The 57,671-nt window shown below is 44.6% G+C and carries 40 protein-coding genes (2 of these 40 running past the window's edge); 27 read left to right on the top strand and 13 right to left on the bottom strand.

Translation table 11 applies throughout. The annotated features are described in order from the left end of the window. The 3 genes in view from AAH582_RS17915 to AAH582_RS17905 are tightly spaced (at most 57 nt apart) and all read left to right on the top strand, a layout consistent with a single transcriptional unit that may run on beyond the window. Positions 1 to 277: the end of a mandelate racemase/muconate lactonizing enzyme family protein gene (locus AAH582_RS17915; protein WP_046675228.1), read on the top strand. Its footprint begins 890 nt before the window's first position; 277 of the gene's 1,167 nt are visible here — the last part of the coding sequence; the start codon falls outside the window, past its left edge; its stop codon occupies positions 275 to 277. Between the two features lie 12 nt (positions 278 to 289). Continuing rightward, positions 290 to 1,081, top strand: a complete 792-nt coding sequence (locus AAH582_RS17910; protein WP_343319283.1) for an SDR family NAD(P)-dependent oxidoreductase — start codon at positions 290 to 292, stop codon at positions 1,079 to 1,081. Positions 1,082 to 1,138: 57 nt separating this feature from the next. Further along, positions 1,139 to 2,032 carry an SMP-30/gluconolactonase/LRE family protein gene (locus AAH582_RS17905; protein ID WP_343319280.1) on the top strand — a complete coding sequence of 298 codons (894 nt, stop codon included), beginning with the start codon at positions 1,139 to 1,141 and terminating at the stop codon, positions 2,030 to 2,032. A gap of 115 nt (positions 2,033 to 2,147) precedes the next feature. Here the strand turns inward: AAH582_RS17905 and AAH582_RS17900 are convergent, their stop codons facing one another. The 3 genes from AAH582_RS17900 to AAH582_RS17890 form a co-directional block, all read right to left on the bottom strand. Beyond that, positions 2,148 to 2,510 carry a helix-turn-helix domain-containing protein gene (locus tag AAH582_RS17900; RefSeq protein WP_343319278.1) on the bottom strand — a complete coding sequence of 121 codons (363 nt, stop codon included), beginning with the start codon at positions 2,508 to 2,510 and terminating at the stop codon, positions 2,148 to 2,150. Positions 2,511 to 2,704: 194 nt separating this feature from the next. Continuing rightward, a complete protein-coding gene (locus AAH582_RS17895; protein ID WP_343319276.1) occupies positions 2,705 to 4,465 on the bottom strand; it encodes a hypothetical protein in 1,761 nt (586 codons plus the stop codon). A gap of 27 nt (positions 4,466 to 4,492) precedes the next feature. Continuing rightward, entirely contained in the window at positions 4,493 to 4,684 is a 192-nt protein-coding gene (locus AAH582_RS17890) for a hypothetical protein (protein ID WP_343319274.1), read from the bottom strand. Between the two features lie 535 nt (positions 4,685 to 5,219). Between AAH582_RS17890 and AAH582_RS17885 the strand changes: the two genes are divergently transcribed. The 6 genes from AAH582_RS17885 (at position 5,220) to AAH582_RS17860 (ending at position 11,227) form a co-directional block, all read left to right on the top strand. Next, on the top strand, positions 5,220 to 5,720 hold the full coding sequence (locus AAH582_RS17885) for a hypothetical protein (protein WP_343319271.1): 501 nt from the start codon (positions 5,220 to 5,222) through the stop codon (positions 5,718 to 5,720). 1 nt (position 5,721) lies between these two features. Then, positions 5,722 to 5,964: a hypothetical protein gene (locus tag AAH582_RS17880; RefSeq protein ID WP_343319269.1), complete on the top strand. Its 243-nt coding sequence runs from the start codon at positions 5,722 to 5,724 to the stop codon at positions 5,962 to 5,964. Between the two features lie 792 nt (positions 5,965 to 6,756). Continuing rightward, complete coding sequence (locus AAH582_RS17875) at positions 6,757 to 7,086, top strand: helix-turn-helix transcriptional regulator (protein WP_343319266.1); 330 nt, start codon at positions 6,757 to 6,759, stop codon at positions 7,084 to 7,086. A gap of 558 nt (positions 7,087 to 7,644) precedes the next feature. Further along, positions 7,645 to 9,144: a tetratricopeptide repeat protein gene (locus AAH582_RS17870; protein WP_343319263.1), complete on the top strand. Its 1,500-nt coding sequence runs from the start codon at positions 7,645 to 7,647 to the stop codon at positions 9,142 to 9,144. Positions 9,145 to 9,512: 368 nt separating this feature from the next. Beyond that, positions 9,513 to 9,701 (top strand): hypothetical protein, encoded by a 189-nt coding sequence (locus AAH582_RS17865; RefSeq protein WP_343319260.1) that lies wholly within the window; start codon positions 9,513 to 9,515, stop codon positions 9,699 to 9,701. A gap of 32 nt (positions 9,702 to 9,733) precedes the next feature. Next, a complete protein-coding gene (locus tag AAH582_RS17860) occupies positions 9,734 to 11,227 on the top strand; it encodes a hypothetical protein (protein WP_343319258.1) in 1,494 nt (497 codons plus the stop codon). Between the two features lie 116 nt (positions 11,228 to 11,343). On the opposite strand, the gene AAH582_RS17855 is transcribed toward AAH582_RS17860, so the two are convergent. Continuing rightward, the gene (locus tag AAH582_RS17855; protein WP_343319256.1) at positions 11,344 to 12,216 is read right to left on the bottom strand and encodes an AraC family transcriptional regulator; all 873 of its coding nucleotides are present in this window, start codon (positions 12,214 to 12,216) and stop codon (positions 11,344 to 11,346) included. A gap of 461 nt (positions 12,217 to 12,677) precedes the next feature. On the opposite strand from AAH582_RS17855, the gene AAH582_RS17850 reads away from it, so the two are divergent. Together AAH582_RS17850 and AAH582_RS17845 are read left to right on the top strand one after the other, a co-directional pair. Then, on the top strand, positions 12,678 to 13,280 hold the full coding sequence (locus AAH582_RS17850; protein WP_343319254.1) for a Crp/Fnr family transcriptional regulator: 603 nt from the start codon (positions 12,678 to 12,680) through the stop codon (positions 13,278 to 13,280). 206 nt (positions 13,281 to 13,486) lie between these two features. Continuing rightward, complete coding sequence (locus AAH582_RS17845; protein WP_343319252.1) at positions 13,487 to 15,913, top strand: glycoside hydrolase family 95 protein; 2,427 nt, start codon at positions 13,487 to 13,489, stop codon at positions 15,911 to 15,913. Positions 15,914 to 15,981: 68 nt separating this feature from the next. On the opposite strand, the gene AAH582_RS17840 is transcribed toward AAH582_RS17845, so the two are convergent. Beyond that, complete coding sequence (locus AAH582_RS17840; protein WP_046675555.1) at positions 15,982 to 16,449, bottom strand: PA2169 family four-helix-bundle protein; 468 nt, start codon at positions 16,447 to 16,449, stop codon at positions 15,982 to 15,984. A 206-nt stretch (positions 16,450 to 16,655) separates the two neighbouring features. Between AAH582_RS17840 and AAH582_RS17835 the strand changes: the two genes are divergently transcribed. From AAH582_RS17835 to AAH582_RS17815, 5 genes are all read left to right on the top strand, one after another. Continuing rightward, the gene (locus tag AAH582_RS17835; protein ID WP_343319249.1) at positions 16,656 to 18,371 is read left to right on the top strand and encodes an FAD/NAD(P)-binding protein; all 1,716 of its coding nucleotides are present in this window, start codon (positions 16,656 to 16,658) and stop codon (positions 18,369 to 18,371) included. Positions 18,372 to 18,509: 138 nt separating this feature from the next. Then, positions 18,510 to 22,145: a response regulator gene (locus tag AAH582_RS17830; protein ID WP_343319247.1), complete on the top strand. Its 3,636-nt coding sequence runs from the start codon at positions 18,510 to 18,512 to the stop codon at positions 22,143 to 22,145. Positions 22,146 to 22,165: 20 nt separating this feature from the next. Next, on the top strand, positions 22,166 to 22,540 hold the full coding sequence (locus AAH582_RS17825) for a response regulator (RefSeq protein WP_343319245.1): 375 nt from the start codon (positions 22,166 to 22,168) through the stop codon (positions 22,538 to 22,540). Further along, complete coding sequence (locus AAH582_RS17820; RefSeq protein ID WP_046675239.1) at positions 22,537 to 23,364, top strand: CheR family methyltransferase; 828 nt, start codon at positions 22,537 to 22,539, stop codon at positions 23,362 to 23,364. Before AAH582_RS17825 ends, AAH582_RS17820 begins: the two co-directional genes overlap by 4 nt. A gap of 83 nt (positions 23,365 to 23,447) precedes the next feature. Continuing rightward, on the top strand, positions 23,448 to 24,104 hold the full coding sequence (locus tag AAH582_RS17815; protein WP_046675240.1) for a response regulator transcription factor: 657 nt from the start codon (positions 23,448 to 23,450) through the stop codon (positions 24,102 to 24,104). Positions 24,105 to 24,193: 89 nt separating this feature from the next. Here the strand turns inward: AAH582_RS17815 and AAH582_RS17810 are convergent, their stop codons facing one another. The 3 genes from AAH582_RS17810 to AAH582_RS17800 all read right to left on the bottom strand — a co-directional run bounded on the left by AAH582_RS17810 (position 24,194) and on the right by AAH582_RS17800 (position 31,933). Further along, positions 24,194 to 25,735, bottom strand: a complete 1,542-nt coding sequence (locus tag AAH582_RS17810; RefSeq protein WP_343319244.1) for a hypothetical protein — start codon at positions 25,733 to 25,735, stop codon at positions 24,194 to 24,196. Between the two features lie 21 nt (positions 25,736 to 25,756). Then, positions 25,757 to 28,801 (bottom strand): SusC/RagA family TonB-linked outer membrane protein, encoded by a 3,045-nt coding sequence (locus AAH582_RS17805; protein WP_343319241.1) that lies wholly within the window; start codon positions 28,799 to 28,801, stop codon positions 25,757 to 25,759. A 402-nt stretch (positions 28,802 to 29,203) separates the two neighbouring features. Continuing rightward, positions 29,204 to 31,933 carry a DUF5695 domain-containing protein gene (locus AAH582_RS17800; RefSeq protein WP_343319239.1) on the bottom strand — a complete coding sequence of 910 codons (2,730 nt, stop codon included), beginning with the start codon at positions 31,931 to 31,933 and terminating at the stop codon, positions 29,204 to 29,206. 272 nt (positions 31,934 to 32,205) lie between these two features. On the opposite strand from AAH582_RS17800, the gene AAH582_RS17795 reads away from it, so the two are divergent. After that, positions 32,206 to 35,607, top strand: coding sequence for a family 43 glycosylhydrolase (locus tag AAH582_RS17795; RefSeq protein WP_343319236.1), 3,402 nt, complete (start codon positions 32,206 to 32,208; stop codon positions 35,605 to 35,607). A gap of 33 nt (positions 35,608 to 35,640) precedes the next feature. Here the strand turns inward: AAH582_RS17795 and AAH582_RS17790 are convergent, their stop codons facing one another. From AAH582_RS17790 to AAH582_RS17780, 3 genes are all read right to left on the bottom strand, one after another. Beyond that, positions 35,641 to 36,120 (bottom strand): hypothetical protein, encoded by a 480-nt coding sequence (locus tag AAH582_RS17790; RefSeq protein WP_343319234.1) that lies wholly within the window; start codon positions 36,118 to 36,120, stop codon positions 35,641 to 35,643. A gap of 267 nt (positions 36,121 to 36,387) precedes the next feature. Beyond that, on the bottom strand, positions 36,388 to 37,848 hold the full coding sequence (locus AAH582_RS17785; protein ID WP_343319232.1) for a tagaturonate reductase: 1,461 nt from the start codon (positions 37,846 to 37,848) through the stop codon (positions 36,388 to 36,390). A gap of 190 nt (positions 37,849 to 38,038) precedes the next feature. Further along, on the bottom strand, positions 38,039 to 39,010 hold the full coding sequence (locus AAH582_RS17780; RefSeq protein WP_343319229.1) for a helix-turn-helix domain-containing protein: 972 nt from the start codon (positions 39,008 to 39,010) through the stop codon (positions 38,039 to 38,041). Between the two features lie 173 nt (positions 39,011 to 39,183). Here AAH582_RS17780 and AAH582_RS17775 point away from each other — a divergent pair, with 173 nt between their 5' ends. Next, entirely contained in the window at positions 39,184 to 39,687 is a 504-nt protein-coding gene (locus AAH582_RS17775) for a transposase (RefSeq protein WP_343319227.1), read from the top strand. Between the two features lie 53 nt (positions 39,688 to 39,740). Here AAH582_RS17775 and AAH582_RS17770 read toward each other — a convergent pair whose 3' ends face one another. Then, on the bottom strand, positions 39,741 to 39,956 hold the full coding sequence (locus tag AAH582_RS17770; protein ID WP_115050329.1) for a hypothetical protein: 216 nt from the start codon (positions 39,954 to 39,956) through the stop codon (positions 39,741 to 39,743). A 511-nt stretch (positions 39,957 to 40,467) separates the two neighbouring features. Here AAH582_RS17770 and AAH582_RS17765 point away from each other — a divergent pair. The 3 genes from AAH582_RS17765 (at position 40,468) to AAH582_RS17755 (ending at position 47,081) form a co-directional block, all read left to right on the top strand. Further along, positions 40,468 to 43,575: a SusC/RagA family TonB-linked outer membrane protein gene (locus AAH582_RS17765; protein WP_343319222.1), complete on the top strand. Its 3,108-nt coding sequence runs from the start codon at positions 40,468 to 40,470 to the stop codon at positions 43,573 to 43,575. A gap of 15 nt (positions 43,576 to 43,590) precedes the next feature. Then, the gene (locus AAH582_RS17760; protein WP_343319219.1) at positions 43,591 to 45,195 is read left to right on the top strand and encodes a RagB/SusD family nutrient uptake outer membrane protein; all 1,605 of its coding nucleotides are present in this window, start codon (positions 43,591 to 43,593) and stop codon (positions 45,193 to 45,195) included. Positions 45,196 to 45,446: 251 nt separating this feature from the next. Beyond that, positions 45,447 to 47,081, top strand: coding sequence for an alpha-L-fucosidase (locus AAH582_RS17755; RefSeq protein ID WP_343319216.1), 1,635 nt, complete (start codon positions 45,447 to 45,449; stop codon positions 47,079 to 47,081). A gap of 5 nt (positions 47,082 to 47,086) precedes the next feature. Here the strand turns inward: AAH582_RS17755 and AAH582_RS17750 are convergent, their stop codons facing one another. Next, positions 47,087 to 48,793, bottom strand: coding sequence for a trypsin-like peptidase domain-containing protein (locus tag AAH582_RS17750; RefSeq protein WP_343319213.1), 1,707 nt, complete (start codon positions 48,791 to 48,793; stop codon positions 47,087 to 47,089). Between the two features lie 238 nt (positions 48,794 to 49,031). Here AAH582_RS17750 and AAH582_RS17745 point away from each other — a divergent pair, with 238 nt between their 5' ends. The 6 genes from AAH582_RS17745 to AAH582_RS17720 form a co-directional block, all read left to right on the top strand. Next, a complete protein-coding gene (locus AAH582_RS17745; protein ID WP_343319211.1) occupies positions 49,032 to 49,619 on the top strand; it encodes an RNA polymerase sigma factor in 588 nt (195 codons plus the stop codon). A gap of 65 nt (positions 49,620 to 49,684) precedes the next feature. Next, entirely contained in the window at positions 49,685 to 50,881 is a 1,197-nt protein-coding gene (locus AAH582_RS17740; protein WP_053003829.1) for a FecR family protein, read from the top strand. A 112-nt stretch (positions 50,882 to 50,993) separates the two neighbouring features. After that, on the top strand, positions 50,994 to 54,365 hold the full coding sequence (locus tag AAH582_RS17735) for a SusC/RagA family TonB-linked outer membrane protein (RefSeq protein ID WP_343319207.1): 3,372 nt from the start codon (positions 50,994 to 50,996) through the stop codon (positions 54,363 to 54,365). A gap of 43 nt (positions 54,366 to 54,408) precedes the next feature. Beyond that, a complete protein-coding gene (locus tag AAH582_RS17730) occupies positions 54,409 to 55,902 on the top strand; it encodes a RagB/SusD family nutrient uptake outer membrane protein (protein ID WP_343319205.1) in 1,494 nt (497 codons plus the stop codon). A 12-nt stretch (positions 55,903 to 55,914) separates the two neighbouring features. Next, entirely contained in the window at positions 55,915 to 56,721 is an 807-nt protein-coding gene (locus AAH582_RS17725; protein WP_046675254.1) for a DUF4843 domain-containing protein, read from the top strand. A gap of 1 nt (position 56,722) precedes the next feature. After that, a protein-coding gene (locus tag AAH582_RS17720) for a PKD-like family lipoprotein (protein ID WP_167450488.1) crosses the window boundary here: on the top strand, positions 56,723 to 57,671 show its 5' portion. Its footprint extends 503 nt past the window's final position; the window shows 949 of its 1,452 coding nt (coding positions 1-949); the start codon lies at positions 56,723 to 56,725; its stop codon lies beyond the right edge, outside the window.

Raw genomic sequence — 57,671 nt, 5'->3', positions numbered from 1 at the left:
ATACAATGTGTTATTGGCACCCCACAACCCCAACGGACCACTTTCCACATTGGCCAGTGCACATGTCTGTGCCTCTGTGCCCAATTTCTTTCGACAGGAATTTATGTTCAATGATGTGCCTTGGCGCGATGAAGTCATCGATCATCCGATTAAAGATATGGTGAAAAATGGTCATCTGGTCTTGAGCGAAAGACCAGGATTGGGGGTGGATTTGATCGAAGAAGAAATGCGCAGGCATCCCGGGATATTGGAACCACGGCCAGGTTTTTATGTGTAATTTTAATAGTACATGGCATTTACAATTGATTTAACAGATAAGGTCGTCCTGATCACAGGCGGAATTTCGGGCATTGGGCTGGGAGCGAGTCTGCAATTTGCTGCGGCAGGTGCGACCGTGATAGCCTGTGCTGAATTGGCGGTCGATGATCCGGCAGTGGCTTCCTTTTTTGCTGCAATGGAACCTTATCGGCAACGAACGTTCTATTATTCGGCTGACGTGTCCAATGAGACTGCTATTCAGGAATTGACTGTGCTCCTTCAAGAGGAGCATGGCCGTTTGGATGTACTGTTATCGAATGCAGGGCAGAATGTGTTCAAAGGCTTGGATGATTGTACGTTGGCAGATTGGAATCATAATAATAGCTTAAATCTGGCATCCCATTGGTTGCTGGCACGGGCTTTAAAACCGCTCTTGGCTCAAGCTTCACCGGGGGTGATTATTGTAATGGCCTCCAACCATGCTTATGCTTCCATCCCAGGTTGCTTTCCTTATAATGTAACCAAGGGGGCGCTCCTTTCACTGGTTAAGGCCATGGCTATCGAATGGGGACCAGCGATCCGTACGGTCGGACTTGCACCGGGGTTTATCGATACACCGGGTAATAAAAAATGGTTTGACAGTTTTCCGGATGCTGATGCCGAAAGACAAAAGACGGTTGATCGGCATCCTGTCAAAAAATTAGGTACGACAGAAGAGATCGGTGGTTGGTGTGTTTTTCTTTCCAGTACCTACGCGTCCTTTGCAAGTGGAAGTACCTATTTAATTGATGGCGGAAGAAGTGCACTATTGCAAGAGGATTAAAGCCTTATGTGAGCTTGCCGATTTAATTGGTGAGCGGTCAGGCAAAGCAAAATGATGATGGAAAAGAATTTAAAAGAAGCAGCAGTCTTACTACATACCGAATGTCTGCTGGGAGAGGGCATAGTTTGGAGCAAGCAGGATAACAGTTTATATTGGGTGGATATTTTGCGCAAGCGTATTTACACTTATCCATTGGAAAGCAAGAAGTCGGCTTACTGGGAATTACCAGGTTATGTGAGCAAAATTGTACCCTGGCCAGATGGATCGGGTAAATTTCTTGTGGCCATGCAGCAAGGGCTGGCCATTTGGACAAAGGAAACGCAAGATTTGACGGTCGTAGCTGAGCTAGATTCTATGGGGGGACAAATCCGTACCAATGACGGTGGAGTAGATCCCGAGGGTAATTTTTGGTTCGGAACGATGCACATGCAAGCTTTGCCGGATCTGGGGAAGCTTATGCGTTTCCGCAACGGGCTTTTGGAGACTGTTATTCCGGCAGTGACGATTCCCAATGGTATCGTATGGCCCGGCGATAGCCCCTATTTTTATTTTATCGATACTTATACCCGCGAAATCCGTCGTTATGCTAGGCATAATACAGGGGAATCGGCGGGAGGAGATGGACAGCGCTACAGTACATTAGTACGCGTACCCGATGAGCTGGGCATGCCTGATGGCATGTGCTTAGGACCCGATGGACATCTTTGGGTAGCGCATTGGGCCGGGTTTGCGGTTTGCAAGTGGCACAGGGAGACGGGCGAGCTGTTGGATAAAATAAGTGTGAACGCACCGCATGTGACTTCTTGTTGTTTTGGCGGCGCCACTGGCACAGACCTATTTATCAGTACTGCTAGGGAAGGACTTACGGAGGCTGAATTGCAGCGCTTTCCAGATAGTGGCAAAATATTTCACATTGCCTGCGTGGATAACGATACGTACCAAAAACTATAAATCATTATAATCTGCTTGCAATTGTTCTATTTAAGTTATAGCTTAATCTCTTCGTTGGATTCCATAGGAGAATCTTCGGCAGTGGTTGACATTTAAGCTGACAAAGGAAATTAGCTTATAGGTCCCGAGTTTTTTTTCTGAAACTTCCTGGTGTCTCCCCAGTCCATTTTTTAAAGAATTTCGAAAAGTTTGAAGCGTCGTATGTTAAGAGAAGCGCAATTTTTGCGATGGACAGGGTTGAATTATTCAGAAGTTCTTTGGCGCTACTGATAATTTTGAGATTGTAGAAATAACCGGGATGGTAGCCTTTCTCTTTTCGAATGGTATAGCACAGGTGTTTTGGAGAAACCGCAATTTCTCGGGCGATCTTGTTAAGCTCCATAAACTCCATGGTACGTCCATGTATAACATCGTCAATATGTGTGTCCAGATAAGACAAATATTGCCTGGTGATTTGAGAAGACCTCGTTTCTTTCATGGATTTGAAGATTTCGTATAACAGCTGTGATTGAGCTTATGTAACGTTTATCGGATAAATCAATGGGAGAAAAAGCCCGGCGATGGATGATCCATGCCAGGCTTTTAAGTGAACCGCCCCGAAAGGAGCTTTCGAGTAGATGTGACTTTTAAACAATTAACTTAACTATCGTTGAAGTTCAACTAGCTTCGTGATTATTTGTCCTGAATACAGCGTAAAGGATAGCCTGCAACTTTGAAGTAATTGGATGTATCCCATCCACCGCTTTCAAAACCACGACCCTGTAATGCTCTATCATTACCCCCCACCGCCGTATTTAGCCAATAGATAGCCGAGCTTTGACGAAGAACCTGTGCCCCATTTACTGATGACCTATGGCCAGCTGCGGGAAAACTCAATTTAATATCGCTGCTCTTTTTACTGGTCATAATATGGGCTGCGGTAAAGTCAGATAATCCAGGTCCAGATCCATTACCAGAGAACGCCGTCCAAGTACCGATGGACGTGTGGCGCGTATAATTACCTAAACGAGTGAATTCAGCCTGACTAGGAATTCTGTTGCCTGTACTACAAGGATCTGTTGCTGCTTTTATAGGCGCCGTTGGCGTACCATTGTTCCATGTGCCATCTGCAGCCGGAGTCGTATTCCATCCCGCAATGGCAGCATCTCCGCTGGACGCATTGGCAACAGGAGCTTGACGACCCCATTGATAATAGTTGCCGTATAATCCTTGATTTGAAGGCAGTACATCGGGATTATTGGTAGCAGGATTTAAAGTAGCGACCCCGAGGTTATATCTTTCCCAACGATGACCTCCGATCACAGCGTAAAGCGCATCTGCTGTATTAGTGGTTCGTGTTACATTGGTTGCATTGACATAACGGTCGCTGTTAAAACGCAATTTCATGGTGTACGAGGAGCCTGGTTTTAAACCTTGGCTACCATTTGAAAAACTAAAGTTGACAACCTGTGCGTTGACATCATTACCCACCTTGATCTGACCCGCAGGGATAGACAAGGCAATGGAGAAATTGGTGTCCTGCACCTGGTTGACAATAAAGGTCTGCCCTGTGGCATTGAGGTTTGAAATTGGAGGTACACTCGCGTTTGTAACAGAAGCCACGGTTGCACCTGTACTTAAATCAATAGTCGGGTTAGCGAAAGCTGAACCCCAATTGGCTTGTACGGGAACTTCTGAAAGATATCCGCCTTTAATATAGTTAGCCGTACCAAATGTACCCGTCGCATCGCTATTGTCTACAAGAATGGTGACACGGGTAAACATATGTTGTAAGGGAGCCGTCAATGCGGTTGGGGCATTGTTACCGAGGATAGTGACATCTTTTTCGATCGCATACATAAAGTCGGCCCCATCTTGTGTATAAGTTGCAAAGCTGAAGTTAACCTGACCTGCAGCGTAGAGGTTTGTTGTCGGTGCTGCAGCTGGCGCAGTCGTGGTCGAGCCCAAGGAATAGACCACAAAAGTATATTTATTGCCTGCAATTAATTTATCGCCAAAAAATACCTGAGTAGAGTCCGAAGCGTTACCGACCGCCTGGTCAATATAGGTACCGTCGGTTTCATAAGCGACTACCCGATAGGTCACTGCACCTCTTAGCGACAACAAGGAGGTGGCTGCCTTAGTTCTACTCGTAGCTGCTTTCAGTCCACTGCCATTTACCGTATTTTCCGTCAGTTCTGCGGTAATGTTAAATGGGCCAGACTGTACTTCTTCCGTTAGGGCTAATGGCGTTGTTGCGCTAGCTTTTGTGGATGCTTTGGCCACGGCTACTTGGTCCCCGCCAAACTCGGCTTCTGTCAAAGTCAGTTTTACACCGGCATGATTGGCTGCAATCATCTGCTCACTTTTCTCCTTGCTACAAGAAACAGAAACCGTCAGGAGTACAATAAAGGCTAGTTTAATTTTAGTAATCTGATATATCGTTTTCATCATGGTCGTTAATAGTTATAAATTGAGTTATTAGTTCCACCATTCACCGCTAGGGTCTTGGGTTTCAGTTCCACCATTATTCCAATCTGTTTCTTTAACGCCGGATCCACCACCTGGTTGAGCCGATCCGTTTGATCCGGCAGCAATGCCTTCCTCCATTTCTACCTTTAACTGCTCGATGGCAGGTTTCAGGTAAATCTTTTTTTCAGTTCTTTTTTTCATGTGCGTAATATTATTTGGTTTAAGATTTAACAGATGCTCAATAAGCCGCTGCTTGCAATGATGTAGCAGTTCACCTATGCTTTCTCGCAAATGCCTTTGTTAGTTGAGATTTCAATTGTTTACCGTATTTCGCAACGATCTGAGCTTCTTTTTAAAGGTTGATTTCTCTTCAATTAAATAGTTGTCAGTTGTGACTTGTTTATTGAACGAGTCATAATCTTAATCGCTTGATATATACTGTATTTCTTAGCGTAAAGATAGTTTGATTAGAAAATAATCGCGAAAATTGAGCTATCACAGAGTTATCACATAATTATCACATGTTTCGTAAGTTGTTGATATATAGGTGTTTGTGTGATGTTTTTATAATCTGTTTTGAGACTATGGAAAGTAATTTAATGTTATGACGCATAAATTGGAGTTGTTTTTGTGTTTTCATGTTTTTTAAGGTAAAAAAATGTTTTTGTTGTAGTTTTTTTAATTTGATGATTGATTTATACGTGTGATAGCGATGTGATACATTGCTGATATTTTGATGTGTGGATCGTTGTATTCCTGTAAGGAAAGCAAAGACAGTGGAGAGGCTAGTGGCAAGGCAAACGTCAGTATCCAATTACTTGGCGTAGAAAACCCAGTTGTCACAACAAAAAAAGAAAGTACGGGAAACAACACTGCTGGTACAGCCCAAACAGGTGTCGTTCCTTTGACAAACTCAAGTTCTTTTGAGGCAACATTGACCAGCGAACAGTCAGCAACAACTGGCAACCTGTTAAGCGCTTCGTCAGGTAAACAAGCAACAGTGACGGAGCAAAGAACACCGCTGGCCGCAAACATTAAATACAAAATTGTTGTTTACGGTGCCAACGGTGATTATGTTACAGAAAAAACATACACTAATACAGTAGATAATAGTACCGAAATCGTATTGGAAGCAGAAAAGACCTATACCTTTGTCGCTTATTCGATCAATAGTACAGCAACAGTTCCAGCTGTGACAGCACAAGCCAATCTTACCAATACGAGTTTGGATATATAGTATGGTGGGAACGGCAAGAAATCCAATTATTCGCGTTGTCATCAGCCGCTCGGGAGAAGTTTCTATTTACGGTAGTAAAGTAGCAGGTGGTGAATTGTATCCATTGGTTTTGACACAAGGTTCATTTAACATCGTGCTTTGGAGTACGACGGCGAATAAGGTGAAGATCACCCAGGTTGTTCAAGGAAAAACAACGATGATCGAATCGGGTAGTGGTAGACGGAAAGTAGCCTGTACATTATAAGTAATAGTTAGATACTTGATGCATCGAAAATAGTATTAAAAAAAATAAGACATTATCACCAATAATTCAAAAAAAATATATGTCAGCCCAAAGATCGAGGCGACAAACATAGAACTAGAACAAGGTATCGCTGCAGGTTCTGCTGCTACGACCAGCAATGATCCACAGGAGTTGTGGGATAAAGCCGATGACGACAATCGTTTAATCAACTGGTAGTTTTTCCAGATTTAATCGTCGTTTAATTCATGCTGGATTGGCCCGACAGGATTTCGTGGGAATCTTGCCGGGCCTTTTTACGTTTATCATGACCATTTTGACGTGCATTTTTTTGAGAAATCAAGTCATAAACCATTCGCTCAACATCTAGACTTTAATTGCTGACTGTCTTTTTTATGTTATTAATGTGTTGTTTTTCAGTTTTTTAAAAAGTGTGATATGAATGTGAAAGGCTCTTTTTTCTGTTTCTTTCTTTTAATGCAAATATTTGTCAGGCAGAAATTGTGATCTGTAATTGAGTTGAGAATTCAACCTGTGAAAGCATTAGAAATAGGGTGGTTTCAAAAACTTTGGAAGGATTATAAGTACTGAATTATCGCCCGGATCTTAATGCGTGGAGGTCCGAGATAATATATTTGGATGAACTTGGTGGGGGCAAATTTTGCCCTCTCGAGTTTAATTGATCCGGAGGCCTATTGGCTAAGGATAATCGAAATGATCGAGCGATTTGCGGAAAGGAAATTTACCCAAACTGGGAAATAGGAATATAAAACTTGCTGAAAAAACGATGTAAAAATGGAAAGAAACGACTTTAATACTTTAATTGCTTTAGCGAAAAACAACGATGCCGAATTTTTGGCTTTGTTCAACGAAATCTATCCCGGATTTGTCAGCTCATTAAAGACTATACATCCTAAAATCCGCAGCAGCGAACTCGAGTTCTGCGCGATGACTTTTCTGAATTTCTCCACCAAACACATCGCACAATATACCTATGTAACCGTGCGGGCTGTACAGATCCGCAAAAATCGATTGCGTAAAAAGTTCAATATCCCCTCCGATTTGGATTTTAACACCTGGATGCGGGAGCAGATTCCTCGCAATTCGTTTGCTGAACTGGGCTAAAAGCTAAACTTGCCATTGGAAAATCAGGAGAACGGGCTGCTTTATCTTAGCTTTATCGTCGCTCAGGACAAATTGCTAGGAAAATTTAGCGTAAGTGTTCTACTTATTTTTTTGAAATGTGTTATATCTGTGATAGCACATTTTTCTGCTTTTATATTTTTAGTATCTATATTCGCTTTCAACACGTACAATACTGCAATTCCATCTGATTAAGGTTGATGCCAGAATCGTGACTGGACGTATCCCCTGTGAACAGGAAAGGTACTGCCAATCTACGGGCAAATGAACATATTATCTATTACATATTATTTGGATAAATTAATGGAGATAGTCGTCAGCTTCGGCTGATGACTATTATTTTTTAACCATGTAAGGAAAAATTAGTGTCATAAAGACGCCTGTTTACCTGAGTTTTATAAGATATAAAATTGTTTTTGGATCGGGAATTATCATGGTTTCATCATTTAAAAATACTAGATTTGCACGAAGAAATTTTGGACTTAAAAAGTCTGAAATGAATTGAAAAACAACAACCTGAAAACAATTTATTGCCTATACATGAAAAAACATCTTCTATTTTTACTTTTATTCTTTTTGACACTGAAGGCGAGTGCTGCTGATGACAAGTCAGTCCAGGTGCGTGCCGTAGATTCACTTTTGATTAAAACAAGGGAATTATTTAATGCTGGACAATTATTGCCTTATATTGAAACGGCAATAAAAGCACTTAATCTAGCCAATGAAGTCAACTATGATGCGGGCCAAGGAAAAGCGCATTCGTGGATTGCAGAAGGTCTTGTGCATGTAGGGCTGTTTAAAGAGGGATTGCAACATCTTGAAAGCGTTGAAAAAACTAACTTTTATAAGGAAAATATACTCGCGCAGTCCGAAGTCCGTCGGGTACGGGGAAGAGCCTATGGCGAGCTCCATTTGTATCAGCAGGCCATTCGGGAGTTTCGTTTGCAGCTGGGGCTAATCAAAAATCTAACCGGCGAAAAACAAAAAAAATCCTATCAGTTTACCTATGAAAACTTGAGCGTTGCTTTTGATGCAATCGGAGAGCTGGATTCTGTGGAAAAGTATAATCATCTGTTACTAGCCAATTTAAAGGGCGAAGACGAACATAAGGAAGCCTTTAGATACCTGGTAGTTTATGATAACTTAGGTAAACTCTACGTTAAAAAAGGTGATTTTAACAAAGGGCGATACTACCTGGATAAATCACTTGCCTTGGTAAAGAAGTATAAAATTCCGGTGGTACTCAATACGTATTCTTCGTTGGGTTCGTTGGCGGAACAGAAAGGGGATTTCAAGCAGGCTGCAGCATTTTATGAAAAAAGTCTGTCCAGTAAGCAGCAAATCGGTAGTAGGAATGGCATGAAGAATTCTTACCGGGAACTAGCTGACTTTTACAGGACAACCAAACTGGATAAAGCGAAAGCTGATCACTATGAGATGGCCTTTAGTCGGCTCAACGATTCGCTGGAAATTGAAAATAGACAGGTCGTTGATCAGGTACTCAATGAGATTTTGAAGTTAAAAGACCAGGAGTCGGAGAGTAAGGTCTCCAAAGCTGCTACCATCTCAATTGTTATTTTGGTACTTCTTCTTGTAGCGATCACACTATTTATCTGGCGTTCTAAACGTAACCGGAAGCTACTGGGACAGAAAGAGGAGGCGCTGCAAGAAACAGAAAACATCAATAAGCAATTGACTGAACAGATCGGGGAGAATAAATTTAATACACTAATCGAGCTGGCCAAAAGCAACAATCCGGAGTTTTTAACCCTATTTAAAGAACTGTACCCGCAGTTTATTTCGGCGCTCAAATCTTTTGATCCCAACCTTCGGAGTACGGAACTGGAATTTTGTGCCATGGCCTTTCTCAATTTCTCAACCAAAAATATTGCGGAATATACCTACGTCACCATCCGGGCCGTACAGGTGCGAAAAAATAGATTGCGCAAGAAGTTTGACATCCCCTCGGATGCTGATTTTAATAATTGGATGCGTGCCTTGGCAGATAAAGTACATCAATCGCAGCCCAGCGAGCACTAAGCATAAGTGCTGCGATAGACATCATCGTGTTTCGTGTTGCCCTGATAATAGGCTTGGCGAGTACATAGCGAAACTCGTATAAGGGAATAATTATACTTTTTGTAAAGGCTAGGTCAGCAATGATCTGGCCTTTTTTACGATCCATCATTTATTCACATCGAGTTTACCAGCAAGCTGATGATTATAACTATGAGTTAATTGCTTTTGTTTTTATGTATTATATTGATTAGTAGTGTTTTATTTGTTTTAAAATCAACTGTGATAGCGATGTGATAGCCTGTTTTTTTGTGTCTAATTTATTTAAAGGCAACTTTGCCCGGCCATCGAAACGAAATATAAAATAGAACAATGTTCTTTCATTTAAAATTATGGAAACAAAACACACACACAAAATCAAACTGGGTAAATTGCCTTACGAGGCACCTCAAATTAAGGTTGAAGACATCATTTTAGAGTACAGTGTTGCAGCTGGTTCGGTGCAGACATCTGGAACAGTACAGCAACAATGGGACGGAGAAGAATCGTCCACATCAAGCCAAGGTGAAGGCTGGTGGTAACCGAAAAGTACCAACTTAAATTATTATCAAGTATGAAAAGAAACAGCACAATAATACTACTGGCGCTATCTCTAATGATGGCTGCCTGCAACAAAAATAATGAAAACGTAAGTAATGGCGATAATGGCCGGGTAAGCATCAAGATTGCCGGCGTCTCTTATTCGGATACCGACTACGATTTACAGCCCAAAGCTTCAGCAAGTAAAAGTAGCTCGTCTACTTCTGCCGCGCAAAATACAACTGTTCCCTTCAACAATGAACTCGACGTTAAAGCAACCTTAACAGCCGTCAGTTCAACGACCGCCTTACGTGCCTCGACTGGGGCAACCAAAATGGCTACAACACCGACTGTACTGGATAATGGTGCTAAATACTTGATCGCGGCTTATAATGCTTCTGGAAACTATGTCAACGCGACGGGTGTATTGACTTATTCTAATACGGCTACCAATTGGTCCCTGGACTTACCGGCAGGAAATTATACCTTCATCGCATTGGCAGTCGATCCGGGACAGACTTTTCCAACCATTAATCTGAATCAAAACCTCGCCAATATTACCTTTGGCGTGACAGGGGCGGATACGGATCTTTTATGGAAAAAACAGTCGGTCACCGTTGTTAGTGGACAAAATAACATTCAAAATCTCGTTTTGAGTCATGTTTTTACCGAAGTAAAAGCGACTTTAGAAAGTACTTCGGCTAATGTGGTGGGTAATATTACTTCCATGGTAGGTGGTACAATCACACCAAATTATCAATCGGCAACGTTTAGCTTTGCCAACGGAACATACACGCAAAGTGGACAGTCCTTAAATCGTGCACTTTCATTTACCGGTACGGGATTGACATGGTCCAGCAGTCCCGCTTTGATTATCTCCGAAGGCACAACGACTGGTAAGATCAATTTTGGAACAGTCACCTTAAATGCAACACAAGGTGGTGTACGTTCGGGATTGATTGATCTTGCTAATCTGTCATTGCAAAAAGGAATCAAATATGATTTAAAACTACGTTTGGTGCCTCGTGGTGCATTGGATATTCCTAATTCAAACTATTACTGGGGCTCGGCCAATTTAAAAGCAGGTAATCCGCCTTCTGCCGTCGAAGCCGCACAATATCTTTTGGGGGGATCTCATGACGGTGGTGGTTCACAGTCTTACTGTTCATCTATCTTGGGTACAGGCTGGCAAACTCCTGCGCAGGCTGAATATGAACAGCTTATTGCTGCCGGAAAGGTGAGGGGGACCTACAACGGCCAAACAGGTTGGTTCTTGGGGACATCAACATTGCCAACGGTAAATCTAGACAATTACATGTTCCTACCAGATAACAAGCCGGTGATCGTTGAAAGCGGATCTGGAAATGCCAGCACGCATATCCCACCTGATGCGCTTGGGGTTTATTGGGCCGACCGCACGGTACAGGGAACAGCCAAACCCGCCGTAATTTTAACGGCTACCAATGTGTATGTGATGCCTATCCATCAAAACAATGCCGTGGGTATACGCTGTATGCGAAGCAAATAATTACTTTAAATTATTATTTTAGAGAATATATGCAACATAGTTATCAGCTTCGGCTGATAACTGTTTTTTTTATATGCAGGCAACACACTGCGTAAAATGATTGGGGTCGCTGTTTGCTAGTGTTTGTTAATTAAAGGCTTGTTTTTATAATCGGTCGGAGTAATCCCTTTAATCGATTTAAAGAACTTGTTGAAGTTGGGCAAAGAGTTGAAACCACAGGCGTAAGCAATATGGGTTATTGGGTTTTCTTCCTGAACCAAAAGCCGGCAGGCTTCATTGATCCGGACTTCATTGACGAATTTTGAAAATGTTTTTTTTGTACGTGCTTTAAAAAATCGACAGAAAGAAGGTTTGGTCAAGTTGGCCAATTTAGCTGCTTCGTCCAGGGAAATGTCATCACTGAAATTTTCAAAAACATACGTGTAAATACTGAAGATAATTTCTCCATCCTTACCCGCCAGGCCACCAATATAAGGCTTATTGGATAGTTTACTGTATTCCTGAGTATGCAACAGAATCCCTAAAGACTCGAAGAGATAGGCTGTTTTTCGTACTTCAGGAATAGCGAGCATCTTGTGCAGTATTTTTTTGAGTTTATTTTTTGCTTCTCCATAAAACAGCATTCCCTGTCTCGATCGCTCAAGAAAATCTTTTAGCTGGCTTGTTTCAAACAATAAGGAACAAAATGACAGCAGAGCTTCCGGGTCGAAATACAAGGTGATGAATTGTACATTTTGCTCCTGGTCGGTTTCTGTAGGCGAGTTGTACCAGACGTGTGGCAAACCAGGACCAATAAAAGTCAGCTCATCGCTTTCAAAGTCTTCCAGCTGATCTCCTATGCATCTTTGGCCTCTACCCTTAATGATGTAAGTAAGCTGACATTCACGGTGAAAATGGTACTCGGAAAGAAGTTTGGGACAATTTTCGTGCCGGATTTCAAAAATCCTGTTTCCTGAATTTGAAAGTGCTTTCGCGTAAATTGGCTGCATAGATTCTTAACATATTTAATGAAATAAATGGAAACGTACACCAATCTTCATAATCGATTGAAAGTGATCACTCAAAAAACGGTTTTTAAAGATCACAAGGCATGTATTAAACACTTAAAATCATGTAAATTATTACTTTTTTCCTGTTCGTCGGACGGCAATCAAACTGTATTTGATGTATTTCATATGGTTGAAAATTTTTGCCACCTATTGTTCAGGGCGGGTGGCGTAGTCCTATTTTTTTGATTTCATCCCAGTTTCTATAGGTGAAATGTCTGCTGACAGTTAAATAATAACGCCAGCGCCAAAAGCACAGCGGATTTATCGCTTACCTTTCATAACCAAAGTTTGGCAATTTGTGGAAAGTATTTTTTGCCAAAAAGCAAAAAATATAGCATGCTTATCGTGTATATTTAGGGTAATTTATTGCTGGCACGCCATTAGTGCGATAGATTCATTGTATGCAAAAAAAGACCAATCGATATAGCCAATCGGCCACAGATCTTATTGTAAAGCTGTTTGAAAGCATTCATCCGCTGTCGAACGATTTAAAACAGCTGATCGAAACGCATAGTTATGTGATCGATGTGAAAGCCGGGGTTCGCCTGATTGATATCGGACAGGTGCAAAAGCAGATCTACTTCATTCTCCAGGGCGGTGTACATACTTATTATATTGATCCGGCGGGTAACGAGATCAGCTCCTGGCTGCTGTATGAAGGGGAGCTCGCTATTGCGGTCTATAGCTTTTTTAGTCAAAAACCGAGCTTCGAAGCAATTGAAACACTGGAGCCCTGCCGTCTATTGGTTCTGAGCTACGAGAAATTGAATGAGCTGTACCATACATTCCCCGAATTTAATTTCATCGGTAGGGTATTGACCGAACGTTATTATATCAAAAGTGAAGAGAAAGCCAATGAGCTACGGATGTTGCCCGCGGTGGACCGGTATAGAAATCTTGTTGAACGTTATCCTGAGATTTTAAAACGCACACCATTGGGTATCGTCGCCTCGTATTTGGGGATAACGCAATCTACATTGAGCCGCATAAGAGCAAAAGTTTAACATGCCCACAGAATCCTGAACTTTTTTATGCGGAAGGAACACAATGTGTTAATAGGGCATCTAAAAAGAGCAATAAAGTGTATGTGTTTGCCAATAGCTATCCTTATTTTTGATGATATGGCGAGGATTCAGTGCATTTCTATTGCGAACAGTTGGCATTGCATCCCTAAATCGAATCGTAAACCTCAATGAAATTGAACACATCAATGCTAAACCGTATATGTACTGGTCTTGCGCTCTGTTTTCTCCTGTCGGTGGAAATTGCTGTTGCGCAGTCTGGAGCCAAGAAAGAAAACTGTATCTGGTTTGAACAACCTGCAAATGCCTTAGCCGTAGATTCCAAAAATGGCTGGGAGAGTGACCCCGAGTGGCTGAAAGCCCTACCCATTGGTAATGGAAACCTTGGGGCTATGGTTTTTGGCGATGTCAACCACGAGCGGATTCAGCTGAACGAAATGACGTTATGGAGTGGAAGCTTCGACGCAGGCGACAATCCTGCGGCTTCACAGTCCCTGCAGAAGATCCGTGAACTACTGTTTCAGGGCAACTATAAGGAAGCAACCGAATTGACCAATAAAACCCAGATCACAAAGGGAAAAGGATCGGGAAGTGGCAATGGCGCCAATGTTCCTTTTGGCTGCTTCCAGACCTTGGGCGATTTACGGCTTGACTTTGGTACGGATGCCGCTTATCAGGATTATCACCGTGAACTGGATCTGATGAAAGGGATTGCCTCCAGTTCTTTTGTCCAAAATAGCGTCAAGTTTAAACGGGAAGTTTTCGCTAGTCACCCCGATCAGGCGATCATTATTCGGCTCACTGCAGACAAAGCTGGGGCGATCAATGTGCTCTTCAGTCTGGACCGGCCCGAGCGGTTTGCAACGGAGGTTACGGCAAAGCATGGACTGCGCATGTTTGGCGTGCTCGATAATGGGCGGGGTGGAAATGGTATGCTGTATGAAGCTGAGGTGACTCCGGTCCTGGAAGGCGGCAAAATCAGCAGCCAGACCAAAACCGGTATTCAGGTTACAGGTGCCAATGCGTTGACGCTTATCGTAACTGCAAAAACAAATTATAAACAGCATTATCCAGACTATATTAATGCCAATTATCAAAAAGAACATCTCGAAATACGGAAAGCGGCTACGGGCAAATCGTACCAGACGCTCCGGGATCGTCATATCAAAGACTTTTCTTCGTTTATGGGACGGGTGAGTTTTCAGCTGGGAAATAGTACCAATAATATGCCTACCAATGTGCTGATGGCCAATAATCTGCGTAGCGGAAATGAACAGGCCTTATATCCCCTGTATTTTCAGTACGGCAGATACCTATTGCTTTCTTCCTCGAGAGCAGGCGGTCTTCCTGCCAACCTGCAGGGAATCTGGGCCAATAAGATACAAACACCATGGAATGGCGATTACCATACCGATATCAATGTACAGATGAACTACTGGCCTGCGGAGGTAGCCAATCTATCCGAATCGCATCGTCCCCTGATGGATCTGATCGCATCGCTTGTGGCACCAGGTAGCAAAACAGCCCAGATACAATATGGGATGCGGGGATGGGCGCTGCATCCGATAACGAATGTTTGGGGCTACACTTCTCCGGGGGAAAGTGCAAGCTGGGGGATGCATATCGGGGCCGGAGCCTGGATTGCCCAACATATCTGGGAGCATTATGCCTTTACACAGGATAAAGACTTTTTAAGAAAAGCTTATCCGATTCTAAAAGAGGCTTCGACCTTTTACCAAGATTGGCTGACAACGGATCCTAAAACAGGGCTGCTGGTTTCGGGGCCTTCACCTTCGCCGGAAAATTCCTTTAAAGCGCCCGATGGCTCTATTGCGCAGATCAGTATGGGGCCATCGCATGACCAGCAGGTTATTTTCAATCTATTTGAGCACACCCTGGCTGCATCAGAAATACTGGGTTTAAAGGAAGACGGTTTTTTAAAGGGCTTGCAGGCAGCAAAAGACAAGCTGGCCCGTCCGAAAATTGGTAGCGATGGGCGCCTGATGGAATGGGCCGAAGAGTTTGAAGAGGTAGAACCTGCTCATCGTCATCTGTCCCATCTGTTTGCGCTATACCCGGGTAATGAAATCACGTTGGACCGTACGCCTGCATTGGCAAAAGCTGTGCAGCAGTCGTTGGAAAGACGTGGCGATGATGGGGTAGGCTGGACCTACGCCTGGAAAATTGCGCTTTGGGCACGATTGCAGCAGGGCGATCGGGCACTGAAATTGCTTAATAAACAACTGCGCCCTACAGCGGATATGGATACCAAATATGACGGCGGTGGCGGTACCTACTACAATATGTTTGATGCATGTCCTCCATTTCAGATCGACGGTAACTTTGGTGTGATTGCCGGAATGGCGGAAATGCTCCTGCAAAGCCATGAAGATTTTATTGAGCTGCTTCCGGCGCTTCCGGCCAGCTGGAAAGATGGCGAGATAAAGGGCCTGGTAGCTAGGGGAGGGATCGAAATTGATCTGAAATGGACAAATGGTCAACTGGTCAGCGCTGTGGCAAAAGCCAAAAAGAAACAGAAATGTCGGGTGAAGTATGCCGGGAAATTGTTCGAGCTTGAACTACCCGCGGGTGAAAAAGTCAATCTAAAAATATAACTTCAAAAAAATACCGAAGGGATTTATCCTTCGGTATTTTTTGTGAAAAAGAAAATTACAATTTAAAGTTAGATAGTTTTGCTGTCACGCAGCATCTTAATGATATTGTGCGCTTCAAGCTGCTTGCTGAGCTGCGTGTTGATCAAACTATGCACATTTTGCGAGAGCTCTTCCGATCCATCAGCCAAAGCGGTTTGATAGGTGGATTTGAATGCATCTTCGCCCTGCTCACAGGTTTCGAGCAGACTTCTTTCGTCATCTCCCGTGATATTCACTTTTATTCCCATCCAGGCGCGGAAAAGCTTACCGCTCAGCATGGTGCTGTCTGTCGGTTCTTTGCCTTCAAGTTCAACATAAGGTGTCAACTCAGCAATAAATTCTTCCGACTGTCCGATAAATTTTTGAAATGTTGGGATTAGTTTATCCAAGCCGTGGCTAGTTGCCAGATCAATTGCTTTTTTATAACCCTCGATGCGGTCGTTGTTGATTTTGATAATGTCGTTGATGATCTCCGGATTGTTGATGTTGTTTTCCATAATATTGTTATTTGTTATCATTTTTGTTTATTCGAAAAACAGCAGGCGTTGCATGATCGTTTGCAGAATCCGATATTCAGGTATTTAAATCGTAGCCCGTATTTATCCCATTTTTTATTGTACGGGAATAAATCTGCTTAAAACTTTCTGCAATTTGCCCTTGTTCTTAAAACCGAATACTGTCCATTAGGCAGGCAACGAAAACTATGCAACAAAACATTCATGTAGCCATTATCGGGGGCGGACCCAGTGGCCTGTTTATGTACAAAAGATTGATCGAAAGGAATATCCCCGGTCTCAAAGTATCTATTTTCGAGTCCCGCAAGCAATTGGGGGCAGGAATGCCTTACAGCTATGAAGGTGCTACACCGGAACATCTGACTAACGTATCGGATCACGAAATCCCCGCACTGGTCACGACGATTGAGGACTATGTTCAATCCCTGTCAGAGGCCACTCTCCGTACCTATGGAATCGATGTGGACGATTTTAATCGCTACAAAGTAGTTCCACGGCTGCTCCTGGGACGCTACCTGTCGGAGCAATTTATGTTATTGAAGCGGATGGCGGATGAACAGGGTATTGAAACACAGGTTCACCTCGCTAGCCAGGTTACTGATATTATTGACCTTGAAGGCCAGGCGCAGGCTAAAATTATGGTGGGTAGCACCGATACCTATATCGTAGACAAGGTGGTCATCTGTACCGGACATAAGTGGCCAACCAAGTATGAGGGCAATGTCGAACATTATTTTGAGTCTCCCTATCCACCGTCCAAGTTGGCCTTAAAAACCAATCATGCCGTCGGGATACGCGGCGCTTCCCTAACGGCCATAGATGCTATTCGTACCCTGGCTCGTCACAATGGCTCTTTTGAAGCCCTGAAGACCGGTGAGCTAAGGTATCAGATCGACCCGGGAAGCGAAAATTTTAAATTATTAATGCATACCCGCAGTGGACTGCTTCCTGCGATCCGCTTCCATCAGGAAGAACCCTTCCTGGCCAATAACCTCTTGATCTCCGAAGAGGAACTGATGCTTAACAGGCTTGAGAACGAAGGTTTCGTCTCATTGGATTTTCTGTTTGAGCGTAATTTTAAAGCGCAGTTCAAGGAAAGGGATCCCGATTTTTATACGATCGTGGAAAAGCTCAGCCTGGAAGACTTTGTAGAGGCAGTACTCCATTTAAGGGAACAGAAAGACGCCTTCGAGGGATTTCGTCAGGAGCACCAACAGGCGCTGAAATCGATCAGAAAACGCCAATCGATCTATTGGAAAGAAGTGCTTTCTGCCTTGAGTTTCACCTTAAATTATCCCGCTAAGTACATGTCTGCAGAAGATATGCTGCGTTTAAAAAAAGTACTCATGCCGCTGATTTCCATTGTCATCGCTTTTGTGCCGCAGAGTTCCAGTCGCGAGCTGCTTGCGCTGCACGATGCTGGTCGGCTGGAGGTGGTCAATGTTGGTACCGAAAGCCGGGTTGAGCCTGCGCACGACCGCGGTGCCAATTATTTTTATACCGATGAATCGGGGATCGAAATAAAAACGCATTATAAGACATTTGTGGATTGTGTGGGACAGCGACCGTTGAACTTTGAAGAATTTCCTTTCAGGAGTCTGGTCGACAATGGACAGGTCAGTCGCGCTTACTTACGGTTTCGCTCCATGGAACAGGCCAAAGAACAAATGCTGGCAGGCAACGATCATATGTTTGTGGCACCGGATGGCGCCATTTTTTTGCAGGTACCCGGGGTAAAGATCGATGACAGCTTCCGTTTGGTAGACCACGGCGGTAGCGCCAGTCAACGTCTTTTTATGATGGCCGTGCCTTATATGGGCGGCTATAATCCGGATTATTCAGGCCTTGATTTTTGCGCCGCCACATCGGCTATCATTGCTGGGAAGATTGCGGAGAGCGGATAAATACGCAACTTTTTGTTAAAATACGGTAAGATGGTTGAGGCCCGGGGGCGTAGGATTTAATTTAGGCTCCCTATTGCTATATTTGGCCGCCATCTAGACCATCGGTTGGCATAGTCTTAACTCAATTGATGAAAAAGCATGCCTAAAACTATTTTAAGAAACCTGCAGATAGGTTTTGGAATATCCCTGTTGATCCTGTTAGCGAGCTCAACGGCTTCTTATATCAGTATCCGTAAGCAGAACCATAATAGTGCGATGGTCGACCACAGCCGGCGTGTCATGAGCCGTGTCAACAAAATTCTGCAGGACCTGCAGAATGCCGAAACCGGCCAGCGCGGCTTCCTGCTTACAGGTATGGAAAAATTTCTGGAGCCTTATAAAACCGGTCTTCAGTCGCTGCCCCAATCGCTGAGCCGTGCGCACGACCTTACTTCCGATAATCCCGAGCAACAGCAGATAATCGATACGCTATCCACACTTGTGCAATCCCGACTGGCAAAGCTTGAAAGCCTGGTCAATATCAAAAAGCGTGGTGGAATGGTCTCCGTATCGCAGCTTGAGGAGGGGAAAACCTATATGGACAGTTGCCGTTTGCTGATCAGCAAAATTATCGATCGTGAAGAACTTTTACTCAACAAGCGTTCGGAAGAACTCGGACGTTCTTCGGGTTATACCTCCATCTTTGTATTACTGGCCGCTGCTGTATCCTTATTGATTACCCTCTTCTTTTACTTCCGCCTGCGAGCGGATTTCTTTCAACGGGAGCAGCTGCAGAATGACCTGAAACGTAAAGACGAAGAGATCCAGCGGCGGCTGAGCATTACCCAGCGCATCGCACGGGAGATAGCGGCCGGGCATTATGATATGCAAATACAGGATGGCGAACAGGATGATCTGGGAAGCCTAACGGGATCCCTCAATGAAATGGCGCGTTCGCTCAAAACATCTTTTGAAGAACTCAATAATAACAACTGGCATCAAGCTGGACTAACCCAGCTGGGTAACCTGCTGATGGGTAATAAACAGCAGGAAGAGCTCACGGCTGTCACGCTGGGCCACCTGACAAAATATGGCAGCTGTGTAAACGGCGCTATATACCTGATGGAACAAGATGAGCTTGTCTTAAGGGGATCCTATGGACTCGAAGATCCCGAACGTAAACGCTTCGCCCCAGGTGAGGGCATGGTCGGCCAGGTCTTTAAAGACAAGAAAGAAAAGTTATTCGAAAACCTCGAAGATACCCATTATGTCATCAGCTTTGCTGCTGGGAAGGTATTGGTGAACAACCTTTTTATACTGCCTGTTTTTGATGGTAACGACTGTATCGGTGTAATGGAGCTGGGCGCACTACAACCTTTTTCGAGCATTCAGCTGGCGTTTTTTAGGGATGCGGTGCAAAAGGTAGGTACGACAATTGCGGCGGCGCAGGCCAGACTGGTGGTACAGAATTTATTGGAAGAAACCCAGGCGCAGACCGAAGAACTGCAGGCGCAGCATACCGAACTGGAATCGCTCAATTCGAGCCTCGAAATGCATACCTATAAGCTGCAGGCCTCGGAAGAGGAACTCCGTGTACAGCAGGAAGAATTGGTGCAGTCTAACCGTGAATTGGAAGAGCGCTCCAAATTGCTGGAAGATAAAAATGTGGAGATTGCCGAACGCAATCAGGAAATACAGAAAAAGGCAGCGGAGCTTGAACAGAGTACACGCTATAAGTCTGAGTTTTTGGCCAATATGTCGCATGAACTGCGTACACCACTCAATTCAATTCTGTTACTTTCACGCTTGATGGCCGAAAACTCGGATGGGAATCTCAATGACGAACAGATGGAATCGGCAGCCGTGATTCAAAGTTCGGGAAAAAGCCTGCTGACCTTGATAGACGAGATTCTGGACCTTTCCAAAATAGAATCCGGGAAAATGGATCTAGATGTACAGCCTGTGTTCTTTGCCGATATATTGAATGGATTGACGGCGATGTTCGCACCAATCGCCGCCGACAAGCAGCTGGGATTGGAGATGACCGCGGCCGCAGGGTTGCCGCTGCAGCTCGAAACAGACAAGCAGCGCCTCGATCAGATTTTACGCAATCTATTGTCGAATGCGATCAAATTTACGGCAGCGGGCAAGGTGACTTTGTCTATTGATCGCCAACAATCGCAGAGCGACCGTATTGTCTTTGAAGTGCGCGATACGGGAATCGGGATACCCAAAGACAAGCAGCATCTGATATTTGAAGCTTTCCAACAAGCTGACGGTTCCACACGCCGCAAATTTGGTGGTACAGGACTGGGGCTCTCGATCAGCCGTGAACTGGCGCGCCTACTCGGAGGTGAAATCTTGCTGGAAAGCGAAGAAAATAGAGGCAGTGTATTCCGGCTGATCCTTCCGGAGCGAATTTCGGATGCCACGCCAGCTGCTTTCGGCGCGGAGCAATTGTTACCGGTGGCCGGTGATGTGGAGCCAATAGCGCTGGACTCTGCTGCAGGGGCTTCTACAGCCGTAGTGCAGGCTTCGCAAACAGTGAACTTGTCTGCCGAAAAGACATTGGAGATACCTATCCCAGCCGATATTCCCGATGATCGCGACAGCATCGTTGCAGGCGACCGATTTATCCTGATCGTCGAAGATGATATTGAGTTCGCTAAAATCCTGCTGAAGTATACGCGCCAGCAAAACTACAAGGGTATCGTTGTTGTCCGTGGTGATATTGCTGCGGAAATGGTAGCACGCTATATGCCGCTGGCGGTTCTGCTGGATATTCAACTTCCGCTCAAAGATGGGTGGCAGGTCATGGCTGAGATCAAGGAAAATCCAAAGACAAGACATATACCAGTGCATATTATGTCTTCTTTACAGGTCAAAAGAGAAAGCCTGCTGCAGGGCGCGATAGACTTTATCAATAAACCGATGGCATTGGAGCAGATGGGCGATATGTTCCGAAAAATAGAGGATGCCCTCACGCGGCATCCCAAAAAAGTACTCATTGTTGAAGAAAATCCCAAACATGCGGCAGCGCTGTCGCTCTTCCTTGGAAGTTTTGACATTGCCTCGGAGATCAAGAACAATGTCGAAGATAGCATTGTGGCGCTGAGTTCGGATACGGCAGATTGTGTGATTCTCGATATGGGCGTTCCGGACCGTGTTGGCTACGAGACATTGGAAGCTGTAAAACGCAACCAGGGGCTTGAAAATTTACCGATTATTGTATTTACCGGTAAAAATCTCTCGCAAGTAGAGGAAATGAAATTGAAACGCTACGCCGATTCCATCATTGTAAAAACGGCCAACTCTTATCAGCGTATTTTGGACGAAGTGGGGTTATTTCTACATCTCGTGGAGGAAAATAGCGGTCCTTCGATCAAAGCTCCCGGTAGGCTTGGCTTTTTGCAGGATGTTTTGCAGGGCAAAAAGGTACTTGTAGCAGACGACGACATCCGAAATATCTTTTCGCTCACCAAGGCGCTCGAAAAATATCAGATGACTGTAGTGCCGGCAACGGACGGAAAAGATGCGCTAAAACAGTTGGAAGATAATCCGGATGTGGCGGTGATTTTAATGGATATGATGATGCCCGAAATGGATGGTTACGAAACGATTGCTTCGATCCGAAAAGACCCGCGATACAAAGATATGCCCATTATTGCTGTCACAGCCAAATCAATGATGGGGGATAGGGAAAAATGCATCGCCGCAGGAGCATCTGATTATATATCCAAACCGGTGGATATTGATCAGCTTTTGTCCCTGTTGCGGGTATGGATGTATGAATAATAACGCAATAAATAAACAACATGGATAAGAACAAAACCATATTGATCATCGACGATGATCAGAACAATATATTTGCGTTGAAATTGGCCCTGAAGTCAAGAGGTTTTCAAGCGATAGGCTGCCTGTCTGCTGAAGAGGGACTTGCTCAGTTACGGGATCATGCCGGCATAGGCCTTGTCCTCATGGATATGATGATGCCCGAGATTGACGGTTACGAAGCCACCCAGCTGATTCGGAAAACAAAGAATGCCTGTGAATTGCCCATCATCGCGGTGACGGCACAAGCCATGACCGGCGATCGTGAAAAATGTCTGGCTGCAGGAGCAAATGGCTACATTTCCAAACCGATAGACATTGAACTTCTGGTGCAGCTAATAGGGGAAATAAAAGGATGATTACGGGAAAAAAAATTGTCAGCCAAGAGCAGGTGATGATCCTGATGGAGGATGTGGAGCGTCTCTATGGTTACGATTTTACCCATTACACGAAAGCCTCCTTATCGCGGCGGATCAACCAGCTTTGTCTGCTGGATAATTTTGCGAGTTTTGCCGAGCTGCGTTACCGTGTTGTCCACGATCCGGAATACCTGCAGCGATTTGTCGAAAAAATGACGGTCAATGTGACGGAAATGTTTCGTGACCCAAGCTTTTTTGCACATCTTCGCCGGGAAATCCTACCCAAATTGCGCACCTCTGCTTTTATCCGTATATGGATAGCTGGTTGTGCGACAGGTGAGGAAGCGTATTCGCTGGCCATCCTATTGCAGGAAGATAATCTCCTGCACAAATCGCTGATCTACGGCACCGATATAAACCCTTCGGTGCTCGAGCAGGCAAAGCGGGCTGTCATTCCGATGGCAAATCTAAAATCTTATGTCGAAAATTATCAGCTTTCGGGTGGGAAGGCTGATTTTTCATCGTACTATACCGCTAATTACAACTGGGTGAAACTCAATTCCACGTTGCGGGAACGCATTGTGTTTGCTTCTCATAATTTGGTGAGTGACGCTTCATTTAACGCTTTTCAGCTGATTCTTTGCCGTAATGTGCTGATCTATTTCGATGCACAGTTGCAGGCCAGGGTACTCTCGCTCTTTGATGAAAGCCTCGAAACATTTGGTTACCTTGCCTTAGGCAGTCAGGAGACACTGCGCTTCTCTGCGCTGGCACCCAACTATGATCAGGTGGGCAACGAAAAAATATGGCGAAAGATCAAGTAAGCGGGACGGGATTTTTACGTGAACTCGTTAAAAAAAATAACTAAATAAAAAAAATAAAGTATCTTGGTAGGATTGGAGGAAAAATGACTAAAATTCTTTTAGTTGATGACCACCGGCTTGTGCGAAATGGGATACGCTTGATTATTGATACCCACGACAAGCTTTCGGTGGTGGCTGAGGTAGACAGTGCTGAGGACGCATTAGTCTATCTCGAACAAAATACATTGCCGGATCTGGTTTTAACTGATGTGAATATGCTGGGGATGGATGGAATCAGTTTTATCCGGATGGCCAAAAAAATCTATCCGGACGTCAAGTTTGCCATATTATCCATGATCGAAGAGCCCGTTCAGGTAGCTGAAGCTTTTCGGGGTGGGGCCGATGGCTATTTATCGAAAGGTGGCGATTATGATGAGATCTTGTTTGGCTTATTGCGCTTGGCGCAAGGTCACAAGTATCTGATGACCAATTTCGGTTTGCGCTTTATGGAAGATTATAACGTCGAGAGCAGTGCTACGGTCGATGTAGGTTCGCGCCTGGCACAGTATGAGATTTCCGACAGGGAGTTTGCTGTGCTGGAACTGATTGCCCAGGGTTTTACAGCTGTAGAAATCGCGGATAAAATTTTTCTAAGCAAACGAACCGTTGAAGGACATCGCCAAAATTTGATGGATAAGACAAAAAGTAAGAATACGGCAGATTTGATCCGTTTCGCTTTTCAGCAGAAGCTTTTGCAATAAGCAGACGAAAAATAGGCCTTTGTTTTCGCATTGTTTGGTACAACGCAGAAAACATAAGGCCTCTATTAGCGATGGTTAGTTGCCGCTGTTTAAGGGGAAGCTGGCTTCCAACCATTGTCCCGCGCTGTACCGAGCTCGCCGAACTTGCCTTTTTCACCGGCAGCGTCTTTCCCGCCAAAGGTGTAGACAGGTTCCCCGATGAGCTCGAGCTGGATCTGCGGTATGGGGAACTGGGTCGGAGTACCGCCTTGTAGCAGATCATTTCTCCGCATGAAGGTGAAGGGTACAAAAGTACCCCCTGCTCCATCTATTTCTATGGCATATTCATAATGAATGGCGTCTCGTAGTGCACTAGCATTGGCTATCACGTCGGGAAGACCACCCTTTTGTTTGCGGGCGGCATTCGAAACGTTCAGCTCAGCCGCAGCACCCTGATAATCTTTCAACCAGTATTTTGCTTCGGCCCGCAACAAGCGTGTTTCTTCAGCCAAAAAGTAAGGGTTGACAGCACCGGCAACATTGAGGGTAGACAATTTGGGATACATCCATCTGGACCGCATGTAATTGCTAAAGAGACCCCTTCCCCTTGCTTCCAGTAGAATACCAAAGTTATTGGTGTAGGTAAAATATTGATAGAAACGTTTATCGTCAGATTCGATAGGTGCCAAAATAATGCTGTTGTTGGTTGGATAGGCTGTGGGCGTTTTTCTTGTTTTATCCGCCAAATAGGCTATTTTAATATCTGCAGGCACATACGAGGCCGTTCCGTAGGGCCGTTCTAGTACATCGACCAAGGCATTATAATAGCCGCCCACGGTAGTGGTGATGGTGTAATCGGTCGTAAAACCCTTGTTAGCATAGGTAAGAACTCTGTTCCAATAAGGGGAACCCAAGTTTTCTGCTTCGACTTTGTCCCGTGCTACGGAGGAAAGGATCCGTGCAGAAAGCGAATTGATCAGCAATACAAGATCGCCTTTGGAAATGGTGACGCCCTTTAAAAAATCGAAATTCAGGTTGGGCGTTTCGGCAATCAGCTGCAAGGTCTTATCCAGGTGCTTGATGCCATTCTCGATCAGCTCTTTATACGAATTGGGAAACTCCTTGAGTTTAAGGTTAACATCATCGACAATCAGTCCGCGGTCGAATATTGCGCCCAGGTAACCCTGGGAGACACCTTTTGCGTAATAGGCACCGATAAGGCAGTCCTTAGTCCGGTCGGCACCCTTGTCATCATAGATCGTTAACTTTTGATGCTCGATCAGGTCGATCACTTTGGTGGCATCCAAATTGGATTGATAAAAATTGGAATACACCTCACGAACGGCTGCATTACCGCGGTAAGCCGAATTGTTGTTCAAACGTAACCGCGGCTCGTTCGCAAAATCCCACCAGGACTGACTGCCATTGGTATTGGTTGACTGGTCTGCCCAAAGGCTAAAATGGGAACCACCTGCGTTATTGGTCGTGGTATTAAAAGTGGTCTGCACACTGCTTGTTGTGAGTACATAGCCCAAACTTTTTATCTTTTCTATTGCTTCGGCATTCGTCAATGTCGAGGGATCATCAAATCCGATCGATTCGCATGAACCGAATGTGAAAAGAACGGCTAAACCAAAAAATATCTTCTTCATGTTTTGCTTTGTCTGATTAGGTTAAAAATTGAAGGTTAACTTGCCGGATATAATACGGTAGGAAGGGTAATTGAATCCATCCTGTCCGATTCCATCTACATTAACGCCCTTGTAGTTTGTCCAGATAAACAGGTTTCTACCGATAAGGGATAAATTGGCATTTTTCAGAACCTTGGAAAGGCCTAGTTTTTCTGTAGGAAGTTTATAGGATAACGAGAGCTCGCGAAGGGCCAAATAGGTGGTTTTTTCGATCCAATAATCTGTCACTTGGGAAGCGTTGAATACCTGCGTGGTAAAGTTTAGCGGTTTGCCGGCGGCCGCACTTCGGTCAGAAAATTCTGAGCGATACACATAGGTCAGGTATTGTGCAGTTTCATTGAATTTCTGTCCTCCTTGCTGCCAGTCCAGCACGCTGTAAAGTGAAAAACGCCCGTAATTAAAGGTATTGGTAAAGCCCAGTAAAAAATCTGGATTCGCATCGCCGATAATTTTGGCATTACCCGTTGCGGCATTGACATAAAATACGGGAGCTTCATTTGCCGTACCCAAAGCTGCTTTTTCGACGACAACACCAAAGTCATTCACCACATAATCTTCAATCCGTTTTGTACCGTTACCGGCATTGATGACAAATCCGTCGGCATTGGTTTGCAGTTGCGCGAGATCCGAGTGGATACTGTATCCATAGATTGCTGTGGTACTGGCGCCGACAGCTTTGCGGTAACCGTTGTATGTAAATTCGGGAACATCGCCCAGTGATGTAATCCGGCTACGGACACGGCTGAAAGTAAGGCCCGATGACCAACTAAATTTTTTATGCTCGAGCACTTTTCCATTGATCTCCAGTTCGAGTGAATTTGATTTTACAGCGCCCAGATTGTCGTAGATGCTTGCTGAGCCCGAAATTGGTGTAAAGGCTGGGACAGATATAAAATCGTTGGTACTATTGGAAAAAGCGTAGTTGAACTGCACATTAAGTCGCTTAAATAAAACGGCATCAAAACCAAGTTCCGTTTCCGCGGTAACTGCCCGCTTCAGGTCGGTATTATCATTTTGTGTATAGCTGACACCCCCTGTATTGGTGATGCTGACCCGGCTGTCTTTGGCTCCAAAAGGAGGAAGGCTTCCCGCTTTTCCATATGCAACTCGCAGCTTAAACTCTGTCAGCGGATCGAGCTTGATATCCTGTGTCAAACGGTAGGCGGCAGAAATGCGGGGGAAAAAGGCTGTACCCACATCGCGGCCAAACCGTGAACTCTGATCGAGCCGGCCAAGGGCGTCGACAAATAACTTATCTGCCCAGGCAAACTTCGCGTTGAGGAAATAGCCATGGTTAACTGTTTTTTCCCAATTGGATGAAATGACCCTCGTGCTCGGTTCAGTTACATCCAAGCTTTTGACTGGGGCAGTCAGATTTCGCCCGGAAGCATTGAAGCCTGTCTGTGATGCAAATTCATACACATATTTGGCGGTAAGCCCCCAATCCAGCTTTTCCGTTCTACGATTGTAATTTAATTGGAGCTGACCATTTTTACTGGTGCTTTTGGAGGTTCTTAAAGCATAGTTTCCATTGTTCAGACTAACATCCGGGACAATGGTCTGATAACCTTTAGGATAGTATTCCTCGGTGTTATATTGTTTTGTCTGTAGGGAAAGAGCACCTTCGGCACTCAGGTGTTCGGTAATTGCATATTTTAGTTTTCCGCCCAAGAGCAGGTTCTCGGTCTGATAGGCGTATTCCTCATTGCTCAGTCGATAGAAAGGATTCGTCCACTGCTGGCCAGAAAGATTACTGCCTTTGGGAAGGTAGACATATTTTCCTGATTCATTCTTTTCGCTGAGATCGATAAAAGGTTCGACAAGTAACGTCGAATAAAGCAATCCATCCGAACGGCTGGATACGGCACTCGAAGGTGTATTGAAGAAGCTGTACTGCGTGGTTAGATCGGCTGTAATCTTGGGTGAAACCCGGTAACCAAGATTGAACAGGATGTTCTGTCTTTTGTCTGCATCGACGACTGGTGAAACACCGCCTTTGTGTTGGTTTTGCGCAGATAAATAGATGTTATATTTTTCACCACTTGCTGCCGCAGATATGGAATTTGTAAAATAGCTGGTCCGACCCAATAGATTTTTGGTATTGTCCACATAGTCTTTATAGGGATGCAGATTGACCGAAAAACCATTTTCCTTGTAGTCGATCACCCGGGCACCATTGACCAATAGGAAAGATCCATCTGGGTTGACCTTGAAATGATGCTGATAGGATAGGGGAGGAAGTAATAACAGACTCGAATAACCAAGTTCGTTGTCAAGGGCGATATTCAGTTTCCCCTCCTTTTTGCCATTTTTGGTCAATACCTGAATGACTCCGCCCTCGCCGCGGGTTCCATATAAGGCCGAAGCTGCAGCTCCCTTGACAACTTCAATGCTCTCTATGTCGTTGGGATTAAAATCTGAAAGACGGAGGGCAGTGACGAAGCCATCCACCACGATCAAAGGTTCTATTTCTCCGGTCACGGACTTTGACCCACGGAGATATACCGATGCCCCGGCATTGCCCCCCGACTGGTCGATACGAAGGCCGGCGACTTTTCCGCGTAAGCTCGTGGAGGCATCAAGAGCAGGAACGGTGCCGATCAGTTCCTGGTCTACTTTGGTCAATGCGAAGGATAGTTTTTTGCGGCTTGTACCTTGAGCAACACCGGTTACCACGACTTCTTCCAGGTCTTTACTTGCTGGGCTAAGCTCAATAACAATGGGGCTTTTGTCGATAACAAGGGCTAGCGACTTGTAGTTGAGATGCGTTAGCTTGACCTTAAAAGGGAGCTTCTGTCCAGTAACAAATTGAAATTTACCCTCCCGGTCGGTTCTCACAGCATGGGTAACAGCGTCCAATTGCACAGTGACATCTTCTATAGGCTGTTTGGTAGAAGCGTCAATGATATGGCCCTCAAGGGTTGCGTTTACGATAGGTTTGGGTTTGTTCTGTGAATAAGTGGGGTGTACCCAAAAAAAGAACAATAGAAAATAGATAGAATACAGCCGTACTCCAATGTTTTTCATAGGATTTGGATTAATAGTTAAAATTAAACAAGTGCCAACGCCAATTGATTACTTGCAGGATTTCTAGGGAATGTTTCTACAGCAGAACACTGTAGCTTTTTGTTAGCGACGCATTCGCATGGATAGGATGTTGAATTGTTGATTTTTCATAAAGGATCTTAAATGTTAAAAAAGTTTAGTTGATTGAATGTAATAGTCAAATATAGGAAATAATAAATAAAGTCTATAATATTAGTAGATTATTTTTAGATCAATGGAGTTTGGCAGTTGCGATTAAATCAAGGCGGGCTTCCATTTAATGGAAGCCCGCTTTTTTTGGCATCTATGATCGCTTCTGTTTCTAGCATGGATGCTAGCGTAAACATAGCCCATGTTTGAGTAGGCCATTGCCTGGATTCTTTTCTACTTCAGCTTTTTCAATTTTACCGCTTTTATTGATGGGGGTATTACATAGCGATTCAATGGATCTTTGTTTATTCCTTCCACCTCATAATGGCTTTCGGGATTTACATTGAGCAGCATATTCGTGCTATATTGGTTTGCCTCAGTATTGAAGATCAGGGTGACGCTGCGGTCTTTTTGATCGTACTGTAATTCGGCAATTTCTCCGGCATCGGTGGTCAACCAAAGATTTTCTTTTGCCAGAAAGACACGTCCTTTGGAAGCTGTAGTCAGGGCAACCGAGACCAGCTGTTTTTCGGTTTTTAGCTTACCGCTGAAAGCCAGCCAGCCAAATTCGGGATGGTCGACAATATAGGTACCTGAATTAACAGCATAACCATAAAAACCGGTTCCATAATCACCCGAGATGCCGTCATTGGCCAGTGTGGACGGGTAAGAGTGGAATGCTCCAGGACCAAAGCCGTCTTGGGTGACATTGGCCAATGCGCCCATCATACCGGCATGTCCGATCCGTAGCAGGTAGAAATCGTCTGGATGGTCGCGGTAGGCCGTTAGGACGGGAATGGCATTGAGGGCCGAACCATAATGATGCAGCTGACGCTCAATACGGGAGAGTTTGCCACCATAAACAAAATCCCAATAACGGCGCGCACTGCCATTGTACCCCCAGTGGGGAACGGTTGGCATGTAGGCGATGATGGCATTTAGGGTGACTTGAGCCTTTTCATCGAAACCAAAAAAGCGTGACCAGAGGTATACCTCTTCCTGACCGGTAGAGTCCCAGGGCATCTCGCTTCCGAATGGATAATTGAGGGTTTTCCAATGCTCCGCTCGCTTACGCATGGCGGCTTCAAGCTTATCGGCCATAGTCGTTAATCCTTCCTTTCTGAGGTCATTGAGGATGATAAGGAAGATACTGCCTTCCATTTGACCGAACTGCGCGTAATAAGGCGCTTTTTCGACCATGGCGATACTGGTCTGGTACGCCCGTTCGAGGTACTTGTCCCAGGTTTCTTCGTTGACCAGATTGTTATAGTTGCGGGCAAGCCTGTACATCACCCAGTGTGCTGCCGCCACGTGTGGGTAATTGTAGGAGCGCCCAATGTCATCGGCTTCTTTTTTTGGCCAGGCCGCCCAGGTCTTCCAGTTGATGTCCGAACGGTAGGTTCCTGCGGGCATCGAGTCGGGTTCATAATAAAATAGGCTTTTGACAACCCCATATTTCTTGTCGCCTTCTTTATGCTGGATATGGCCATATAGCGTCTCATTGACAAAACGTTTCAATTTGGCTATTTCCTGCTGATCGGGCTGTAGTACCTGTTTCATCAAGGCGGCAAGCCAGCTTGCGGCACCGGCTTCATCGCTTAGACCCGCAAACCAGGCACTCTTATTTTGGGTGATGGGCTGCTGTTCTTCATAGTCGTAGGATATAACAGATGGTGATCGGCCAAAAAGATCTTTATCGTTTTCATACCACTGCCTGGTAGTGAGGAAATGGCCCAGATCTTGGACGACTTCTTTTTCAGATTTGATCACTTTATAGTGTATCGTCTGTGTAATGCCATCCCGGTAGTTGATGGTAAGCCGCGCACGTCCCCAATGGTTGCCCTTCACTTCGTATTCGGTCCAGTGCTGTGCTGTACTTCCTTTTTTTGTCAGGGTTAAAGCACCTTCAGGATAGACACTGACATTTTTGACCGCTTTGCTATGCTTAACAAAAAGTTTGGCGGGATTGTCCATGGGGACAACATATCCGGGCAGTCCAACAGCAACAGGCCGATTATTTTTCAGTAACTCCGATTCAATTTGCCGGATACTTGGTGCGAGGACAAATTTTAAGGCAAAGGTCTTTGATTCATGTGGCTTCAGGAGGGTAGAAGTCGGTGTATTCCATTGTTCTACGCCTTTCCAGTCAGTCTCGGCATGGGCCTTACTGTGGATCAGCCATTCATGAAATCCCTCAAAGGTAATACTTCGGGGAGTCGGGTCGGTATTGAGCGGATTGTAGGCTTCAAAGCCTGCATTTTTATAGGGCAATACCAATAGACTCGGTCCATTGCCATGTAGACGGTTGACCTGTAAATACCCTGCATCTTGGCCGATATAGGGATCGAAAAATACATTCTGTGCATGCGCCTGATCGAGATTTTTCCAGTCCATGTTGTTATTGAATGGAAGGGGGATGCCCAGCGCGCCAATTTCGATGGTATAATCAGTTGGATTTGAAATCTCAAAGCTAAGGATCAGGTCGCCATGGTCATCTTGCCAGTTGCGGATGACCTTTAAGGGGATGTTGTTGAGCGTAGGACTAATATCTGCGCTTGCCAGGTTATTTTTTGTAGGACTTAGCGCCTTCACGTGCTTACGCGCTGTAGCCGAAGAATAGGCGCTCCAGGAGCTGTCGCCCTGACGACGCAAACTGATCGTGATGTCACCGATATGAAAAAATTGATTACGGTCTCTTTTGCGCAGGAGTTCAACAGGTGTATAGTCAAAGTCTTTTTCGCTTCCGTTGGGACGAAAAGAAGATAGCGTCTGCGATGCATTGAGAATGGCTACATTGAGGTTTTTGAGGGTGAAGCTTTTGGCGCCCTCTTCTACGCCTAAAGTGGCTTGCTGCGCTTTGACTGCTTTCCATACGGGGTGTTCATCCTGCTGGCTATATACGCTGCTTGGCAACTGTGTGCATACAAGCGCAAATAGGATCCAATAGCATTTTTTAAGATTCATTTTAGATATTTTAATACTCATTATAAGACAGCTAAGGTCAATGCTCTTACAAAGATGAAGGATTGTACCCTGTATTTATGGGTAGATTTTAACCTTCAATAGCCCATTTTTAACCAGTTAGCCCTCAAAATTTGTAATGCGATGACTGAAGTTATAAATTTAATGTTAAATAGACATTTATCGTAGATTTTATTTGTTGTAAAGTCTGTTAAATGGCAATATCGTTTCTTATGTACCTGTAAACTCTTATGTACTGTAAACTCTGTGTTATCATGAAACATCATTTTTCTTTCGTTATTTTGGCAGCAATGGTTATGTCGATTACAAGGCTGGTGGCTCAGCCGTTGAAACCGTACCAACAGCCCAATGTATTGAATCCACTGCTGCCCGGATATTTTGCGGACCCGAGCATTAAGAAAATTGCCGATACATATTATATCTATGCGACTACGGATGGGAACGGTTGGGGCGCAGGTCCTTCGCAGGTGTGGAGCTCCCGGGATCTGAAGAACTGGACCATTCAACCCATGAACTGGCCCAATACACATTGGTACTGGGCGCCTGATATGACGCAGGGATACGACGGACGGTATTACCTCTATTATAGTCAGCCTGTAGAAATTTTTGGTGCAGTGGCCGACAGCCCGACGGGACCCTGGGAACCTTTGGTAGCTGGAGGCAAATCGATGATCCCTAATTATATGATTCCAGGTGTAATTACTCTGGACGGGCAAACCTTTCGGGATGATGATGGCCGCATTTATCTATTTTGGGGAACCTGGGGAATCTACCCCGATCATGGATGTGGGGTGGGGATATTCAACAGGGATATGAAAACGTTCGAAAAGACAGCATTGATCCCCAATACGGTGGCAAAGGACTTTTTTGAGGCGCCCTATATGTTTAAGCGTAAGGGCATCTATTACCTGATGTACTCCTCGGGGCATTGCGAAGATGGTACGTATCGTGTTCAGTACGTTAAAAGTAAAACCGGTCCAATGGGGCCTTTTGAATACCCGTCGACCAATCCAATATTGAGTACAAACGAGGATGGCAGTATACACGGTCCGGGACACCATAGTATTCTTGAACAGGATAATCGTTATTTCATTGTCTATCACAGGCATAACAATCCACACGCTGGGGGTGGCTTCCACCGTCAGGTTGCCATGGACGAGCTGTTCTTTACGCCTGACGGCGATATTGAGCCGGTGCGGCCCACACATGCTGGTGTACCGGATTTACTTACATCGGCGGTAGAGCCGGTAGATTTGGCTTTCGGTAAAACCGTGACGGCCTCTTCCTGGTACAATGCGGAATTTAGGCCTTCTTTTTTAGTAGACAACAACAATGGAACGCTATGGCGGGCCAAAAATAATCAGGGACCCGCCTGGGTAGCTATTGACCTGGGTAAACCAATGGATATACAGACCATAGCCATTCAGTTTGAATACCCAACGTATGCCTATCAATACCGACTTGAAACTTCTGTGGATGGTCTTGCCTGGAAAAGTTTTGTAGATCGTTTGGATAACGACCGTTGGGCAAGTCCTATTGTGGAACATGGTAAAGCTTCGGCAAGATATGTTAGATTAACCATTTTCAACACGCAATTGAATGGACTTCCAAGGGCTGTTTGGAACATGAAAGTATATGCACAACAGCTTCCACAACAGACGCTATGGTCTGCAGCACAAAAGATGCCTGTGCAGGAAGTCGCAGTGGGTAATTTGATCCATATCGATGCGGCTAATTACCAGGAAGGGCAATACGTAAAAAGTATTCAGAATAAAGGGCTACTCGGGGGCATATTCAGCACGGAACAGGCCCTGGCTGTTAAAAATTATCAGGGTAAAAAGGCATTCTTCTTTGATGGTGGGACTGCGCTGCGGTCGACATTCGCTGTGCCGCAGTCATTGGCTGCAAATGGCTCCTATAGTATAGGACTATGGGTCAATAATCCGGACATAGCGCGGTTTGAACAGCTGGTTGCCTGGTCGTCGGGGCAGCAGGATCTCAGTAAAGCGATTTTTGGTTATGGTACTGATGCCGGACGTGGGGCCATCACGCATGGCTCTTGGCCTGATATGGGGTATGCGTCGGTTCCGGACTCAAATGTGTGGCATCATATTGTATTTTCTTTTGACGGCTATCAGGAGTCTGTTTATGTGGACGGAAAGCTGCAGCGCAGGGAAAATAGGATGCTGTTTGTCAAGCCCGGGGATGTTTTTGTCCTGGGAGCTTCGGATGTACTGGACCAGCATTTTTCGGGCTATGTATCCAGTTTGCAGGTATATAATACGAGCTTGGATGAGGAGGAAGTGGTTAGGTTGGCCAATAAAGTACCTAAATCGAATTTCTTTGCGCTGCAAACTGACGATTTAAACCCCGGAAAGCTCAGTACCTTGCGGAACCAGGGAACAGCTAAGGATACTTTAGTGACGGTTGACGATGCGGTGGTCATGGTAGCGGGAAATAGACTGGCACTGAAAGGTAAAGCTTTTGAAAGTGCGGCGCTAAGGGAGATTCTTCAGCAACAGCGTTATACACTTGATTTTGATTGGTATGACGATGCTACCTGGCAGCATGCTGTGCTTGTCAATGATAAAGGAAAGAAGAGCTTTTATCGCAATGGGAAGATTGAAAAGCGCGTGTTTTCTGACAAACTGCTGCGGATAAATAAGCCTACTATCGACTTTGCTTATCCATTTCATTTCTTTCGCGCCTATGCTGGTACCGTAACATCGGACGAGGTAGACGCGAAGTTCAGTCAGTGGAAAGCGGGCCTAGCCAAGGGACTGGACGGGTATGTTCCGCAGGTGCTTTCTCCGCCGCGCCTGATCAATGCCGATCAGGTATTTGCACAGGTAGAGAAAAAGCCAGGAATGTGGTATTTATTCCGTTCTGATGGTGAGAGCTCAGGCTGGAAGCAGCAGTCTTACCATCTTTTTAAATCATCCGGACCCGGAAAATCTATCGAAGTTCTTGCGAAGGATGCCTTTGGCCATGTCAGTAAACCGGTAGTGGAAGCGATTTCGGCGCAAAAGCCGAAATTGGTGCAGCCAGCACAGGATGAAAGCTATTCAGCCAAGGATCAGGAAATTCCTTTCTGGGATGGTTATCACTACAGTGAAAAAACCGATAGTACACAGACAGCGCTTTCCTACCTAGCTGGAACCTGGAAAATCCAGTCCAAAAATACAAAATGGGGCGATGCAGATCTTCTAGCCCCGTTTGTTTTTAAAGAGCTGGAGGGCGATTTCACGCTAGAGGTTAAGGTAAGTGATGTGGTAGGCCTGGGCCGTAAAGTACGTACATCAAGTGAAGCTGGTGTCATGATTCAAAGCATGGATCGTAAGGATGCCTACATCAGCAATTGTATTTTGACGGGATGGAACCTAGGCAACCTTTCGCGGAGCATCGGTCCGCAGATTTTTCAGGAAGAGAATACAGGAACGGGCCTTAATTTTTTGCCTTACCTTCAGGTCCAAAAGGTCGGTAGTTATTTCTTTTTGCGTTGCTCGATAGATGGTGTGGATTGGAAAGATCTGCCTGGAACACCGTTTCTACGTCCCGATCTGAACGGCAAAAGACTGCGCGTCGGCCTTTACCAGATTGCCGGTAACAACCAGTTGGGCTATGGCGAATTTGAAAGACTTCGTATCTGGAAATAAAAACAGTGAGTAGATGAAAAACGGTAAGAAGGATCACTTGGAGTCGGCTATCGTCAGTGTGCCGATTAATGAGTCAGCCTCCGCCTTTCCGATCTGCTTACTGTATGATTCGGTCAGTACTTGATAGTTGATATCTAATACTTTATCCTGTATATTATAGCGTGTCATCACTTTCAGGACTTTGGTATATTGCCTCTTTTCGGCATCGTAGCCGAAAGCGAAAAGATCCAGTTCTTCCTTGATGTTGCAGCCTTTAAAATAAACATTTTTCCAGCGATGTCCTAAATTGCCAACGGGATTATACCAGATGATGGAAGAATCGAGATTTCTTCTGCCCCAGCTATCGGGAATGGGATACAGGCCCAGTTTCTTACGCTGTTCATTGTAATGAACGCCATATTTTTCGGTGATACATGTTTTGCTGAAATACGACCGGATGGAAGGATAAATGGGTAATAGAATAGCAATAAAAGATAATACGACAAATAGGTTCCGAAAAGTGGTCTTCTTCATAAGTGGTCTTTTGATGTTGCCTGGCTAGCTTCCGCTTTTTATTGTAGCTAGACAATAAAGTGCTGTTTGCTGGTTAAATATATTAAAAAAATACGGAGTGATGCGCTTCTAAAGTTGATTTTCAAAAAAAATAAAAGACTTTTTTCCATCCATACAAGTAAAATAAGGAACGATCAAAAACATTCGTTCCATCCAGCCATTCATACACTGGAATGAGGTTAAGTCGTTTCATGACTGAAATGACTAGTCACATATCTAATTTTGGTCCTAGTAGGCGTTGATCTTTAGATATTTTTCAATTGCTTGCCCGATACTGTTGGCCTCGATAAATTCAACTAATTCCTGTACCAGGTTAGAAAATTCAGGATAGTCCGCGAATGATAGCTCCCAGATATCCTTATCGGACAGTAAGTCGTGAGTGGACTTTAAACCATTGATATACTGGCTCAGCTTGGGTTGGAGGTCGTCCTGAAAAACAAGCCTTCCACTGGCGGCTTCACGAATGACCAGCAGATAAGCCGCAACACCAATGGCTAGACCCACTGGTGGTTTGCCCTGAAAGGAATACCATGGGGCGATCAGCGGAAACACACGCATTTTCATCTTGGTGGTATACTGTAAAACAATAGCATGCCAGCGGTGGGCAAGAAAGGGATTTTTAAAACGGTCGATCACCGCCCTGCCAAACTCTTCCCATGCTGCTTGCTCAATATGGGCATAATGCTGTAGTGTGGGGCCGATTTCGTTGAAAAGAATATGGCGGATATACCGGTCAAACGCAGGAACTTGGAAAAAGTCCTTCACATATTCTACAGAAGACAAAAGCGCGATGCCGCAGCATAGGGTATGGGTAGCGTTTAATAAACGTAGTTTAATCTCTTTGTACTGCTCGATGTTGGCTACAAGTTTAACTGCAGGATCAATTGCAGCAAATGAAAGTTGTTTCTTTACGGTTTCACTGTCTGTTTCTATTGCCCAGAGACAATATGGTTCGGCCATAATAGCGAGTAGGTCTTCATAGGGGAACTTGCTGCTCGAGATACTGCCTGGGACGATACGGTCGACGAGTGAATTGCAAAAGTGATTGGCCTCTTTAATCCAGCTGACAAATTCGGGGTTAAGATTTTGCCGTTCAGCTATTTTAATGATGATTTTTTTAAGTACCTGTGCATTGTCGGGAACGAGTTCCGTCGGGATAATAATAAGTCCTTTGCTTGGATCGCCGTTAAAATGACGGAATCTGGTATAGAGATAAGCAGTTACTTTAGCGGCAAAGCTTGCAGGGGGATTATCTCCGATGTCACCTTGATCTTCGACCAGACCTGCTTCTGTAGTGTTGGATAGCAGGATTTCCATCTGCGGATTTGTAGCAGTTTCCAAAATTTCTGACCAGCTTTGCTGTGCCGACAATACCCTGGAAATGGAGGCATTTACTTGCTGACGATCGACAATCTTTCCATTTGAATAACCCTGCACGCAGAGGGTATATAGCGCATCCTGTGTATTGAAAGCTGAACTGTCACCTTGGGTAGTTGATTTTACAACCAAAATTCGTCCATTAAATAGCCCTGCCTGATTCGCCCGATGGATAAAATCATCGGGTAGTCCTCTCAAAAGGGAACCTGTCCCAAACTGAATCACTTTTTCGGGTAAATCGAAAATGGAGGAGTGGGGTAGATCTATATTGTGAACAGCTATATTAATCAGATTTTCTTTAGACAGCTTCATGTGGCGTAAGATTAGATTCTAAAAATCAAAAATGATGACGCAACTATTTATGACGCGCGCATATTTATCTAAGTACAAGTCTAACGGATCTTCATCTTATTTACAAATGAAAATAATCTAGCAGCGTTTATTGGTCGATATTGTACTATTTTTGGTCGATAAGCATCCTGTCTTCGAAAGGAATAGTATGCTATTTGACCTGGCTGGGACTGACCGCAAACTTTTTCTTAAATGCAGTACTGAAATGCTGCAGCGAACAATAGCCCATTTCAAATGCGATTTCAGTAACCGGTTTTTTACCCTCGAGAAGCTGGTTTTTAGCAAGCTCTAGACGCAGGTCGGATAGATAGGAAAATGCAGTTTGATGAAATAATTCTTTAAATCCCCGCTTTAGCTTATATTCATTTATCCCGGCTATCTTTGCCAGTTCAATCAGCGAGGGAGGCGACTCGATATTGTCGACCAGATAATCGCGTGCGAATATAATCCGTTCTTTATCGTGATCATATTTGAGGTAGGTAGAGTTTGAATGTTGGATAGTATTGAAGGACTCTGCTTGCAGGACAAGTAATTCAATGGTCTTTGAAAGAAAAAATAACTTTTTGAGATCGGCAGCGTAATTACAGTTCAAAATCGAATGAATGCAGTTCAGTTGGGATAGATCGATGTTCAAATTGGCTTTGGAAAATAGGATGGGCTTACCTGCTACAATGCTATCGGCAAATCGTTTAAGAGATTCGTTTCCATTTTTTGATATGTTCAAAAAAGATTCCTTTTGAAATTGAATCACAAAGGACTTCATTTTTAATTCATCAAACATCATTTTTCCCTGCGCCTGTGTGCCATAGCTTAGATTATGCTGATTTTTTTTCAATTCAAAAGCAGCTTCCATTCCATCCTGTTGGATCGATGTACAACCTTGCAAATTAAAATGCATGCTGATCAATTCGGTATCGCCTGTCCAGTCAAGTTCAGCGGGCCTGTCGAGGTCGGCTTCAGCATACAGGATTTTGATCCCATCAAAAATCCATTGTTTTGACGATAGCTCTCCATCCGGAAGCCTGATGTTAAAGGCATGCTCTTTTAAGCCTTCACCATCGAAGTTATCGTGATCAAAGGCCATGTGAAATGGTTTATCGTCAGTTTTGAATTCGAATCCCATTGTTCCCTAATTTACTAATTTTACTCCTTTTTTTGCAAGTTTCCTCGACTGCCACGGTATAATTTTGTATGAAAGAGCTAATCAGGAACTGTAAAAATAGCATTTAAAAACGATCTGTTCTGATTTTTTACTTTTCAATACTAGCGGATGATATTTTATGTTAACTGTAATCAATGATGAAGAAGAATACCCTTATATTTTCAAAACCAACACAGTGGTTGTTCTATTCGATTTGTGCTTACTTCTTAGTGAATGGCGCACAGCTTTGGGAGACAGCACTGATGGTGCCGGCATGGACAGCGGCACCTCCCGCTTCATTGCTTATTTTTCAGAAGCCTTACGCTTTGGATTTTAAGTTATTTTGGATTGTTATGCACAGTCTACATGAAATCATCTTTCTTGGTGCCTTATGTTATAATTGGAAAATTAAAGCGCGCCGAGATTTGATGCTCGTGCTGTTTTTGGCCCATTTGGCCCTTCGAATCTGGACCCTGATCTACTTTGCGCCCACCCTGATGGAATTTCAGCGATTGCCCTACAGCGATACCGTGGATCTGATCCTGAAAGAGAAAGCCATGCAGTGGCGCAATCTCAATATTGTGCGTGTGGTCCTATTTTTTATGCTCAACTTTTTACTGATCTGCGGATTAAAAATAAAAGATAACAGCAATGAATAAAAATGCAATTATAATACGTGTCGGAGCCGTCGGAGCTATACCGCTTAAAAATATCAGACAGCAGCCTCTTCTTCCTGTAACCGATTAGTTTGTTGTCTTTTGATATCTTTGATGCCTTTACTCCCCAACCATTCCATAAAATGATCGGGATTGTCCGGTATAAAATGGATTACCTGACCATTTTTAAGAAGTAAAGAAAATATACCGCAATTAGCGATGAATTTAATGATTTCATCAGAACGATGTTTCAATAGTGAAAAATATTCCATTAAGTTTGGTTCGTTTTTTTCTTTAAAAAATAGGCTGGGTAAGATTACCCAAAATATGCGTTAAATGGTTAATTCAATCGATTGCATAAATCAATTCAAAGATGTGAAATATAGTTGATATTTCTTCAAAAGATGAAAAATTTTGAGGAATTATTTTTTGCGTTAAATTGTTTTTCGTAGCGTGCTGATCGCTGCATTTTTATAAGCCTTCCCGAAAGGCTTTTCCCATAGATTTGCTGTTTTCGTTCGAAAGGTTGGCTTTGAATCTTTAGCTAAAATCAATTGGAGATGTCCTTGATAACAGGTTTTAAACATTTTTACCCTTCTTTTAAATATTCGTTGCAAAGCGATCTTACCGAAACTTCTAGCTTTGTTTTATAACCAATTGGCGAATAGCTGGCTCATTCGAATGACTGATCCGACAAAGGGAATAACGAATAACCAATTTGTATAAATAAATAACCAAGTACTCGCCTCTCGGGGCAAAAAGACATTTATCTCAAAAAAGATTATGAACAGAAATTATGTGTCTTCTTTCTTTTGTTTTCCTAAAGAAAGGAATAGGAAAGTGAAGTGGTTGTTAATGGCTTCCATGTTAATGTCCATTGGACGACTGTCTGCTCAAGAAAAGGTGATCCATGGAAAGATCATAAGTGATCAAGGAAAACCCATTATCGGGGCGTCGATCAAAGTAAAGAATAAAACCCTCAGTACTTCAACCAATGAGAAAGGCGAATTTGTACTCAAGCTCAATCCGGGTGAAATCCTAATTGTATCCAATGTGGGTTATAATCAGGCAGAATATGTAATCGGTAATTCTTCGGAAATTAGTATCCCGCTTGTTGCCGCAGAAATTGCGGTGGATGAAGTGGTTGTTGTGGGCTATGGCAAACAGAAAAAGGTGGATCTGACCTCTTCAATCGCTGTTGTGGACACCAAAGATCTGGTGAAAGTACCTGGAGGTACAATTGCTACGCTTCAGAGTGCCGTGCCTGGAGTGCAGGTAACCAATGGCGCTATCCGTATCCGTGGCGTTGGATCCATTAACGGAACCGATCCGCTCTATGTCGTGGATGGGATGATCGGCGGAGCTATGCCGGATGAAAATAATATTGCCAGTATTCAGGTTTTGAAAGATGCCGCATCAAGTGCCATCTATGGTTCCCGTGGGGCCAATGGCGTTATTTTGGTCACCACAAAACGGGGTAAAGCCGGAGAGGTGAAGCTCGATTATAATGCCTTCGCCGGCATCAAAAATATTTCCCATAATATACCTCTGCTGAACGGACAGCAACTGGCCGAATTGATTAATGAGGAAATGTACAATAAGGATCCTTCACGCAAAGATTATCTGGCCGCGCTGTCTAAACCCTCCGACATCGGGCAGGGGTATAATATGATGGACGAATTGCTGCAGACGGGCAATTATCAACGGCATAATCTCTCGGTTTCCGGCGGATCTCAAAACGCCAATTTTCGGCTTAGCGGTATCTATGCGACAGACAAATCCATTATTATTCAAGATAAAAATAAGTATTATGGCGCCCAATTTATCTCTGATTTTACCAAAGGAAAACTCAAGATAGGCGAAACCCTTTCCTTAGGTTACACCCGCCGCAACTGGAGCGACAAAAATATCATCGATGCGCAAAAGTGGTCCTCGACATTACCGCTCTACGATGCCAACAGCAGCACTGGTTTTGCCGGAGCTGGCAATGGAACGGATGTGCAGAGTGCATTGGCAAATGCATACCTCAATAAAAACGTCAATGACAACTTTTCGGTAAACGGCAATGCGTGGGCTACTTATGAGATCATCAAAGGACTGGTATATAAATTTAACATGGGCATTGATCTTAGCCGCATACGCAATGAAGGCTATATTGGTAATTACTCCGTTGGTCAATATCAGAACCATAATCCGGATGAACTTAATATTTCCAGCAGTCAGAATAACCGCTGGTTGTTTGAAAACACGCTGACTTATGAAAACAGCTTTGGTAAGCATGCGATTTCGGCTTTGGCGGGAATCACTTCAGAAGAATCCCGCTATAATGCTGTCAATGCTGGGGCCCGCGGTTTGCCGAGTCCGGATGTTTTGATCCTTAATTCGGCATCCCTGGCGAGTTCCCGTCTTGTGGGGTCAGGTGTGGGACAGTCGGCCATGTATTCCATGCTGGGGCGTATCAACTATAATTATGACAATCGTTACCTGTTGACCTTTAACATGCGGCGGGATGGATCGGCCAATTTCAGTAATCAATACCGCTATGGAAATTTCCCTTCGGTATCTGCAGGCTGGCGCATCAGCCAGGAATCCTTTATGAGAGCGTTTCCTGCAATCAGCGAATTGAAGCTCCGGGCTAGTTACGGGCTTCTGGGTAATTCGGATATTGCACAATATCAGTATCAACGGACGGTTAGTTTCGACCATGTCTGGTATTACCTGAACAATGTGATGGTCACGGGGGCCCTGCCACAGACTCCCTCGAATCCGAATGTAAAATGGGAAAGTCAGTATTCAACTGATCTTGGTCTCGATCTGGAGCTTTTTGATCATAAATTGGCTTTGACAGTTGATTACTATAATAAAAAGACCGAGGACATGCTGATCAATGTACCCATTTCATTTACCGCAGGCTATGGTAACAACTTTCCCGTGCTGAATGCCGGTAGCATACGGAATCGGGGCTGGGATATCCTGGCTTCCTACAAAGATCAGGTCGGTAATTTTGGCTATCGTATCGGCGCCAATATTTCATTTGTGAAAAACCGCGTGCTGAGTCTGGGCAACAATAATGAAATTTTATGGGGAAGTATCTCTCCTGGGGGTGAAAACGTCACAAGAACAGCAGTTGGTCGTTCGGTAGGGGAATTTTGGGGCTACACCACCAACGGTTTATATACCAGTCAGGCACAATTGGATGCTGATAAAGCTTTTGCACCCCATGCAGCATTGGGCGATGTACGCTTCAATGACCGAAATGGCGACAAGGTCTTAAATGATCAGGATAAGGACTTCTTGGGAAGCCCGATACCTGATTTTAGCTATGGTTTCAATGCTGACGTTAACTACCAGAGTGCTATTGGTACCTTTGACCTATCGATGATGTGGCAAGGAAGTCAAGGAAACGATATCTACAACAATAGCCGATACTGGGGCGAGGGGATGTACCATTACTACAATAATTTTGCGTCAACACTTGATCGCTACCGCGCAGAAGAACTTGTCTTCAAAAATCCCATATCCGGTGAAACGACCATCTATCCCAAAAATACAGATACCGATATTCCACGTGCTGTACTCGGCGACCCGAATCAAAATTTAAGGGCATCCAACAGGTTTGTGGAGGATGGTTCTTATCTGCGGCTCAAAGTCGTCAACATTGGTTACAGTTTTTCAAGTCCTAGACTTGAACGTTGGAAGATCGACCGACTGCGGTTTTACGTAGGCGCAAAAAACCTACTGACCTTTACCAAGTATTCAGGTTATGATCCCGAAGTGGGCTCGGGCGATACACGCTCCAATCTAAGCCGTGGTATCGATGGGCAAACGCCTTGGGGGTTGAGCTTTCCAAATTCAAGAGAGTATTTTATGGGTATTCAATTTACATTCTAATCCCTTATTGACATCATGAATAGAAAATATATAAAACTCGCAGCTGCTGCATTGCTGATACAGTTTTCAAGCTGCAAACCGAATCTGGATCTCTCCAACCCGCAGGAATTGTCGACAGACACCTATTATAAAACAGCAGATCAATTGGAAAATTCGGTCATACCGGCCTACCAAGCGTTAATCGGCCGCACACAGGGTGGATATGCGCGCAGTTTGTATTTCGAGCTCTTGGCTCCTGGGGATGATTATAATCATACCTTCAAATGGGAACCCATGTATCAGGATACCTACAATACCCCTGCGAGCGATGGGATGGCAGCCCAGACCTGGAGAGATTTTTGGAACGGGGTGTTTGCGGCTAATTTAGCCATCGATCGGATTCAGAAGTTTGAAGGCGAAATAGATCAAAATAGAAAGAATAGACTCTTGGGGGAAGCGTATTTTTTGAGAGCGCTGAACTATTTGCACCTGAGCATGTTGTTTGGCGAAACCATTCCGCTGATCAATAAACCTGTCGAGACCAACGAAGATTACTATCCCGGCAATGCACAGGCGGGGGCCGTATATGCCCTAATCGTGGATGGCTTTAAGAGGGCCTCGGAATTGTTGCCAACGCGGGCAGCACTCTATGCCGACAGTAAAATGATCGGTCGGGCAACCAAAGGTGCAGCACAGGCTTACTTGGCTAAAACCTACCTGTACAAACCGATTTTGGCAAAAGGACAGGCAGCGGATTTTGCAAATGCCGAGATTCAATTGAAAAGCGTTATTGATAGCAAGGAATATCAGTTGATGTCCGCATACAGCGATAATTTTTTGGAAAAGAAAGAGAATAATCAAGAATCGGTTTTCGAAGTGCAACTTTACAATGGCCCGGGTTGGCTAGGGGACGATATATCGAGTTCATGGCGGTGGCAGGAAATCGGAATGTTTGACGGAACGGGTGGTGCCTGGTGGAATCTGGCGCCCAATAAAATGGCACATGATGAATTTGAAGAAGGAGATCCCCGGAAATATATGACGCTTTGGTGCGAGAATGGTGCAAAGTTTACGCAGCTGGACGGTAAGGTCACGACCTATACGGACTGGATGAAAAACCTGGCGACCAATAAAGATTTCTTTGGTACCCGGAAATATTGTCCGGATGTTCAGATCGCTGACTTTGATAATGGCAACAATGATCGTATTTTTCGCTATAGCGATGTGCTGCTGCTTTATGCGGAATGTCTCAATGAACGTGGCGATATCGCCGGAGCGAAACAATACATCAACCTGGTGCGTAAGCGCGCCAATAATATCGTTCCGGATGAGCAGCCACACCTATGGTATCAAAAATCCAATGGAACAATTCCTGATGTAGATGGATTGATCGCCCAGGGATTAGTAAAAAACGGCGTTCCTTTAAATACGATCAAAAATATTATCGTGCATGAGCGATTTGTTGAATTTTTGGGTGAATATCAACGTTATTTTGACCTGTTACGGTGGGGGATGGCCAATCCAAGCTGGCTGGAACCTTTAAAAAAAGGCGGCTGGTCTACCAAAGCAATGTTCTATCCTTTTCCACAGTCGGAATTGGACAACAATAAAAATTTGAAAGGCAATGATATGAACAATTGATCTGGGAAAATAAATGTTTTTATTTATTCATAGTTAGTGTTAGGTGGAGGTGTCCTTTTTAGGGCGCCTTTTTTGGTTCAACTGATCAAAAAGAATCCTGTGTCGATATTGTACTAGTATTGATCGATTATGTAGTTTCTTTCCTGATCCAATACAGGTATTTTTGGTATTCAAGTAGATAACAAATTATAAACCGGATGCCTTTGTCGTGCTATTTGTGTCGAGGCATTCTGATCGAAGATCATTGTATAATGGACAGAAGAACAGCAATTAAGTTTCTCGGTGCAACTATTCCGACGCTTTTCCTTGGCAAATTTAGCGCTGCACACACCTATTTGGGAAGAGTACCTTTTCATCCCGACTGGCGCTCACTTGAAAATTATCAGGTACCTAATTGGTTTAGGGATGCCAAATTTGGTATATGGGCACATTGGGGGCCACAGTGTCAGCCGGAAAGGGGCGACTGGTATGCACGCGGTATGTATCAGGAAGGATCCGATCAATACCAGTATCATCTCGAAAAATATGGACATCCTTCCGTTTTTGGTTTCAAGGATGTGATCCATCAATGGAAAGCCGAAAATTGGAATCCGGAAGAGCTGATGGACCTCTATAAAAATGCCGGTGCCCAGTATTTCATGGCCCTAGCCAATCATCATGATAATCTGGATCTTTTCCGCAGTAGCCACCATCAATGGAATAGCGTCAATGTTGGCCCCAAAAAAGATATTGTAGGCGGCTGGGAGCGTGCTGCCAAAAAACGAGGACTCAAATTTGGTGTGAGCGTTCACGCAGCCCATGCCTGGACCTGGTATGAGACAGCGCAACGAAGTGATAAAGCCGGAAAGTTTGCCGGAATACCATACGATGGGAAGCTGACAAAGAAAGATGGCGTCGGAAAATGGTGGGCAGATTACGATCCACAGGAGCTCTACGCTCAGGATCATGAGCCTAGTTTAGATAGCAAAGACGACAACACGGTTCATCGGCAGTGGCATTGGGATGTCGCCTCCGGCGTGAGCGTACCGCATAAAGCGTACTGTGAAAATTTTAAAGCGCGCACCCTGGAACTGATGTATAACTACAAGCCCGACATGGTTTACTTCGACGATACGGTACTGCCGCTTTATCCAATCAGCAATGTTGGACTGGAGATCGCGGCCGACTTTTATAATAAAAGTATGCAGGCAAACAAAGGCAAGGTTGATGTGGTCATCAACGGTAAAATCCTGAATGAACAGCAACGGAAATGCTTGGTATGGGATATCGAACGGGGACAGAGCAATACCATTGAACCGCAGCCCTGGCAGACCTGCACTTGCATAGGTTCCTGGCATTATGATCGCCGGATTTATGAGAATAATCAGTATAAATCGGCCAAAACCGTCATTCACATGTTGATTGATGTAGTTAGTAAAAATGGTAATTTACTATTGAGCGTACCCTTGCGCGGCGATGGTTCTATCGACGATAGGGCGAAGGAAGTGGTACAAGGCATAGGAAGCTGGATGGCCATACACAAAGAAGCCATTATTGGAACGCGTCCTTGGCGCATTTTTGGTGAGGGACCCGCACAAGAGGAAGCTCCTACATTGCATGTGCAGGGCTTCAATGAAGGAAAAGGTAAAGCTTTTACCGGCGATGATGTCCGTTTTACGACAAAGGGAAATACAGTGTATGCCTTTATTATGGGAACAACGACTGGAACGCAGATTACAATCAAGTCATTGGGCCGTTCGACAGGCCATACGCGAAAGGTCAGTCAGGTAGAGCTGCTCGGAACGGATGATCGGATTTCCTTTCGACAACTCGACAATGCCCTGCAAGTATCGCTACCCGACGACTTCGTTCAAAACAATATTGCGACAGTATTAAAAATTACCTGATAACATCATCTTTTTGAGCTGCTAATGAGGTGTTGTGCTTTGGATAAAATGTCCAGAATAGTATCTCGGGGGATAGCAAGGCAAGCTGTATGACTAAAGCGTGCAATATTGAGTCCTATAAAATTGCCTTCGCTGTCGATGATCGGACTTCCGCATTCGTCGGCATGAATGCGGGAATCGTGGAGAAATACACGTGGAAAATTATCCCTGCGCGTTGATTTTCCTTTGGGAATGTGATTGGCGGGATGTGGGTTTTGCTGCACTGCCCATTTGGACAGAATGACCTGGGTATGTAGTGCCGTCACCCCGCGACGGAATTGAACTGCTAGTGTATCGCCTGCAGAAAATTGCTGCATGGCAGCATTGATTTTGAGGGCACTTGCAACATCCTGGCCGTTTAATGCCATGATTTGATCTCCAATACGAAGTCCAGCCCGTCCTGCAGCACCCATACTGTCCACTTTTGTTAAGGTTGGAAGACCTGCAATCTCCTGCATCTGCGCATCGAACGTGCCCGGAATAGGTATGCGTGGAAAGGTTCGCGGCGGCATGCCTAGGACACCGCTTTTACGTTTAGTGTCTGCAAGCAGCGACCACAGCTTTATACCAAGTAAAGAATCAGGAATGGCTAGTCCCGTGTTCGCCGATACAGTGATTGCCGGAAATTTATGATCACTTATAAGTGCGATCAGGTCGTTTTCTTCATCTCTAAGCAGGATCTTCAAAGCATAGGTGCTGTTGTGAAATTTGGCCATTGGCGCTGCGCCAATCTGGCTACTCTTGGATACTATCACCTGCTCGTTGTTTGCCAGATTAAATGCGGTGCCTAATATATGCATGCTATCTCCCTGCAATGTACTGTGGATAGGGATAGACTGAACATTTGTTTTGGGGTCTTGTGTCGGCTTTTTGATTGCGAATACCACGAGGTTTTTCGCTAAGGGATCGCTACCGATTGAATCAGTAGCAGTGGGGTAACTGTTTATTGCAACCGGATGGGTCAGCGAGCTCCAATAGATGCGATAGCTGTTTATAGGTACTTCAAAATTGATGCCCTCCGCAGCATCGATACGACTATGTAGGCCAATTACGCGGCCTAAGGTGTCAAATAATGGACCGCCGGAATCACCGGGCTCCATAATACTGCTACTTTGAATAAAACCGTAGTCATCCATTTTTTTTAGAATGCGGCCAGTGCGGAGAAAAGGGATGTTGAAGGGCAGGGTTTCGGGATAGGATAATCCAAAGCAGGGTTGCTTTTCGGCGATGGATGACGACCAGCCCATTTCAGCAAAGGGCCAAGGACCTTCGCCCTGCATCTTCATCATCGCAATATCGGGCAGGTTGCTCTGTTGGTCGACGACCAGTCGTCCGAGCGCTTTGGCAACACCCTGCTTGCCATCAGGAAAAATCACCCGATAAAAATTGCCCGGCTTGGTGGAATGCGCCACCGTAAGGATCGTTCCATCCGAGCGCACGATGACTCCACTGAAAGGCGCACTGTTTTGCTGACTGCTCGCACTGTCTATGCCGAACATTTTTATGGAAGCCGCTAGCGCTCGGTCAATAAAAGATCTCGGTATCTCGCGGTCAGCGGTCTGCTTATGCTGCGCTAAGCAGTAATTGAAGCCTGTGATCAAGCACAAAATTGTCCAGATAATGAGGTATCGGAGAAAGGTGCTTTCAGAAATTTTGTTGGAGCAAGGTGTCATAGGGCAAATAGGTTGATTTATTGGATTAGGTTTTGCTTTAAAAAGCGACAGCTCAAAGGTAGGGCATTTGTCAACGAAAAAACAAGGGTAGGGAAACAGTTCTGAATAAATTACTGACCTGAGCTTGTTTTTTATGTGCTTGGCTGAAAAATTTATGGCTTGATGAGGTAAATGGTGAAAATTAATTTAGTTATCTTTAACCACGAAAAGATGAACTGCTAGCTAAACCGATCTACCAATGAACTATACGAGCGAAAAAGAGCTGCTTGAAGATTTCCTCAACGGGGAGGAGCAGGCTTGTGCGCATGTATACAACCGTTATTTTAGTCGCATTTGTTTATACGCATCGAGCTTTGTGGATGAAAGCAAAGAAGCGGAAGATATTGCCGAGGAGGGATTTCTCCGCTTATGGCAGAGCAGACGGCGTTTTGAAAGTTTATCACATCTGAAGGCGGCGCTTTATCAGGCTACGCGTCATGTAGGCATCAATCACCAGACCGCTCGGCAGCGAAGATTGAATCGAGTCGATAGTTATGTGGCACAACAGGAACAGAATCAAAAATCTTATCTGCATGAAATTGTGTATAGCGAAGCCATGGCCGAACTCTACGAAGCCATTCAGAAGCTGCCACCCAAAGCACGTGAAATTATACAGCTGAGCTACCTCGAAGGCAACAGCAATCAGGAAATTGCGGATCTATTGCAACTAAATATTCAAACAGTAAAAAATCAAAAGTTACGTGCCCTAGGCCTGCTACGCCAACATTTAAAACGCGATTCCTTTAATTATCTACTCTCATTGATCGTCCTTTTTGGAAAAATTTAATTTTTTTTAATTGTCTTTGGTACTTTTTTAAATCGGCGTGGTATCTATAGATGAAATAGCGTAAAATGGACCCTAAAGAAGAAGAAAAACTTATCCGTATCAGTTCGCTTGTCCTCCGTGAAATGCGGGGAACGCTCAGCGGCGAAGACCGTCTTTTTTTGGAACGCTGGCTGCAAGAATCCGTGATGAACAAACAGATTTATTGGCGTTGCCTGGATGAGGAGCAGCAGCGTGAGGCTTATGCCAGTCTACAGCATTTTGAAAAGCAACGTAATTTTGAGTCGATAAAAGCTAAGCTTTCCTTTCGTTCTTCAACCAAAAGGTCTGGGCTGCTGCAGCGTCTATGGCCTTATGTTGCTGCCGCTAGTGTGCTGTTAGCACTTTCGGTTGTGTGGTATTGGAATCAGGATAACAGCCGGCCGGTTCAAACCCAATTTGAGGCTGTAAATGACCGCCTTCCGGCTTCCCATCGGGCGATTATAACACTCTCAGATGGTAGACAATATGCTTTGGATAGGGGCGAAAAGCAAGTCGTGATCGATGGCGGAGGTATACGTTATAACGATGGTCATGAAGTGGCGTCGATCGATGCAGCGGTATCTGCCCGGATAGAAACTCCGCGTGGTGGTACCTACGAGGTCACTTTGCCCGATGGCACTCAGGTGAAGCTAAATGCTGGGACTACACTTGCTTATCCGACGGTATTCGCGAAAGACAGACGCGAGGTCAGTCTCCAGGGCGAGGCCTATTTTGAAGTTGCAAAACGCAAAGATCAACCTTTTATTGTGCACACCAAAAATCAACAGGTGCAGGTGCTTGGAACGCATTTTAATATCAATGCCTATCCGACAGCAGCACAGACAAAAACAACCTTGCTGGAGGGAAAAGTACAGGTAAAAGAATTGATCAAAGGCCAAAAAGTAACCTTGCTCCCCGGCGATCAGTCGGTCAATGCCGGAACGCAGCTTACCAAGCATCCGGTCAACATAGCGCAGGAAATGGCTTGGGTATATGGCAAATTCAACTTTGACGGAAAATCACTTCGGCAAGTCATGGATGAACTGTCTCAATGGTATGCGGTTGATGTGGTTTATAAGGGCGATGTACCCGATGTTTCCTTCTTCGGGGGAACATTCAGAACGAGCAAGTTATCAACGATCCTAAAAATATTAAAAGACCAGGACCTGTCCTATCATTTGACGGACGATGGGAAACTCATCATTGAAAAAAATAATCCTAAAGCACAGAAAGGAGGGCAGTAAAGAACGTAAAATTATACTTGACCAAACGATATGAATTAACAAATTGGGCAGTGGATCTTGTCATCTATGCAATCGATCCTGCAATCTAACCTAACTAAACGAACTAGAATTAATGAAATTAAGTTGTTTTTCACAAGCGACCAGACCCTTTTTATGGCTCATTTTGGCTGTCTTGCTACAGCTGGGTCATAAGGTAAATGGGCAAACCGTAACCTATGCCGGGCGCAATGTTCCACTGATGGATGTGCTGCAGGTGGTCAAAATTCAGACGAACTATGAAGTGCTCGGAGCCAAAAAGATATTGGAGTCGGCGAAGCCAATTTCAATTAAAGCGGACAAAATGCCGCTTAAATTATTTCTTGATAAAATTTTAAGTCCGCAGGAAATCGGCTACACGATTGAATCGAAGACGATTTTCCTGGAAAAAAAAACAAGTCCACGGAAATCCGAGCCCAAAAACCTCCCCCCGGTAGAAAAATCATCCCAAAAACAGATTCGCGGACAAGTCCTTGGGAGAGACCGTACGCCGCTTTCCGACGTGAACATTTCACAGTTGGGCAATACCATCGCAGTGGCCGATAAAGAGGGACGTTTTTCTTTTGTCGGTACAATGCAACCGCTTACATTAAGTCGGGTGGGCTATAAAAACTACACGCTCGCCTTGGTCGAAAACAAAGATGAGTATAGTGTAGTGATGGAAGAAGAAGCGAATGCACTAGAGCAGGTCGTTGTTACCGGTTATCAGATACTAAAAAAAGATTCCTATACCGGAACTGCTATTACCAAAAGTGGCGATGAACTACGGCAGGTCAATCCGCAGAATGTGCTGCAGGCCATGCAAGTGTTCGATCCATCATTTAAATTGCTCGACAACAATCTTGCTGGATCCAATCCCAATGCTTTGCCAAATATCAATGTGCGTGGATCTTCTTCATTGCCCACCGGAGGGAATGAAGTGCTGCGAAGGGATAATATCACGACCACAATCAATATGCCGGCCTTTATATTAAATGGTTTCGAAGTAAGTGTACAGAAGGTGCTCGACCTGGATATGACCCGCATTGAAAGTGTCACGATCTTGAAAGATGCTGCTGCAACCGCCATATATGGTTCGAGAGCAGCCAACGGTGTGATGGTCATTACGACTAAAATGCCCAAGGACGGTAAATTGCAGTTGACTTATACGCATGAGAGCAATGTGAATATGCCCGACCTGACCGGATATGATGTTTTGCATGCTGCTGATAAATTGGCTTATGAGAAGCTGGTCGGGCTGTATGATGCCACGATTCAGCGGCAGCCACAGGATGCCTTGGATGAACTGTATTATCAAAAGCTGGCCAATGTCCTTGGCGGTGTGGATACCTATTGGCTGTCACAGCCTGTACGGACTGCGGTCGGGCAAAAGCATGGCCTTTATCTGGAAGGTGGTTCGGAGACGTTTCGTTATGGCGTGGACATGCGTTATCAGACCAGGCCCGGTGTGATGAAAGGATCGGGAAGAAATCAATATTCGGGCGGATTAAACTTTAGCTATAACCTCAAAGGTAAATTTAGATTTCAGAACGAGCTTGCCGTAACAGTGGTCGATGGACGTGAATCTCCCTATGGAAATTTTGCAGATTATGTCAGAATGAATCCTTATTACCGCATGACAGATGATCAAGGAAATATAATACAGGAGGCCGATGTATGGACAAGGGTAGCAAATTCGGGAAGTGCACAACGGGAATATGTCTTGAATCCACTTTACAATGCGACGTTGAATAGTTTCAATAAACTGGGATATACCGAATTGCTGAACAATTTCTCCGGTGATTTTGACCTCAGCAATGGACTGCGCCTGCGGGGGCAGGTGAGTTTGTTGAAACGCTTGAATACCGATGATAATTTCCGCTCGCCCTTAGCCAATGATTTTTATTTCTATCCTACAGCACAAACAGATGAAAAGGGTAGTTATACCAGCTATACAAATAATGAATTGTATTGGGATGCAAACATACGGCTCAATTGGATGCGTACGATTGATCTACATAGCTTCAATGTGGTCGGGGGAACCAATATCCGGACGGAAAGCTATGATGAGCGTTCTTTCAAAGCGATAGGCTTTCCGAATGACCGATTTACCAGTGTGGGATTTGCCAAAGGATATGCTGAGAATGCGAGTCCTTCGAGTAGCTTGGGTGCCTCCAGGCTATTTGGTGCCTTTCTCAGTGCTAATTATTCGTATGATAACCGTTATCTGATGGATGCTACCGTCCGTATTGATGGCTCTTCCAAATTTGGGTCCAACAAGCGTACTGCTCCATTTTGGTCGACAGGAATCGGCTGGAATATGCATAAGGAAAAATGGTTTGCCAACAATGTGGTCAGCCAGTTGCGGCTCCGTGCTACGATAGGACTGACGGGGTCTGTACAGTTCGATCCTTACATGTCGCGGACAACCTATAGTTATGATAAGAGCAATTGGTATTCCTCAGGGTTGGGAAGTACGGTCCGTAATTATGGTAATGAAAACCTGACCTGGCAGAAGACCCAGAGTACCGATGTCGGTCTTGATCTTGGACTTTGGCACGATCGTCTGACACTTTCGCCACGCTACTACCATAAGATTACCCGAGATATTTTGGCCGATATCAACTTGGCACCGTCTACGGGATTCAGCTCTTATAAAGAGAATCTGGGCGATCTTGAAAACAAAGGATTTGAACTCAACGCTAATTGGATTGCCCTTAAAAAAGAAAAATGGACGCTGAGTCTATTGGCAAATTTGGTACGGAACAGAAATAAAATCGTACGTATTTCAAATGCACTGAAGAGCTACAACGAACGCGTCGATGAAGCACAGCAGGGGAGTGATTTAATGGCCGTACCCTTGCTTCGCTATAAAGAAGGTCAGTCGTTGGACGCCATATATGCCGTCCCTTCCTTGGGGATAGATCCGGAAAACGGCAAGGAAGTGTATATCAAAAAAGATGGCACATTGTCGTATGACTGGGATGCACGGGATATTGATGTCGTCGGAGTGGCCACACCAAAAATGGAAGGATTTTTCGGCGGGACACTACGCTATAAGCAATTTATGATGGTCGCTTATTTCCAGACGCGGATAGGAGGTAAAACCTATAATCAAACCTTGGTAGACCGTGTCGAAAATGCCGACCCGCGCTATAATGTGGACAGTAGAGTCCTGGAGGAAAAATGGAAAAATCCTGGCGATGTGACCTTTTACAAAAGCATACAGGATCTGGGGCAAACGCGGGTATCCTCGCGTTTTATCATGCCTGACAATTTATTTGCCCTGCAGTCACTGAATCTTTCGTACGATGCTGGAAAAGCGCTGTCGAAAAAATTGGCGCTGTCGAGCCTGCGTGTTGGACTTGTTGCAAATGATATTTTTCGTTGGTCTTCGGTGAAAGTAGAACGCGGAATTACGTATCCATTTGCCCGCAGTGTGACTTTTACCCTACAGGCAGGATTATAAAAGATGGTAAGTATCATCCTACGGATGGAAAAAATATGTACAGATGAAGAAGTTAACTATAGTTTTAATACTGTTCACAGCCCTGAGTACGCTTTCTTGCTCCAAGTGGCTGGATATACAACCTGAAAGCGAAATCGACAAGTCGGTCCTCTTTTCTACCGAGGACGGTTTCAAGGAAGCCCTGATCGGCGTATATACGCGATGTGCTAAAGATGATCTTTATGGCAAGGAGCTGACCATCGGAACGCCAGAAGTGCTTGCGCAGAACTATGCGCTGTCAAGTAATGATCCCTTGCGTTATCAACAGACCAAATTGTTTAAATACAATGATGGTAACTTTATTGGTCGAAAGGACAATATCTGGAAGGGTTTATACAATGGTATTGTCAATGCCAATCTGATACTTGGTGAAATTGACCGTAAAAAGCAGTTATTTACGGGAAGCAACTATCAATTGATCAAAGGGGAGTCGCTGGCTTTGAGAGCCTACCTACATTTTGATGCTTTACGCCTATTTGGTCCGGCTCCGATTGTGAATGACAAAATTGAAGCCATTCCCTATGTAACGACCTATTCCAATAAATCCACTAAACTGTCCACGGTGTCACAACTTCTGGATTCGGTGATCCGAGATCTGGAAGACGCTAAAGAATTGCTCAAGGTTGATCCCATCCGCCTGAAATCCTACGTGATTGGTTATCCTACCGTCGGAGACACCTTGAAAAATTCAGAACTGCAAAACAAGAGTCTCTTTTTACAAAACAGAAGGCACCGGCTCAACTATTATGCCGTGTGTGGGCTGCTAGCGCGTACCTATCTCTATAGTGGAGATAAAGTAAAGGCATTGCTGAACGCACGTGAAGTGATCGATGTCAAAAAAATTCCATGGACCAATGCCACGGATTTCCTTGCCGTCGATGCGGATAAAAAAGATCGGATTTTCTATAAAGAGCTATTGTTTGCCTGGTACATCCCAGGCATGAACAGCACCTATAACAACGACTGGTTCCAGGATAACAACAGCGCGATTTATCTAGATCAGGATGAAGCAAAAACCATTTACGAGGTTGCAGGAGCCGGTGGCGGTGACATGCGCTATACGCAATGGTTTGGAACGGTAAGTGTTGGGAATTCCTTTATATCATCTATTCACAAATATCGAAGGAATACACTGGGCGACAGTTTTGCAGCCAATCTGCATTATTTGGTCGCGCCTGCGATCCGCTTGTCAGAAATCTATTATATCGCTGCTGAATGTAGCTACGAGACATCTCCCGCTCAGGCTGCAGCATGGCTCGATGAAGTACGTGAACATCGCGGCATTGGTCAGAAAGTAGATATATCAACCGATTCCAAACTTCGAAACGAACTTCTTAAGGAATACCGTAAGGAAATGTTTGCCGAAGGGCAATTGTTTTTTGCCTATAAGCGGCTCAATGTACCAATTGTCGGACAGCAAGGCACCACAATTCCAGCCAGTCAACAAATTTATGTTTGGCCGCTGCCTGATGATGAAATAATTTATGGACAACGGTAAATAGTAACCAAAATGAAAAAAAATATTTTATTACTTCTGCTACTGCCGCTGCTGCTACTGTGGTCTTGTAAAAAGGCGGTTTTAACGACTTACGATAGGTCGGCTAATGTTTATTTCGATCTGAGCGACACGGATCGGGATAGCATTGTATACACCTTTGCCTATGATATGACCAAGGCACAGGATACCGTTTTTGTTCCTGTCAAAGTGATGGGATACCGTGATCAGCAAGCGCGACAATACGAGGCTTTCGTGGAAAAGGATTCATCAACGGCCCGTGCTGATCTGCATTATGAACAGTTGAAACCGGCCTATACCATAGAAAGTGATGCAGGCCGGGCACAGTTGCCCATTATCGTACACAATATCAGCGAACTTGAAAATCAATCTGTATCACTGCTCATAAAACTAAAGGCAAGCGATGACTTTGGTGTTGAAAATCCAGCCTTGATACGCGCGCGCATCATAATTTCTGCCCGATTGGAGCAACCGGCCTGGTGGACCATGTGGCTTGATAATTATTCGCGGGTAAAACATCAGCTCTTCTTGATTGTGACTGAACAGCGCTCACTTTCTACAGTCGGACTTGATGCACCCAAGAATCTCTACTTTGTCAATCTCCTGCTGATGATGCTCAATGATCCTTTTAAATGGGTGAAAGATCACCCGGAAAAGAATTATGTGCTGAGCAGTAAAGACGACGGACAGACCTATCAGTTCTATCACGTGGACAATCCAAACCGAAGCATCTTATTGAGAAAGAATAGCGCTTCGGGTAAGTATTATTTTATAGATGAATCAGGAAAGGAAGTCAGATAAGATGAAAAGAAATGTAAAGAGATCAAGAGCAATACTATTTTTTGCCATTGCGGCTTTAAATTTAGTGGTTTTGGGTAGCTGTTATAAGGACAAGGGGAATTATGCCATCGATATGCCTGAGGGCCCGCAGATTACCGGATTGGATACTTTGTATGAAGCTTCGGTTGGCGATAGTCTTATTATAGCACCTAAAATTACGGGCATCGATGCGGCTTCACTGAAATGTAACTGGCGCATCGATGTACCGGAGGCAATTGTCCCCGAAGCCAACCACTACGAAGGGCCCACCCTACGCATCGTTTTTGGGCTTCAGGCCAAAAGATACACGGCGCGTCTTACGGTGACCAATACGGCAAATGGAATGAAATATTTCTATAATTTCAAAATCCAGGGAGCGACGGCTTTTTCGCGAGGATCACTTGTGTTATCCATCCAGAATGGGGTCAGTAAGCTGTCCTTTATAAAACCTGACAACAGCGTACAAGCCAATATTTATGAGGCGATCAATCGCGAACCATTACCACCTGATCCGATGCATATCCATTACCTCAAAAATCAGTTCACGGGAAATACCCCATTAGGATACTGGATTATTTCCAAACAGGCAGGTGTGCGCCTCGATGTCAACAACTTGGTTAAAGAAGCGGTGAAGCCCGGTACGCTGCACGATAACTTTTTTCTAGCTCCCGCAACGATTGCTGTCGGAAATTTGCTCGCTCATCCGCAAGGAGTAATGATGGGTGTCATTAACGGCAAATTTTATGGCGGAACAACGAATACCTGGGATCAATCGAATACCTATGGTATGTTTGGAACTTACGCGGATGGGGACTATGAATTGGCACCGGAAATTATATTGACAACCGTCGACAACAACTATAGTGTAATTGCTTTCGAAAAAAATAAAAAGCAGTTTATCCGAATCAATATGTATGGCAGTCCGATGTATT

The organism is Sphingobacterium multivorum (genome assembly GCF_039511225.1).
GTDB lineage: Bacteria > Bacteroidota > Bacteroidia > Sphingobacteriales > Sphingobacteriaceae > Sphingobacterium.
Note: the sequence above shows the minus strand (reverse complement) of the source record. Positions and strands in the feature narration are given on the sequence as shown.

Excerpts from the sequence above, each read along its gene's own strand:
- AAH582_RS17910 (WP_343319283.1), top strand. The coding sequence starts at position 290 with ATGGCATTTACAATTGATTTAACAGATAAGGTCGTCCTGATCACAGGC.
- AAH582_RS17905 (WP_343319280.1), top strand. The coding sequence starts at position 1,139 with ATGGAAAAGAATTTAAAAGAAGCAGCAGTCTTACTACATACCGAATGT.
- AAH582_RS17900 (WP_343319278.1), bottom strand. The coding sequence starts at position 2,510 with ATGAAAGAAACGAGGTCTTCTCAAATCACCAGGCAATATTTGTCTTAT.
- AAH582_RS17895 (WP_343319276.1), bottom strand. The coding sequence starts at position 4,465 with ATGATGAAAACGATATATCAGATTACTAAAATTAAACTAGCCTTTATT.
- AAH582_RS17890 (WP_343319274.1), bottom strand. The coding sequence starts at position 4,684 with ATGAAAAAAAGAACTGAAAAAAAGATTTACCTGAAACCTGCCATCGAG.
- AAH582_RS17885 (WP_343319271.1), top strand. The coding sequence starts at position 5,220 with ATGTGTGGATCGTTGTATTCCTGTAAGGAAAGCAAAGACAGTGGAGAG.
- AAH582_RS17880 (WP_343319269.1), top strand. The coding sequence starts at position 5,722 with ATGGTGGGAACGGCAAGAAATCCAATTATTCGCGTTGTCATCAGCCGC.
- AAH582_RS17875 (WP_343319266.1), top strand. The coding sequence starts at position 6,757 with ATGGAAAGAAACGACTTTAATACTTTAATTGCTTTAGCGAAAAACAAC.
- AAH582_RS17870 (WP_343319263.1), top strand. The coding sequence starts at position 7,645 with ATGAAAAAACATCTTCTATTTTTACTTTTATTCTTTTTGACACTGAAG.
- AAH582_RS17865 (WP_343319260.1), top strand. The coding sequence starts at position 9,513 with ATGGAAACAAAACACACACACAAAATCAAACTGGGTAAATTGCCTTAC.
- AAH582_RS17860 (WP_343319258.1), top strand. The coding sequence starts at position 9,734 with ATGAAAAGAAACAGCACAATAATACTACTGGCGCTATCTCTAATGATG.
- AAH582_RS17855 (WP_343319256.1), bottom strand. The coding sequence starts at position 12,216 with ATGCAGCCAATTTACGCGAAAGCACTTTCAAATTCAGGAAACAGGATT.
- AAH582_RS17850 (WP_343319254.1), top strand. The coding sequence starts at position 12,678 with ATGCAAAAAAAGACCAATCGATATAGCCAATCGGCCACAGATCTTATT.
- AAH582_RS17845 (WP_343319252.1), top strand. The coding sequence starts at position 13,487 with ATGCTAAACCGTATATGTACTGGTCTTGCGCTCTGTTTTCTCCTGTCG.
- AAH582_RS17840 (WP_046675555.1), bottom strand. The coding sequence starts at position 16,449 with ATGGAAAACAACATCAACAATCCGGAGATCATCAACGACATTATCAAA.
- AAH582_RS17835 (WP_343319249.1), top strand. The coding sequence starts at position 16,656 with ATGCAACAAAACATTCATGTAGCCATTATCGGGGGCGGACCCAGTGGC.
- AAH582_RS17830 (WP_343319247.1), top strand. The coding sequence starts at position 18,510 with ATGCCTAAAACTATTTTAAGAAACCTGCAGATAGGTTTTGGAATATCC.
- AAH582_RS17825 (WP_343319245.1), top strand. The coding sequence starts at position 22,166 with ATGGATAAGAACAAAACCATATTGATCATCGACGATGATCAGAACAAT.
- AAH582_RS17820 (WP_046675239.1), top strand. The coding sequence starts at position 22,537 with ATGATTACGGGAAAAAAAATTGTCAGCCAAGAGCAGGTGATGATCCTG.
- AAH582_RS17815 (WP_046675240.1), top strand. The coding sequence starts at position 23,448 with ATGACTAAAATTCTTTTAGTTGATGACCACCGGCTTGTGCGAAATGGG.
- AAH582_RS17810 (WP_343319244.1), bottom strand. The coding sequence starts at position 25,735 with ATGAAGAAGATATTTTTTGGTTTAGCCGTTCTTTTCACATTCGGTTCA.
- AAH582_RS17805 (WP_343319241.1), bottom strand. The coding sequence starts at position 28,801 with ATGAAAAACATTGGAGTACGGCTGTATTCTATCTATTTTCTATTGTTC.
- AAH582_RS17800 (WP_343319239.1), bottom strand. The coding sequence starts at position 31,933 with ATGAATCTTAAAAAATGCTATTGGATCCTATTTGCGCTTGTATGCACA.
- AAH582_RS17795 (WP_343319236.1), top strand. The coding sequence starts at position 32,206 with ATGAAACATCATTTTTCTTTCGTTATTTTGGCAGCAATGGTTATGTCG.
- AAH582_RS17790 (WP_343319234.1), bottom strand. The coding sequence starts at position 36,120 with ATGAAGAAGACCACTTTTCGGAACCTATTTGTCGTATTATCTTTTATT.
- AAH582_RS17785 (WP_343319232.1), bottom strand. The coding sequence starts at position 37,848 with ATGAAGCTGTCTAAAGAAAATCTGATTAATATAGCTGTTCACAATATA.
- AAH582_RS17780 (WP_343319229.1), bottom strand. The coding sequence starts at position 39,010 with ATGGGATTCGAATTCAAAACTGACGATAAACCATTTCACATGGCCTTT.
- AAH582_RS17775 (WP_343319227.1), top strand. The coding sequence starts at position 39,184 with ATGATGAAGAAGAATACCCTTATATTTTCAAAACCAACACAGTGGTTG.
- AAH582_RS17770 (WP_115050329.1), bottom strand. The coding sequence starts at position 39,956 with ATGGAATATTTTTCACTATTGAAACATCGTTCTGATGAAATCATTAAA.
- AAH582_RS17765 (WP_343319222.1), top strand. The coding sequence starts at position 40,468 with ATGAACAGAAATTATGTGTCTTCTTTCTTTTGTTTTCCTAAAGAAAGG.
- AAH582_RS17760 (WP_343319219.1), top strand. The coding sequence starts at position 43,591 with ATGAATAGAAAATATATAAAACTCGCAGCTGCTGCATTGCTGATACAG.
- AAH582_RS17755 (WP_343319216.1), top strand. The coding sequence starts at position 45,447 with ATGGACAGAAGAACAGCAATTAAGTTTCTCGGTGCAACTATTCCGACG.
- AAH582_RS17750 (WP_343319213.1), bottom strand. The coding sequence starts at position 48,793 with ATGACACCTTGCTCCAACAAAATTTCTGAAAGCACCTTTCTCCGATAC.
- AAH582_RS17745 (WP_343319211.1), top strand. The coding sequence starts at position 49,032 with ATGAACTATACGAGCGAAAAAGAGCTGCTTGAAGATTTCCTCAACGGG.
- AAH582_RS17740 (WP_053003829.1), top strand. The coding sequence starts at position 49,685 with ATGGACCCTAAAGAAGAAGAAAAACTTATCCGTATCAGTTCGCTTGTC.
- AAH582_RS17735 (WP_343319207.1), top strand. The coding sequence starts at position 50,994 with ATGAAATTAAGTTGTTTTTCACAAGCGACCAGACCCTTTTTATGGCTC.
- AAH582_RS17730 (WP_343319205.1), top strand. The coding sequence starts at position 54,409 with ATGAAGAAGTTAACTATAGTTTTAATACTGTTCACAGCCCTGAGTACG.
- AAH582_RS17725 (WP_046675254.1), top strand. The coding sequence starts at position 55,915 with ATGAAAAAAAATATTTTATTACTTCTGCTACTGCCGCTGCTGCTACTG.